Consider the following 44,325-nt stretch of genomic DNA (forward strand, 5'->3'; position numbering starts at 1 on the left):
CCACGCCCCACCACGAGCACAGGTCCAACGGGCGCGGCTTACGGTCCTTGGCCTTGGCCATGACCTGCTCCTCCGCCGACCCGCCCGGGTCGGCGGCCCGGGCGAAGACCACCTCCGGCAGTCCGAGTTCCTCGGCCCGTTCCCGTACCTCGAAGAACCGGTCGAAATCGTCGCCTCCGGCTCCGTCGAACTCCCGACACGGCACGATCCAGGTCCGACGCTCCAAGAGGACCCGACCCACCCGCAGTCGAGGCAGGATCGAGATCTCGGAGGGCTTCGGGTCCACGTACAGCTCCCTGGACCGTCCGACCAGGGCCCAGGCCTCCGACAGCGGCGTCGTCAGGTCCAACAGGAACCGCAGCGCCGGCGGAAGCCAGCAGCGGGCCATGGTGCCCCGGTGGATCAGCCGCACCGGCCGGTCCTCGACCCGCCACCACAGTGTCGGGAGCCCGCTGTCCGGGTTCACGCGGATCTCGAGGTCGGCGGGGCGCACCCGCCGTTCCGGAGGCAGTGTGGGGACGCAGCCCGGCCACTCCAGCTCGTGTGAGGCCAAGGGGGCCACCCGGTTGAGGGAGGAGCGGAACAGCCCCATCACCTCGACCCGCAGCGGACCCTCCCACGTCTCCTCCCGCGCCGGACGACCCGCCCTGCGGCTCACCCGGGCCGCCGAGGCCCCGTGCCCCGGGGCGGCCGCGTTGAAGACCACGGTGCCGTCGGGCAGGGGTTGGAGGAAGAGCGTGGTGGGGTGGTCGTGGGGCAGCCACGGGGGCAGGTCGGAGAGCGACCGGTCGAGGGCCTCGGTGTCGGCGTGGACGGTGTCGCCGTCGTGGTCCTCGGGGAAGAGCACGTCGAGCAGGCCGGCCTGGATTCGACGCAGTTCCTCCACGCGAGGCAGCCCGGTCTCCCCCAGGTGGAAGGGGTTCTCGCGCAACTCTCGAAGCTCTCCGCCGCCCCCGCCCGCGGCCATGGTGCCGCCCGGGGAGGCGACCGCCTCGCCCCAGGCCATCCAGGCCTCCACAGGTCCGACCGGGGTGCCCGCGCCGAACCGGCGTTCGATCAGGTCGGCCATGGCCAGCCGGCCCGGAAGGGCGCCGTCGAACACCGCCACCAACCGGCGGACGCGGTGCAGGTCCTCCTCCATCCCCTTCAGGTCCGGCGCCCGGGGCGGGGTGTTCCAGTCCGGGACGGCGTCCTCGTAGCAGAGGTACTTGCCGGGGATCAGTGTCGCGTCCCCGCCCGCCGCCGACAGGGCCCGTTCCGTGGCCGAACGCAGGAGCCCCAGGGACATCCACCGGCCCGTGGGTTCGTCGGCCTTCTCGACGTCGCGCACCGCCTCGGCGAGTCTCCGGACCGGGTCTCCGGCGGGCGACTCCAACCGGTCGGCGATGGCGGACGGACGATCCGAGATCTGGTCGGGCACGTCGAGGTCGGCTTGGAGCACACCGGCCGTGACCAACCGGTCCAGAGACGTCGAGGCCTCCTCCTCGCCCGCTCCGAACTCCCCGGTGAGCAGCTCGACGAGTTCGGTCGGTGCGGCGCCTCGGCCCGCCCTCTCGACGAGACGGAGCACCCAGGGCAGGGCGGGGACCCCGAGGAAGCGACCGTCCGGGTGCACGACGAGGAGCCGTTCTCCGGAGACGGTCAGCGTCGGGTTGGCGCGCAGGATCCTCGGCCCGTGCACGGCCACCAGCAGACGTTCCAGCCGGGACTCGATCTCGGCGTTGAGTTCCAGATGCCGTGACAGCCGGTCCGGCGCGGGGAGCCCGGATCCGAGGGACGACACCTCCGCGCTTTCTCCATCGACGGTCCCGCCGATGAGGCCCGCCGTGGTCAGGGTGGAGAAGGGGCTGGTCTTCAGCGCGGTGCGCAGGACGTACGAGAGGACCCGCCGCCGGGTGTTGAGGTGCTCGGCGGCGTCCGGAGGTCCGGCGAGCCACGCCTCCACGTCCGGGAACAGCGCGTCGCTGGCCATCGCCAGGGCCCGTAGGAAGTCCTCGTCCCGCACCAGCGCGGCGAGACGGTGCGAGGCCTCCGTCCTCTCGGTCCGGAACGCCTCCTTCGCCCGCGTCAGGTCGCGTTCCCACCTCTCGTGGTCGGAGCGCAGCCGATCGAGGAGCTCTCGCCCCTCCTCCGCCAGTCGGGCGAGCGCGCCCTCCGGCAACGGCAGGGGCGCCCGACCGTTGTGCACCGCCCGACGGCAGGCCAGGAGGGCCCGTCGGACATCACGGTCCTCACAGCCGCCGATCGCCGGATAGAGCAGGTCCGCCGCCCGATCGCCGCGGTCGCGCATCCCGCGCCGCAGCTCCCGAAGGTCGCGGAGGCGGCGCACGGTCTCGGGCAGCCGCCCGACCCGGGCGCTCTCGCCGGGCAGCCCCGCGACACGTACCACCGTCATGGTCTCAACCTCGTCGCCAGATGCCAGGGCGCGTTGGGGCGCCCCAGCACCAGTAGGAACACCGGGATCTCCCGTTCACCGTCGAGCCCCAACAAGGAGGCGAACTCCTCGGCGTCGTAGCTGTTGGTGACACGGGCGGACAGTCCGTGGGCCGCCGCGGCCAACGAGATCCGCTGCGTGACCACACCGGTCGACAACTGCGTGGCGCGGAACGCTCGTCCGGGGTGGTGCTCCAGCAGCCCTTCCGTGTACGCGGTGACCGCGACCAGCAACGGGGAGGTACGCGCGTTGATCTCCGTCCGCCAGACGTTCATCGCCTGTAGACGGGACCGCAGGTCGTCCCTCCCCACCGGCCGCAGCGCCCCGTCCACGAGCCGGTAGTGCCCCCGTGGCAGATCGTCCACGGCGCCGACGAGGGCGTGGACCCCGACCTCGGGCGGCGCGATCTCGTGCCACAGGTCGTCTCCGAGCGGCCGGACCGCGTCGAGCAGGAGGTCGGAGACGGTCCCCAACGGCAGCGGCTCCGCCGTCGGAAGGAAGACGTCGGGCCCGGAGTCACGACGGACCACGGCCGTGGCCGTGTCCATGTCGCTCTCACCGCGTACGGGCGCCAACGGCACGTCGAACGCGGTCGCCTCCGAGGGCTCCGGCTTCCCCGGCCGGACGCGCGCGTCCGGCCGGACCGGGGCCAGCTCCTCCGGGTCCCGCAGCCACGAGGCGCGTTCGACCGCCAGCATCCGCGCGCTCAGCACCGGGTCGATCCCGGAACCGCCCGCGACCGGGACCACGATCCGCTCCGGCGGCGGTGACGGGACCGGAGCCGGACGGTACCCGGGCTCCTTCGGGGCCTCGGAGGCGTCCCACAGCGGAAGTACCGCCAGGACCGACTCGGAGTCGTCGTCGGGAAGGGCCAGCAGTCGGGCGACCTCCTCGTCGAGGAAACGCGTCCGCATCTGGCCGCGCATTCCCAGGGCCGAGGCGACGACCAGCAGGTTGCCGGCGACCAGACCGGCCTCCTGGGCCGCCAGACGGTAGGAGTAGTTCCGGTAGCGAAAGGCCGTCTTCCCGAGTCGCGCGGTGACGACGAGGACGTTCCTCGCGCCGTCGAAGTCCGCGGCGGCGGCCGCCGCCAACTCCTTCGCCCCGACGTCGTCGCGCAGTTCGGAGAGCTCGTGATGGGCCGGATCGTAACGGTGGACCCCCTCGGGGGCGTCCGCCGACCACAAGGCGAGTTCGACCGGGTAGAAGCAGCGCGCGGAGGCCACCGTCCGGTGCCACGGCCACTCCACCTGAGGTCCGGCGTCCATGCGGGAGAAGCCGTACCCGTAGAACAGCAGGGCGCTCAGCCGTTCCGGGTCCGGCCCGCCCGGGGCGCCCGACGCGGGTCGGGTCGCCCCGGAGGGCTCGTATTCCTCGCGCAGCGCGGCCCCGAGCGGCCCCAGTCGGTGACGCGGCCTGGCGGGAAGCGCGTGCCTGCGTCGCGGCACGGCCGGGCGGGTGAACAGCGGGGGGCGGTCCGGATCGTCGAGCCCGCCCTGCCCCTCCGCGTGGATCTCCTGCCATCGGTAGTGCACGTCGTACAGGTACTTCCGCACCAGAGCCGCGTCCCCGGCCGCCGACCCGGGTGTCGCCGTGTTCGGGTCGGTATCGGTCATGGGAACGGGTGCGGGTCGGGGTTGACGTCGTCGTAGCCGGCCGCGGCCGCCGCCTTGTAGGCGCGGTCGAGCCCGCGGACCCGCCGGAACCTGTGCCCGAAGGTCATCGGCAGCATCCCCGGCACGATCACCTTCACGCAGGACAGTCCGCCCGCCCTGTGCTCGGGCGTCGTCTGGTCGACGACGATCACTTCGAGCCCGTGCTCCGCCAACAGGTCGACCGTGCTCTGGAGGAGCGCCCTCAGGTCGGTCGGTTCACCCGTGGTCAGCGCCGGGTGCGGTTCGGACAGTCCCCGCTCGGAGCCCTCATAGAGGAAGGCGAGCCGGTCCTGCGCCTCCGGGCGGCCGTACAGCTGGCTGTGGTGCAGCATCGACGTGCACAGCTCGCTGTCCTCGACCATCCGTCGGGCGTACTCCTGTGTCTCCTCGTCCTCGTCCTCGTGCTGGGCGATGATCGGGGCGAGTTCGAGCAGACCCGCGCTCACGGCCGACTCCATGTCGAAGTGGGAGGCGGAGGCGCACAGGAACCGGGCCCGCCCCTCGCGCTCGCCCTCGTCGACGACACCGATCCAGACGCTGGGGATGCCGTGTTCGGTGGTGGTGTCCCAGGCGTGCACGGTGTAGCCGGTCTGCCTCTCGATCCGCTCCAGCAGGAGCGGCATCGTGGAGGTCTTCGCGGTGCTCAGGTCGAGTTTGGCCGGGGATCTGCGCGAGTACCAGGTCATCAGGAACGCGTCCCGTTCGATGACCTCCATCAGCCCGTGCAGGATCGCCTCCGGCATCGAGCCGCCGACCGCGCAGCCGTTCGACACCTCATAGAGGTAGCGGGGCAGGTTCGGGCGCACCAGCCTGGTGCGGTAGTAGGCGTAGGTCTCCGGGACCAGGACCGGGGCGTCCTTGGTGAGGGACCTCGCCCACACCCAGTCGACCTCGGACTCCTCGGTCCACCTCCGGCACGGGAAGCCGGGCTCGTCGTAACGGTGCTCGTCGTGGAGCCCCAGACGCCGCAGGTCGATCGCCTCGGGAAGGTCCGCGAAGGTCCCCTTCACCACGCTGCGGTGCCCGGAGGCGCTCATCCCGCCCCAGCGTTCGACCGCCTCGGCGACCGCGGCGGTCCCCGACTCCCGGTAGGACGGGGTGCGTCCGATGCCCTGTTCGACGTCGGTCGAGTTGCGCAGGCCGAGCGGGGCGGACATGTTCGGGAACACCCCGCGCCCGTACTTGAACAGGGTGCGTACCAGACCCATGTCGCGGTCGACGTAGGTGGGCAGGAACGAGTCGTCGTCGACCAGGGACCTGGTCCGCAGCGAGCCCGGAGAGTGCGCCACGGACTCGGTCGGCCGCAGTGTCTCGGTGTCCTCGGGGTTGTCGTCGGTGAGGGAACCGCACGTCGCGCACATCGGGTCCGGGAGGAGCCGGGCCCGGCGGGCCCCGATACCGATCAGCCGCACCACCATCACCGGCAGCACGTCCTCGGCCGACCGGTCCAGTTCGACCAACTTGACGGCGAGGTCGGCGGCGACGCCGGCGTGCGCGGAGGTCAGCGCCGGCGGCCGCCAGGTCCGGAGAAGATCCGGGTACCGTTCGTCGATCTCCGCCATGGGCTCGGGGAACTCCCGGGCCAGGACCAGCCGCGACTCGAGGCAGTCCGGGCAGCCCGGACGTCCCGGACGGATCACCGGGCCGATGAACAGTCGGTCGCGGCGTGCGAGCACCGGCAGTACCGGCCCGTCGGTCTCGGGGATCTCCGGCAGTTCGCCGGCCTCCCCGACCACCACGGTGTACTCCGGCGGCACGGTCGCGCGCATCGCCTCGGCCAGGATTCCGGCGCCGATCACGGTCGGCCCTTCGAGCTGTGTTCCGGTCACAGTTCCACCACCCTGATCAGGTACGGCGTGGCCGTGCGCAGGATCGGCTCGCCGTCGAGCTCGACGACCCCGAGTCGCGTTCCTCGGGAGGCCAGCAGCTTCACCGCGTCCTCGGTCGTGAGCACGGGTCCGGTCGACGTGTCCGTCGAGCCCTCCGGTTCGGGGACGGTCTCCGGCATCGGGGGCATCGTGATCGGGTCATGGCCGCACTGCGCGACGAGGGTGGCCCGTTCCAGGGCCGTGGCCAGCGCACCCGCCGTGTCGAGGCCGCAGGCACGGGCCAGCGGTTCCTCTCCGGCGACGACCAGCACCGTGGGAAGTTCGGCGTCGAGCCGGAACGCCCGCACCGTCTCCCGCGTGAGCGATTCCAGTCGACGCACCTGCTCGCCGAGCGCCTCGGGGACGCCCTCCAGGTCGATCGTCGGCGCGCTCGACGGTTCGGGGACCGCCCGCTCCGCGGCGAGGTCCAGTACCGCGGCGGTCAGAGCGCTCTCCCGGTCCAGGGCGGCCCCGATCCCGGGGACGCGAGGGGCTTTGATCCCCACCGGTTCGACGTTCGATCCCGTCTCACCGCCGAGGATGTCCAGGGCCGGTCCCCGGGAGGGGTGGGAGGCGGCCAGGCGGCCGAGGGCGGCCAACGTGGCGTCGTGCCGCGCGTCGATGAGGGAGTCGGCGACGCCGAGCGCCTGGGAGACCTCACCGTCCCGCGCCAGGCTCGCGACCGCCACGCGCAACGGAAGCTGGGTATGGTGCTCCTCGATCTCCAACAGCGGGCCGGTGAACCGGTCGAACAGGGGGGCCGCGGCCAGGGAGAAGGCCTCGCTCTCGATCGAGGCGGGCCACTCCATCGGATCCGTCTTCGCGACGCGGCCGACCGGCAGCACACGCGAGGTCTCCGACTCCAGGGTCTCCAGGTCGATGCGTTCGAGCTCGTCGGCCACGGGCTCCGGGTAGGCCCCGGTCACCAGGCGGAACGCCGCGAAAAGGGCCGTGTTGGCGGGAACACCCGTGGCGGGGCCGATCATCCAGGCCGAGGGGCCGACCGGCAGGACACCGGTGTCGGTCCAGCGGGCCTTCGCGTCGGCCCAGGTCGATGAACCGCCCGGGTTCGGACCCACCCACGCCACGTCCTCGGAGACGAGGACGGGGAGCAGAGGCGCCGTGCAGGCCTCGGCCACCGTGTCGATCAGCTCCGGATCCTCGGTCAACGCGACCACGAAGTCGGCGGCGGCGACGGCGGAGGAGAGTTCGGAGGCGGGGGTCTCCACCAGTTCGCGCTCGGAGTCCTCCTCACGCAACGCCCGCACGTCGTCGGCCCGGCCGGAGCGGGCCTCGGTGTCGTCGGACGGGTCGACGACCTCGACCCGGCGACAACCCAGCTCCCAGGCGGCGCGCGCGGCGGCGTCGGCGAGCGGCGCGCTTCCGACGATCACCAGGCGGGTACCGCGCCAGCGTTCGAAGCGGGCCGGCCCCGAGTCGCAACGGAAGTCGACATAGGCGATCTCCGCCTGGTAGCGCTCCAGCTCCTCGTCGGTCAGACCGTGCGGCCGGTCGTCACCGACGTCGCGCACGAAACCGTTGCTCTCCAGCAACGAGACCAGGTCCCCGACCATCTTCCGGTGGGCCGGCCGCAACCCCGAGGTCAGTTCGTCGAGCGTCGCGGTCCCGTCCAGGCTCGGAGCGAGCCGTTCCACCCAGTCGTAGATCGACCCTCCGCGCAGCGTCACCGACCGCGCGCTGTCGATGATGAAGGCCCCGTCTCGCGTTGGTACGTAGTAGACATCCGGCCGAAGCTTCGGTCGCATCCGAGCCCTCTCCCTCACTCTTGTCAGATGGGCTCCGGAACGTGTCCGCCGCTCCGGAGCCCTCACGCCGGGTCAGCTGCAGCAGCAGCACGGGCAGCAGCTACAGCAGCTGCAGCAACCTCCCCCGCCCGAGGCGCCGATCTCCATCATGGCCAGCGTGGAACCGAGCGACTCGATACCACCGGGCTGGTCGACACCGAACCCGAGGACACCCTCGTCGGTGGTGCTGAACTCCTCGACCGGCAGATCTCCGAGACTGTTGGACAGGTGGGTCTCGATCGACATGAGAACCTCTTCCCTCCCACGTGCGTCGCACGTCGGAACCGGGGAAACATGGGTGTCGCCATCATCGCCGGAGTCACTTACACCCCACCTACAGGGCACTTGCACCTTGTGAGCGCCTTCTTCGAATTCCTCCCGACCTCGCGGACAACGTTCCGAGGAGGGGGTCGAAAGACGACGTCGGCGGGCCGACCGGGCTCACACCCGACCGACCCGCCGACCGCACCGCCGAGACCCGCGAAGGGCCCGGAAGGCGCCGTTCTAGCTGCAGCAGCAGCACGGGCAGCAGCTACAGCAGCTACAGCACTCGCCGCCGCCCGAGGCGCCGATCTCCATCATGGCCAGCGTGGAACCGAGCGACTCGATACCACCGGGCTGGTCGACACCGAAGCCGACGACGCCCTCGCTACTGGTGCTGAACTCCTCCACCGGCAGATCTCCGAGACTGCCGGAGAGGGGGCCGGTCTCGATCGACATGAGAACCTCTTCCCTCCCACGTGGACGACACGTGGGGATCGGGGAACATGGGCGTGGCCATCATCGCCGGAGCCGGTTACACACCGCCTACCATCCGGTTGCTCTCCTGGCGGAGCCGGGGGTGACGACCCGAACGCGAACGGTGATCGCACTTCGGAGGGCGCGGGCGACGACGAACGACGGCGGCCGAGGAGACCCGGCTCCCCTGTCGATCGGATCACCGGGTCAGGAGCAGCAGCAGCACGGGCAGCAGCTGCAGCAGCTGCAGCAGCCACCGCCGCTACCGGAGGCGCCGATCTCCATCATGGCCAGCGTGGAACCGAGCGACTCGATACCACCGGGCTGGTTGGCACCGAAGCCGAGGACACCCTCGTCGGTGGTGCTGAACTCCTCGACCGGCAGATCTCCGAGACTGTTGGACAGGTGGGTCTCGATCGACATGAGAACCTCTTCCCTCCCTCGTGCGAACACGTAGGGGTCGGGGGAATATGGGCGTCGCCATCATCGCCGGATCGACTTACACGGCACCTACACCGTGGTTGCGCGGGAGGAAGACGGGGCCGGAGGACCCCTGCCCAAGGGGAACGCCCCGCGCGGAGGACCGCTCGGGGCGTTCACGACCGGAGGAAGGTCGGTCGCGGATCCGGGTTCACCGACCCGGGGCGGACCCGTCCGTGGGGGGCATCTCCAGATCCGACTTGGTGATCTCCTCGACGTTGACGTCCTTGAACGTCACCACGCGCACGTTGCGGACGAAGCGGGCCGGGCGGTACATGTCCCAGACCCAGGCGTCCTCCATCACGACCTCGAAGTACATCTCGCCGTTCTCGGTGGAACGGGGCTGGAGGTCGACGTGGTTGGTGAGGTAGAAGCGCCTCTCGGTCTCCACCACGTAACCGAAGAGGCCGACCACGTCGCGGTACTCGCGATAGAGCTGAAGCTCCATCTCGGCCTCGTACTTCTCCAGGTCCTCAGAACTCATCTGCGCGCTCGCTTTCGTCAGCACTCTCCGGTCGTGATGTGCCGGTTCCCCTCACGTGGAGACACCGCGATCACCCGACTTGTTCCCGCCGGGGACACGGGCCACTCGTTCGAAGAACGCCGATACGATCCAAGATCCATCATGCGTCACGAAACGCGTCTTCGGGCCCCGACGAGAGGATTTCTCCTCGACGCATCGGACGTCCTCTCCGAACGGAGACCTCGAAGCCTCCCGACGGGGCCGCGGATCACTCGGATTCGAGCTCTTCGAAGGCGGGGGGAACGCTCAGACCTCCGGCCTGGCCGAACGGCCAGATGATGACGAACGCCCGACCCACCACGTGGTCGATCGGAACGGTACCGCCGCCGGGGTTGTTCTGGTTGGAACGGGAGTCGCTGGAGATGGCCCGATGGTCGCCCATCAGCCACAGCTCGCCCTCGCCCACCTCGATCGGCCCGAACTCGGTGTGGCTCTCCACGCTGCCCGGGTAGAGGTAGGACTCCTCGTTCAGGGGCTGCCCGTTGACCAGGATCCGGTTCTGCTCGTCACAGCACTCGACCGTGTCGCCGGGCAGGCCGATGACCCGCTTGATGTACTCCTTGCCGGTGGGCGCGGCGCCCAGCTGCTGCTGCACCCAGGTGAAGGCACCGCTGACCGGGTTGGTGGGCTCGGGCACCTGGACGGTGTTGGGGTCGTCCCACGACCCGTCGCCGTCGAAGACGATGACCTCACCGCGCTCGATGTCGCGGATCTGGTAGACGACCTTGTTGACCAGCACCCGGTCCCCGACGAGCAGCGTGTTCTCCATCGACGTGGAGGGGATGTAGAACGCCTGCATCAGCCAGGTCCTGATCACGAACGCCAACACCAGGGCGATCACGATCAGGATCGGGAGTTCCTTCCAGAAGGACCCCTTCTTGGTACTGCTCTGCGAATCGCTCATCGTGGCGTCCGTCCTCTCCTCCGACTCCTCGCCACCGGCATCGGAGACACCACTGGCTCCCAGGCGCTCATGCGCCTGGGAGCCAGTGTCGGAGCCATGCTCCTCCGGGCCGGACCGGACGGAATCCTCGTCCTGGACCCCGTCCGCGCCGAGGCCCTTCTCGTCTTTGCTCATCGGCCGAAAGCCTATCCTGCCTCCTCGCCGAACGGCGTGGTTCCGGCCGGATACGGCTACGGGAGCGAAGACTACTTGGCGGCGGGCTCGCGACGCTCGCGGATGCGGGCGGCCTTGCCGCGCAGGTCACGCAGGTAGTACAGCTTGGCGCGACGCACGCGACCGCGGGCGGCGACCTCGTACTTCTCGATGGCGGGGGTGTGGATCGGGAAGGTACGCTCCACGCCCACGCCGTAGCTGACCTTGCGGATGGTGAAGGTCTCACGGTTGCCGGCGCCCTGACGGCGGATGACGACACCCTTGAAGACCTGGACACGGGTACGGCTGCCCTCGGTCACGCGGACGTGAACGTTGAGGGTGTCACCCGGGCGGAACTCGGGGACGTCGGTGCGAAGCTGAGCCTTCTCAAGCTCCTGAATGGCGGTGTGCATCTCGCGAATCCTCATCGGTAGCGCGCCGCGTCCTGCCCCCCGGCCGCTCCGGGGAGGGGTTTCACGGGCGGGACCCCTTCGGGTCCGAACAGTGGAACCACCCGGTGACCGACACAGAGGCCGACGTCGTACCGCCGGCATGCGGATGCCTCAGGGTCACCGAGGGGGAACCCACCCAGTCTGCCACATCCGGCGGGGCCGCTCGAACGGCCCGCCACGTGCTCTTGCGAACACCGCTCAGCCCTGACGGGCGCCTTCGTTCGGCTCGGAGGAGGGCCGCTCGGCCTCCTCCGCGAGCACCTCGCGGTCACGACGGTCCAGCCCTTCGTCCGGGGTCGCCGCGATCAGGTCGGGACGGTTGCGCGCGGTCTTGCGCAACGCCTGGTCCCGACGCCAGCGATCCACGGCGCCGTGGTTGCCGGACAGCAGCACCGGCGGGACCTCCAGTCCGCGCCAGGCCACGGGCTTGGTGTAGACCGGCCCCTCCACCAGGTGCTCCATGCCCCCGGAGGCGAAGGAATCCTGCACGTGGGACTCGCGGTTGCCGAGCACCCCGGGCAGCAGCCGGGTGATCGCCTCCACCATGACCAGCGTGGCGGACTCTCCCCCGTTGAGGACGTAGTCGCCGATGCTGATCTCCTCGACCGGCATGCGCTCGGCCGCGTCCGCCGCGACCCGGGAGTCGATCCCCTCGTAGCGACCGCATCCGAAGACCAGGTGTTCCTCACCGGCCAGACGTTCGGCGTCGGCCTGGGTGAAGGGACGGCCGCTGGGGGTGGGGAGGATCAGCCGCGCGGGCCGGTCCGCGACGACCTCGTCGAGCGCCTCGCCCCACGGCTCGGGCTTCATCACCATGCCGGGACCGCCGCCGTACGGGGTGTCGTCGACGGTGTTGTGCCGGTCGTGGGTCCAGGAGCGCAGGTCGTGGACGCGCACGTCGAGCAGGCCCGCCGTACGGGCCTTGCCGATCAGGGACAGGTCCAAGGGGGCGAAGTAGTCGGGGAAGATGCTGATGATGTCGATGCGCACGGCGTACTCGTTCGGTCAGTCGGTGCTCTGGAGGTCGAGCAGTCCGGGCGGCGGGTCCAGGGTGAGGCGTCCCGCGGCGACGTCCACCTCGGGGACCAGCGCGGCGACGAAGGGCACCAGGACCTCGTGTCCGGCCTCGGCGGTGATCACCAGCACGTCCTGGGCGTGGTGGAGGACGTCGTCGATCCGACCCACCGTCTCTCCGTCGGTGGTGACCGCGGTCAGGCCGATGAGCTCGTGGTCGTGGAACTCGTCCGGATCGTCCAGGGGGGCGATGTCCTCGGAGTCCACCAGGAGCGTGGTGCCGCGCAGCGCCTCCGCGGCGTCGCGGTCGGCCATGCCCTTGAAGCGGACGAGCAGCCTGCCGCTGTGCCGCCGGATCGAGGCGATGGTCAGCGGTCCGACGGAGGCCGGGTCGGTGTGGAGGACGGCGCCCTCGGAGAACCGGGCGTCGGGGTCGTCGGTGCGCACGTCGACGGCGACGTCGCCGCGGATACCGTGCGCTCGGCCGATCCGGCCCACCACGAGTCGCATGAATGTCTTCCTTAGATCGTTCCGGCCCCGGGCCGGTCCCGGGGAACGTCGTGCCCCGGCCCCGACGGGTGCCCGGGCACGACAGCGGGGCGCCGACCATCCCGGGCGGCGCCCCGAGCGGCGGGGCCGCGCCCATCGGGGAGGTCCCGCAGGGGCACGCGCCCCCCCCCCCCCCCCCGGTTCTTTTAGTGGTTTTCGGTGGCGGGCCCCGCCCCCGGGCGGCGCGGGTGCCGCGCCGGGCGGGGGGCCCGGGGGCCCCCCCCCCACGACTGCGGGGCGCCGACCATCCCGGTCGGCGCCCCTAGAGGCGGGTCAGCGCACTTCGTGCAGGTCCAGCAGGTCCACGCGAACGTAGCGACCACCTGCGAGCGAACCGACGACGGTCCGCAGCGCCTTGGCGGTGCGGCCGTTACGGCCGATCACCTTGCCGAGATCGTCCGGGTGGACCCGGACCTCGAGGACCTTGCCCTTGCGGAGCCGCTTGGCTCTCACCTGGACGTCCTCGGAGTTCGCGACGATCCCCTTCACGAGGTGCTCAAGCGCCTCTTCCAGCACGATCAGGCCTCGCCCTCGGACTTCTTCTCGGCCTCGGCGTTCTCAGCGGGCTTGTCGTCCGCCTTCTCCGCCTTCTTCTCGGCCTTCTTGGTCTTCTTCTCCTGGCCGGGGAGCACGAGCTCCTTCAGCGCGGCCTGGAAGGCGGCGTCGGCGGCCTCGGGGTCCTTCGCCTCGGCGACCTGAAGCGGGGCCGGCGCGGCCAGACCCTTGAACTTCTGCCAGTCACCGGTCTTGCGCAGGAGGACCTTCACCGCGTCGGAGGGCTGGGCGCCCACGGACAGCCAGTACTGGACCCGCTCGGAGTCGACCTCGATGAGGCTCGGGTGCTCCTTGGGGTGGTACTTGCCGATCTCCTCGATCGCCTTGCCGTCACGCTTGTTGCGGGCGTCGGCGACGATGACACGGTACTGGGGCGTACGGATCTTGCCCATACGCTTGAGCTTCAGTTTGACAGCCACTGGAGTGGTCTTCTCCCGATTAACGGTGTTAGGCGCCTGACGGCGGACCACGTGGGGTTGTGGAACCCGTCGAGGCATGACGTGGGCGACGGGCTAGTTAGAGGGCTGGACCGCCACCGTTAGTCGACTTCTCATTGTGCCAGACGCCGACGTGTTACTTGGACAGGACACCGGCACGAGTCCCGCCGCGTCCACCGGTCGTCCTCACGAACACGGCCCGCCCCGGGGTCCGGGGCGGGCCATGACACTCGTCACCGACCGTTCGGTCGCGTTCGTCCTACTTGTCCTTGCCGAACTTGAAGTTCGACAGGTCCGGCATGTTGGGGCCGCCGAAACCGGGCGGAAGGGTGGGCTGCTGACCGCCGCCCAGGCCCGGAGGGAGCTGCGGGGTCTCCTGGGGCCCCTCCTCCTGACGCCGCCGGCGCTCGGCCTCGCGTTCGGCCTCCTGCTGACGGGCCTTCATCGGGTTGCCGCTGCGCTGCTTGCCCTTCTTGACCTTCTTCGCCTTCTTGGCCTTCTTACCGCCGCCCATGCCCGGCATCCCGGGCATCCCCGGCATGCCGCCGCCGTTCTTCATCTTGCGCATCATCTTCTGCGCCTCGAAGAAACGGGTGACCAGACCGTTGACGTCGCCGACCTGGGTACCGGAACCGTTCGCGATACGCAGTCGACGCGAACCGTTGATCATCTTGGGGTTGGCGCGTTCGGCCGGGGTCATCGACTGGATGATCGCCTGGATGCGGTCCAGGGACTTGTCGTCGATGTTGTCGATCTGGTCGCGCATCTGGCCCATGCCCGGCATCATGCCGAGCAGGTTGCCGATGGGCCCGAGCTTGCGGACCATCATCATCTGCTGGAGGAAGTCGTCCAGCGTGAAGTCCTCGTCCGAGGCCATGGTCGAGGCCATCTTCTCGACCTCGGCCTCGTCGAACGTGCGCTGCGCCTGTTCGATGAGGGTGAGGACGTCGCCCATGTCCAGGATGCGCGAGGCCATCCGGTCCGGGTGGAAGAGGTCGAAGTCCTCGAGCTTCTCGCCGGTGGAGGCGAACATGATCGGGCGACCGGTGAGGTGCCTGATCGACAGGGCCGCGCCGCCTCGGGCGTCGCCGTCGAGCTTGGTGAGCGCCACCGCGTCGTAGCCGACGCCGTCGAGGAAGGCCTGGGCGGTGTTGACCGCGTCCTGACCGATCATCGCGTCGACGACGAAGACGATCTCGTCCGGCCGCACCGCGTCACGGATGTCCGCGGCCTGCCGCATCATCTCGGTGTCCACACCGAGACGACCGGCGGTGTCGATGATGACGACGTTGTGGTTGTTGCGACGGGCGTGCTCGATCGACTCGCGGGCCACCTCGACCGGGTCGCCGACACCGTTGCCCGGCTCGGGGGCGAACACCGGGGTGCCCGCGCGCTCACCGACCACCTGGAGCTGGGTGACCGCGTTGGGCCGCTGGAGGTCGGCGGCGACCAGCAACGGTGTGTTGCGGTCCGCCGAGAGCCACTTGGCCAGCTTGCCGGCCAAGGTCGTCTTACCCGCGCCCTGGAGACCCGCGAGCATGATCACGGTGGGCGGGTTCTTCGCGAACCGGATCTGGCGGGTCTCGCCACCGAGGACCTCGACGAGTTCCTCGTTGACGATCTTGATGACCTGCTGGGCGGGGTTGAGGGCCTTGGAGACCTCCTCACCGCGGGCGCGCTCCTTGATCCGCGCGATGAAGTCGCGGACCACCGGCAGCGCGACGTCCGCCTCCAGCAGCGCGAGACGGATCTCGCGCGCGGTCGCGTTGATGTCCTCCTCGGACAGGCGCCCCTTGCCGCGCAGCGAGGAGAAGACCGATGTCAGCCGGTCGGAAAGCGTCTCGAACACGAGTCAGGCCAGTCCTTCGTCTCGGGATTGCTCATCTAGACTACCCGCCCGCTCCTCCCCGGCGTCACCTCCGTCGTCGTCCGCGTCCCCGAACGACGACGCGGGGCGCGCGAGGCCCTCGGCTCCGCACGCCCCGCGTTCCGGGACACCCGGGGATCACTCTCCCCCGTCGGCCCCCTCGACACCGTCCTCGGTGCCCTCGGTCTGCTCGGTGGTCGCGCCGTCCTCGGCGCCCTCACCGTCCTCGGTGGCCTCCGCGTCACCGGACAGCGTGGCCTCCTTCTGCTCCACCAGGGCGGCGAGCATCTCCTCCTGCTGGGAGGAGGTCAGGCCGCGGGTGGACAGGACCGCGTCGGCGTCGATGTTGTAGTCCTCGGGGTCGGAGCTGGTGACGTTGTAGTCGATGCCGCACGACAGGTCGAGGGTGCCACCGGCCTCCAGGGAACCGGACTCGGAGCACTCCTGGGTACCGAGCTCGTCGTTGCTGAAGGTCACGTCCATCCGGATCAGGACGGTGCCGCTGCTGTTGGACCCGGCGTCGTAGACGGTGCCGGACCAGGTGCAGCTCGGACCCTCGTCACAGTTCAGGCTGCCCGTGTCCGCCTGCCAGGCGGCCTCCACGCGCGCGTCCCGGGAGTTCGTCAGCTCCTCCTCGGCCGCGGTGGTCAGACCGGAGTAGAGCTCCTCGACGGCGGCCTCGTCGGCCTCGGCGAGGTCCAGCCGGACCTGGGGACCGTTCTCGGCGCCCTCGGGGACCAGTTCCTCGATGGCGATGCGCACGAGCCGGTTGGTCTCGGCGTCGACCCAGACCTGGTTGCGCTCGCCCGCCAGATCGATCCGGTAGACGCGGGTGCCGTCGAGGTCCTCCTCCACCGCGTTGTCGTCGTCCAGCTCCATACCGCCGAGGATCTCGGCGAGCGCCGGCGGCGCGAGGGTGCTGGAGGGGTTGATGCCCGCCTGCCCGGTGGTGGCCCGGACCCAGTTGCCCTCGAAGTCGTCGCTGTCGGGGCCGAAGACGTTCCGGTCGAGCCAGAACTCCTCGTCGGCGCGCAGGAACAGCTTGCCGTCGGCGACCGCCACCTCGGCGTTCGCGCCGTTGACCTGGAAGGTCCCCTGTGCCGCGCCGCCGTCGGCGACGGTGAGGGTGGTCTCCTGGACGTCGGCGCCGACACTGCCGGCGATCTGCCCGGTGGCGACCAGGGCCGGGTAGCCGGCGAGGTCCGCCAGGGCCTCCTCCAGCAAGGGGGCCGCGTCGACCGGAGCGGCGGTCTCGGAGGCGGGCTCCTCCGTCTCCTCGCCGTCCCCGAGGGAGCATCCGGCCAGGCCCAGCACGGCGATCGTGCCCATCGCGGCGAAGGCGAACCGTCCGCCTCTTCGCCCCCTGGTGTGAGTAACCGGCGCCATCTTGCCTCCTGCCCCCTACGAACGCGGGGTGCTGATACGAATCGGCGTGAAGTGGGTCGTCGGAGAGGGATCGGCTCCTGACGGCCGCCCTCCGCTCTCCGGTACGGGGTGCGGGTGCGTGTCCCCTCCGGTTCGCACCGGACGGGGAGGGTGGACTCGAGGTCACCCGTCGATGGTCCGCCGCCCTCACGGGGTCGGACCGCCGCACCGCTCCGAAAGGGTACCGAACCGCGACATGGGCCACCGCCGAGAACGCTCGGCGATCATGTGCGCATATCCGACGCCCAGGATGAGAACTGTACTTCCAGCGGAAGAGTGACCTGTCCATCACGCCCGAGGACGTCCGCGCTCCCGCGGACGCCCGATTCCACACCCCGGTGAAAGCGGAAGGGGCCGGCGGGTGTCCCCCGCCGGCCCCTTCTCACCTCAGCGCGTCGATGGTCCGGAGGCGTCGACCTCGACGTTGAGATCGCTCCCTCCGCCCCGCGATGAGGCCTTCTCCCCGCCCGGAGGCATCGACGGGGAGAGGGTCCGGTCCTTCGTCGCCTCGAACTCGTCGAAGGAGTAGGCCGACTCGGAGTGCAGCTCGTGGTCGAGGCCGTTGGTCTCGATCTCCTCGGGGAGACGGAACCCGATGATGAGGTCGATCACCTTCGCGATCAGCCAGGTGACGGCGAAGGAGTAGAGGAGGACACCGACGATGGAGACGGCCTGCGCGGCCAGAAGGCCGGGACCCCCGCCGTCGAGGATCCCGCCGCCCTCGCCGCCGGGCACCGCGGAGGAGGCGACCAGCCCCAGGGCGAGGCAACCGACGATGCCGCCCACCAGGTGGATACCGACCACGTCGAGGGCGTCGTCGTATCCGAACCTGAACTTCCAGCCGATCGCGTAGGCGCACAGGGAGCCGGCCAGGGCTCCGACGACGATCGCGCCGACCGGGGTGACGTCGGCCGCGGCCGGGGTGATGGCGACCAGGCCGGAGATCGCGCCGGAGGCCAGGCCCAGGGCGCTGATCCTCCCCGAGCGGAGGCGTTCGACCAGCATCCAGGCGACCATGGCCGCGGCCGTGGCGACCTGGGTGTTGACCAGGGCCAGCGCGGCCTGCTCGTCGGCCGCGTAGGCGGAACCGCCGTTGAACCCGAACCAGCCGAACCACAGGAGGGCGACGCCCAGCAGGACGAAGGGCATGTTGTGGGGTCGGGTCCCCTCGGAGCCGAAGCCCTTGCGCCGGCCGAGGACGATGACCAGGGCCAGCGCGGCCGCCCCGGCGTTGATGTGGACGGCGGTGCCGCCTGCGAAGTCGATGACCTCGGGCAGCCCCGTGTACTCGTGCAGCGAGGAGATCCAGCCGCCGCCCCAGACCCAGTGGGCGACGGGGAAGTAGACCGCCAGGGCCCAGACCGGAACGAAGAGGAGCCAGGCCCCGAACTTGGCGCGGTCGGCGATGGCCCCACTGATCAGGGCCACGGTGATCACCGCGAACATCAGCTGGAAGCCGGCGTCCACCAGGAGGGGGTATCCGCCCTCCGGGTCGACGCCGGTGACGAGGTCGGCGAGGCCGACGTGGTCGAGTCCGCCGATGAACAGGTCGAGGGCTCCCCTGCCGGGGGCGTAGGTCAGGGAGTGACCGACCAGCACCCACAGGACGCTGACGAGGGCGATGCTGCTGAAGCTCATGAGCATCATGTTGAGGACGCTCTTGGCCCGCGCCATGCCTCCATAGAAGAAGGCCAGCCCCGGGGTCATGAGCATCACCAGCGCGGCGCTCATCAACAGCCACGCGGTGTTTCCCGTGTCGATCATCTGTCGCCTCCAAAGGACGTCTCGCGAAGGCGGTGTTCGACGAGCGCACCGTCGAGCCCGGTCGTGTCCACCACGGCGACCACTGTCCGACCCCGGTGTTTCCCGACCGAGCCGGCCGTGTTGCGCGAACGTGAAAGAGCCGGGCGTGGTGTTACGAAGACGTGAACGCCCGGACCGCACACGCGAAGACGGCCGGGCGCCCCGTTCGGGGTGCCCGGCCGTCGTGCCCGGTGGCGGCCTCGGCTCAGCCGAGGATGGCGTCCACGAAAACCTCCGGGTCGAAGGGCGCCAGGTCGTCCGGGCCCTCGCCGAGACCGACGAGCTTGACCGGGACGCCCAGCTCCCGCTGGACCTGGACGATGATGCCGCCCTTGGCGGTGCCGTCGAGCTTGGTCAACGCGATGCCGGTGACGTTGACGACCTCGGCGAAGACCCTCGCCTGGCGCAGGCCGTTCTGGCCGGTGGTGGCGTCAAGGACGAGGAGGACCTCGTCGACCTGGGACTTCTTCTCCACCACACGCTTGACCTTGCCGAGCTCGTCCATGAGCCCGGTCTTGGTGTGCAGACGGCCCGCCGTGTCGATGATGACGGTGTCGGCACCGTCCTCCACACCGCGCGCCACGGCGTCGAAGGCCACGCTGGCGGGGTCGGCCCCCTCCTCCTTGCGCACGACCGGAGCGCCCACCCGGGAGCCCCAGGTCTGGAGCTGTTCGCTCGCGGCGGCACGGAAGGTGTCGGCCGCGCCGAGGACCACGCTGTGGCCGTCGCCGACCAGGACGCGGGCGAGCTTGCCGGAGGTCGTGGTCTTGCCGGTGCCGTTGACGCCGACGACCATGATCACGGCGGGACGGTCGCCGAGCGGTCCGGTGCGCACGGCGCGGTCGGTGTCGGATCCGATCTGCGCGAGGAGCTCCTCGCGCAGCAGGGCGCGCACGTCGTCGGTGTCCCGGGTGCCGAGCACCTTGACCCTGGTGCGCAGGTTCTCGACGATCTGGGTGGCCGAGGTGACACCGATGTCCGCGGTGATCAGCGTGTCCTCGATCTCCTCCCAGGCGTCCTCGTCGAGGTTCTTGGCGGAGAGCAGGTTGAGCAGCCCCTGACCGAGGGAGCTCTGGGAACGGGCCAGACGCGCCCGTAGGCGGACCATGCGTCCGGCGGACGGTGGCGGGGTCTCGATCTCGGGTTCGGCCGGTTCGACCGGGGACGCGGGAAGGGGCTCCTCCACGGGAGGGGCCTGGGCCGGAGGCGTGACGACGGTCCCCGGATCCCGTTCCCGGTCCTCCTCCGGCGCGGCCGTCCCGGTCTTCTCGACGACCTCCGGCTTGGCCTCCTCCTTGCCCGGCGTGACCGAGCGTCGGGCCTTGACCAGGAAGAACCCGCCGACCACCAGAAGGGCGACGACGACGATGATGCTTACGAGCAAGGTGTAGTCCATAGCGGGACCAGTCTCCCAGAGTGTTCGACGCCTTCGCATCACACGGTGGTGACGCGCGGGCCGCGATCGGCCTCGTCAGAGCCCGCTCAGGTGCCTCTATGACGTGTGGTGCGCAGGATGAGCACGAAGAAGGGCGCGCCGAGAAAGGCGGTCACCACGCCGATCGGCAGCTCCGCGGGGGCGACCACGGTACGGGCGACGATGTCGACGGTGACCATGAAGGCGGCGCCGATCAGGATGGTGACGGGAAGGATCGCCCGGTAGTTCGACCCCACCAGGCGACGCACGATGTGCGGCACGACGATGCCCACGAACCCGATCAGTCCGCTCACCGAGACCGCCGCCGCGGTGGCCAGAGAGGCCGCCGCGATGACCGCGCCGCGCACGAGGGCCGGGTTGAGGCCGAGGCTGACCGCCTTGTCGTCCCCCAGCGCGAGCATGTCGAGCAGGTAGCCCGAGAGCAGGAGGACGCCCAGTCCCACCAGCGCGTAGGGGAGGATCAGGCGCACGTCGTCCCAACCGCCGCGGCCCAGACCGCCCAACAGCCAGGCGTAGATGCGCTGAAGCTGATCCACGCCCATCTGTTGGACGAGGGTCTGCGCCGCGGACAGGAAGGAGGAGACCGCCACACCGGAGAGCACCAACGCGGCGGTGCCCCCTCCTCCGGCCGTGGCTCCGAGCAGATAGGCGGAGGCCACGCCCGCGAGGGCGCCGACGAAGGCCGCGACGGGGACGAGCGCTCGAGGGTCACCGAAGAGGTCCTGACCGAACACCATGACCATGGTGGCGCCGAGACCCGCGCCGGCCGCCGCTCCGAGCAGGAACGGATCGGCCAGGGGATTGCGGAAGACGCCCTGGTAGGCGCCTCCCGCGGTGGCCAGGAGGGCACCGACGATCGCTCCCGCCACCACTCGGGGCAGACGCAGCTCCATGAGCAGCGCCTCCTGCCGTTCGGTGAGGGGGGTCTCCACCCCGCCGAACGGCAGGAGGGAGAGCAGGTGACGGAAGACGTCGGCGGCCGTGATGGACGCCGCGCCGGCGGAGATGCCGAAGAGACCGGCCACGAACAGCGCCGCGGCGCCGCCCAGCAACCAGCCGAACGGGATTCCGAACCCCTTCACTCCTCCGCCTCTCGCCCGCCGTTCCGTTCGGTCCTACCGACCGGCGCTCTCCTTGACGGCCTCGCCGACCTCGTCGGCGAAGTCGACGACGCGCGGTCCCCAACGGGAGGAGGTGTCGGGGTCGAGCAGATGGACGGCGTCGTTCTCGACGGCGGCGACGGTGTCGAAGGCCGGGCGGTCGGCGACGGCCTCCACCGCGGCCTCGTCCCCGTAGGAGAGGAAGATCAGGTCCGGGTTCTCCTCGACCACGAACTCCGCGGAGAGCTGCGGGTAGTCGCCGCTCTCCTCGTCGGCGGCCCGATCGGCGATGTTCACCAGACCGAAGGCGGAGTAGACCTGCCCCACGAAGGTGGCGGAGGTCGCGGAGAAGAGGGTGTCGTCGAGCTCCTGGTAGAAGGTGAGCTCGGTGTCGCCCAGCTCGGCGCAGACGGACTCGACGATGCCGTTGAACTCGCTCTCGACCCGGTCGGCCTCGGCGTCGGCCTCCTCGGTGTTACCGGTGACCTCGCCGAGTACGCGGATCTGGGCGTAGACGTCCTCCATGTCGGTGGCGCCGCCCAGTACGAGGGAGGGGATGCCGACCGCGTCGAGCTGGTCCACCGAGTCCACGGCGCTGTCGGCGAGGACGACCAGGTCGGGGTCGTACTCGCTGATGGCCTCGACGCTGGGGGTGAAACCGCTGAGTTCGGTGGTGGGGGCCTCCGGCGGGAAGTCGGAGTACTCGTCGGCGGCCTCGACCAGGTCGCCCGCGCCGATGGCGAAGAGCGTCTCGGTGTTGCTCGGTGAGAGCGAGACGATGCGCTCGGGGGCCTCTTCCAGGGTGACCTCGCCGACGGCGTCGGTGACGGTCACGGGGAAGGTCCCGTCGCCGATGGGGGCGCGGTCGGCGGAGGCCTCGGGGACGCCGCACTCCGCGGACGCGGTGTCGGTCGTGGTCTCCTCTGCGCCCTCGGGCTCGGAGTCGCCGGTGCCGCAGGCGGTCAGGGCGAGCGTGGCGCCCAGGAAGGCGGCGGGCAGGGCGAGGCGGGACGCGTGTCTGTGACGGGGACGGTGGTCCCGGTCACCCCACACGGCGGCGAGGGCGGGATGGGACGGGCGGGAGATCCGCACGGTGCTCCTTCGATGGACCGGGGAGGAGCACGGCCCAGGCGGGGACGGCCGGTCCTTCCCACGAGGACTGGAACGTCGGCGTCGAAGAGGCGACCTGGCTCATCCCCGCCTGGGCGGGGCTTCACAGTTGCGGGACAGCGCCGGGTTGGCGGCCGGATGCGGCCGTGTACCGGACTTCGCTCGTTCGACACCGGTCGTGCCGTTCGGAGCGGCACAACCCCTCTACTGTACTCGGCGGTCGTTCGCGGCGAACATGGCGATCACACCCGCTTTGACCTGCGTGTCCTTCGACCTCGGCCGGGGTTTCCAATGAAACGGTCGTCCTTCCGGCCTACTTTTCGGTCGAGCACGTTCTTATTACTTGTCCAAGAAAGAGCGATCAGTCCGTTTTATTAATAGTTGTTACAGCAGGGGAAACATAGTCCACTTCGACCCGCCATGTAGCCATATTGAGTCTTAATGAACATTGACACCCCACATCGCACACGGCAATGATCACGTTGCCATGCGCGCCGACCATCCGATTCCCCGGACACCCCTCGGCGTATCCCCCCGTGTGTGCGTCTCCATGCCCGGCGGGCCGCCGTTCCCCCACTGTCCTGAGGCGCGCACGAGAAGGGATGTGTTGACAAGGTGGTACCCCACCGCTCACGCCTGGCCTCCCTCGCCGGGTTGACACTCATGGCCGGACTGGTCGTGGCCACGCCCGCGAGCGCCGACGAGGAGGCCGGGCTCGCCCCCCTGTACCCGGCCCCCACCGCGGAGAACGGCGAACTCGCCCACCAGGTCCAGGACCTGTGGTTCATCGAACTGGAGAGCCCGCCCACCTCCGAGGGCACCTCCGCGGCCCGCGTCGAGAACGAGCACACCGAATTCCGCGCCGAGGCGGAGGAACAAGGACTCGAATACACCGAGCGCCTCTCCTTCGACGAACTGTGGAACGGTCTCTCCGTCGAAATGGACGACACCCAGGTGAGCGCCGCCCGGGAGATCTCCGGTGTGGCCGCCATCCACCCCGTGGTGCGCTACGAGATCCCCGACCTGGACGACAGCGCTCCCGAGATGGACACCGCGCTGGGCATGACCGGCGCCGACATCGTCCAGAGCGAACTCGGCATCACCGGCGAAGGCCTGCGCGTGGCCATCATGGACACCGGGGTCGACTACACCCACCCGGACCTCGGCGGCCCCGGTGAGTTCCCCACCGAGCGCGTGGTGGCCGGCCACGACTTCGTCGGCGACGACTACAACGCCGGGAACCCGAACGCCGACACCCCCGCCCCCGACGACGACCCGCAGGACTGCAACGGCCACGGCACCCACGTCGCCGGCATCGTCGGCGCCGAGGGGAAGGTCACCGGTGTGGCCCCCGACGTCGTCTTCGGCGCCTACAAGGTCTTCGGCTGCACCGGCTCCACCTCCGCCGACATCATGATCGCCGCCATGGAACAGGCTCTGGCCGACGACATGGACGTGCTCAACATGAGCGTCGGCTCGGCGCACTCCTGGCCGCAGTACCCGACCGCCATCGCCTCCGACAACCTCGTCGACGAGGGCATGGTCGTGGTCGCCTCCATCGGCAACGAGGGGGCCAGTGGCCTGTACTCGGCCGGAGCCCCCGGGCTGGGCGCCGACGTCATCGGGGTCGCCGCCTACGACAACACCCACATCCGCGCCTCCGCCGCCGAGGTCACCCAGAGCGGTGAGACCGTCGCCTACATGGAGATGGGGGACGCGCCCCTGCCGCCCACCTCGGGCGAGAGCGACGAACTCGTCCACATCGGCCGAGGCTGTCTGGCCGCGGGCGACGAACTCGAAGGCGACCCCGCCGGCAAGACCGCGCTGATGGTGCGGGGCGAATGCACCTTCACCGAGAAGTACGACGCCGCCGTCGACGCCGGCGCCACCGGTGTCGTGGTCTACAACAACCTGCCCGGCATGTTCGCCGGCGGCGGCATCGTCGACCGGGGCGCCTTCTCCATCGGCGTCACCGACGAGATCGGCGCGCACCTCCTCGAACTCCTGGAGGCCGGCGACCCCGTCACCCTCACCTGGACCGGCGAAGAGGCGACCATCCCCAACCCGACCGGCGGCCTCATCAGCAGCTTCAGCTCCTACGGCCTGGCCGCCGACCTGGACCTGAAGCCGGACATCGGCGCCCCGGGCGGTCTGATCAACTCCACCTACCCCATGAACCGGGGCGGGTACGCCACCGTCAGCGGCACCTCGATGTCCGCTCCGCACGTCGCCGGCGGCGTCGCCCTCCTCCTGGAGGCGCGCCCCGACCTGGAGGCGCACCAGGTGCGCGACGTCCTCCAGAACTCGGCCGACCCGAAACGCTGGTGGGGGAACCCCGACCTCGACGCCCTGGACAACGTGCACCGTCAGGGCGCGGGCATGCTCGACGTCCCCGGGGCCGTCCTGGCCACCACGTCGCTCTCCCCCGGCAAGCTCGCCCTGGGCGCCACCGAGGGGCCGGTGACCGAGACCGTCACCATCACCAACGACGGCGACGCCGAGACCACCTATGAGATCTCGCACGCGCCCGCCCTGGGCACCCACGGCGACACCTTCGAGCCGCGGTTCAACGACTCCTACGCCGAGGCCTCCTTCGACTCGACCGAGGTCACCGTGGCGGCCGGCGCCTCCGCCTCCGTCGAGGTGACCTTCACCCCGCCGGCCGACGAACTCCACCAGATGATCTACGGCGGCTACGTCGAGGTCACCGAGGTCGACGGTGAGCAGGAGACCTACCGCGTCCCCTACGCCGCCTACAACGGCGACTACCAGGCGATCGAGGCGATGACCCCGATCACCGACGGGGACGGCGTCACCCACGACCTGCCGTGGCTGACCAGGATGACCGACTGCGCGGTCCTCTCCGGGCTGGACTGCTCCGGCGACGGAGGCTCCTACGAGAACCGTGCCGACGGCGAGACCTACACCCTGGGCGTGGTCGACGGTCTGCCCGACGTCCCGTACGTGATCGCGCACTTCGACCACCACGTCACCAAGCTGGAGATGACCGTCGTCGACGAACGCACCGGCCGTCCGGTCCACCCGGACCGCAACGTGGCGGTGTCGGTCGACTACGTCAACCGCAGCGCGAACGGCACGGCCTTCTTCGCCTACCCCTGGGACGGCACCGTGACGGACCGGCACGGTCGCGTGACCGATGTCCGTGACGGCTCCTACCGGCTGGAGGCCCGGGCCCTGAAGGCGCTCGGCGACCCGGAGAACCCGGACCACTGGGAGACCTGGACCTCCCCGGTCATCACCATCGACCGAGGCTGATCCACCCACGCACGACGCGGGGCCGGCCCCCTCTCCGGAGGCCGGCCCCCTTCGTTCGTCGTGGGGGTGGGACGAGGCGGGCGTACACTGCGAGACCTGGACGCGACCGCCGTCTCCCCACCTCGAAGGGACACATCGACCCATGGCCGGATTCCTCAGCCGACTCTTCGGCCCCGAACCCGAACCCGTCCGGGCGGAGCTCGACCGCGCAGGGTACGAGGAGGTCCTGGGTCTCCTGCGGAGCGGCCACAAGATCCACGCCATCAAGCGGATCCGAGAGCTCACCGGGCTGGGACTGGCCGAGGCCAAGAACCTCTCCGAGGCCATCGAGGCGGGACGATGGGCGCCCGCCCCCGCGCCGGGACGGAGCCTCGCCGACCGCGTCCGGGAACTGCTGTCCCAGGACCGTATCGCCGACTCGGTCGCGCTGGTCGCGAAGGAGACCGGGATGACCGAGGACGAGGCCTCCCGCTTCATCGGCTCCCTCGACCGCTAGGGGCCGGCTAGGGCTCGTCGCCCCGGGTGGAACGCAGACGCGCCGCCCCGTACCCGAGCAGGGCGGTCGAGGGCAGGGCGATCGCCATGGACAGGCCCGCGCGACGGACCTTGCGTTCGGCGCAGGAGGCGTCCACCCACTCCTGTCGGAGCAGCTGTTCGAGATCCTCGCCCCGATCCCGGTGGTCGTCCCACAGGGACGGGCCCACCCACACGATCGGGGTGCAACGCACCCTGCCCTCCTCACCGGGCGGGGGTTGGGCCCCGTACGAGGTGCCGAGCAGGACGCACACCGTGAACACACCGGACCCACCGGTGGCCAGGCAGGCACGCACCGCGCCGGGATAGTGGCGCATGCGTCGTCTGGCCCACAGGGCCAGGGGGATGAAGAACACGGCTGCCGTTTCATGAAGGGGATCGGGGCATCCGCAAGGCTAGAGCCCCCCGCCCGTCAGGATCAGCCTCCGAGCGCCCCGCCCTCGGTGAGTTCGGCCACGCGCCGTTTCCCCGATACCCCTCGGCGATCTACGAAGCGGGGCGTTCGAGCTTCTGGCTGATCACCTGGGAGATGCCGTCACCCTGCATCGTCACGCCGTACAGGGCGTCCGCCGCCTCCATCGTGCGCTTCTGGTGGGTGATCACGATGAGCTGGGACGAGGCCCGCAACTCCTCGAAGATCACCAGCAGACGCTGGAGGTTGGTGTCGTCCAGGGCCGCCTCGACCTCGTCCATGACGTAGAACGGCGAGGGCCGCGCCTTGAAGATCGCCGCGAGGAAGGCCACCGCCGTCAACGAGCGCTCGCCACCGGACAGCAGTGACAGCCGCTTGACCTTCTTGCCCGGGGGCCGGGCCTCGACCTCGATACCGGTGGTCAGCATGTCCTCGGGGGTGGTCAGCACCAGCTTCCCCTCGCCACCGGGGAACAGACGGCCGAAGATCGCCGCGAACTCGCGTTCCACGTCCAGGTAGGCGGAGGAGAAGACCTCCTGCACCCGGGCGTCGACCTCGGCGACGATGTCCATCAGGTCGCGTCGGGTCTTCTTCAGGTCCTCCAACTGGGCGTTGAGGAAGGCGTGCCGTTCCTCCAGAGCGGCGAACTCCTCCAACGCCAGGGGGTTGATCTTGCCCAACTGGTTGAGCTGACGTTCGGCGGTCTTGAGCCGCTTGGCCTGCACCTCGCGCACGTACGGTAGCGGGACCGCGTCCTCGCCCGCGTCCACCGGCGGCGGCACCGGGACGCGGGGGCCGTACTCGGCGATGAGGGTGGGCACGTCCACGCCCAGCTCCTCCAAGGCCTTGGTCTCCAGTTGTTCCAGGCGCAGCCTGCGCTCCGCCCGGGCCATCTCGCCACTGTGCGCGGAACTGGTGAGCTTCTCCAGTTCGACGGAGAGTTCGCGTACTCGGGCGCGCACGGTCTTCAGCTCGCCGTCCCGGGCCTCGCGTTCGGCCTCGGCGGCGGAGCGCTCGGTCTCGGCGGCGGCCAGGGAGAGCGCGATCCGCTCCAAGGCGAGACCGGCGCTCTCCGCGACGGCCCGGGCGACGGTGGCCTGGGCCGCGCGCCGACGACGACGTTCGGCCTCACGCTCCACGGCCCGACGTTCCTCGGCAGCCTGGGCCCGCAGCGCCTCGGCCCGGCCCGCCATCGAACGCGCGCGCTCCTCGGCGGTGCGCACCGCCAGCCGACGTTCCATCTCGGTGGCGCGGGCCTGTTCCGCCAGAGCCGACAGTTCCTCACGGTGGTCGGCGTCGGGAGCCTCCTCCTCGACGGCCGCGGCGATCTCCTCCGCCTCGGCCAGCTCCTCCTCCAACCGCTCCAGCCGCTCGCCGTCCTCGCCGCGCGCGGCGGCGGCCTTGACGGCGGCGGCCGCGTAGCGCTCGGACTCGGCCTCCGCCGAGCGGGCCTGACCGGCGAGCTTGCCCAGGCGCTGGGCCGCCTGATTGCGCGCGCGGTCGCTCTGACGGCGCCGGGCGGTGAGCTCCTCGGCGGCGGTGGCGACCTCGGCCCGTTCCCGGCGGGCGGTCTCCAGCTCGGCCGCCACCCGCTTGGCGTTCTCGGTGGCGGCCTCCAGCCGTTCGGCGGCCTCGTCCACCGCGGCCTGGACCTCCAGCAGGCTGGGCGCGGCGGCGGTTCCGCCGTGGACCATCTCGGTGGCGAACACGTCGCCCTCGGGGGTGACGGCTCGTACGCCCGGCAGGGCCTCGACCAGTTCGAGCGCGCTCCGGGTGTCCGGGACCAGGGCCACCCGGTCCAACAGGGCGGCGACGGCGTCGGCCAGGTGCTCGGGGGCCTGGACCGCGTCGGCGGCGTAACGCACTCCCGAGGGCACCTCCGGCCAGGAGGCACGGTCGAGCGAGGGGACCGCCCGGGCCACCACGATGCCGGCCCGGCCCGCGTCCTCGGACTTGAGGAGTTCCAGGGCGGCCATGGCGCTGTCGTGGTCTCGAACGGCCACGGCTCCGGCGGCCACCCCGAAGGCGGCCGCGACGGCGGTCTCGTGTCCGGAGTCGACCTGGACGAGGGCGGCCAGACCGCCGAGCATGCCGGGCAGCCCCGCTTCCAGGAGCGTGCCGGCACCGTCCTTGTGCGCCAGCCCCAGTTCCAGGGCCTCCTTACGGGCCGCCAGGGCGGCGCGCTCGCCCTCGGCGGCGCGTTCCTCTCCGCGGAGACGGTCGAGTTCGACGTCGGCGGCGGACAGACGTCGTGCGTACAGCTCCTGGGTCTGGTCGAGTTCGGCGTCGCCCTCATCGAGACCGGCGGCCTCCTCGGCGGCCATCTCGTACTCGGTCTGGGCGGTGCTCGCGCGTTCGGCGGCCTGGCGGGCCGACTCCTCCAGCCGGGTGATCTCGGTCTCGTGGGAGGCCACGCGTCCGCGCAGACTCTCCACCCTCGCGGCGAGCCGGACGATGCCCTCTCGGCGTTCGGCGGCGGCCCTCGAGGCCGCCTCCAGGCGCCGCTCCTCACGGCGCAGGGCGTCCTCGGCGGCGGCACGCTCGGTGACACCGGTCTCCAGGATCTCGCGGGCCTCCTCCAGCCCCGCCTGGAGCTCCTCCTCCTGGGCGGCGACCTCCTCGGCCTCCATCTCCAGTTCCTCGGGATCCCGGCGGCGGATGATCTCGCCCTGCACGGCGACGAGGTTCTGGTGCCGTTCGGTGGCCAGGCCGCGTACGGCGTCCAGGCGTTCGGTGAGGCGGGAGAGCGCGTGGTAGGTGTCGCCGGCCCTGGCCAGCGCGGGCGCGGCCGCGGTGGCCTGCGCCTCCAGCTCGGCCTCGCGCCCTTGGGCCTGTTCGAGGGCGGCCTCGGCGGCCCCGCGCCGCTGGAGGACCTCCTTCTCGTCGGCCTCCTCCTTGGCGAGCTGTTCGGTGAGGGTGACGATGTCGTCGGCGAGCAGCCGCAGGCGGGCGTCGCGCAGGTCGGCCTGGATGACGGCGGCCTTACGGGCCAGTTCGGCCTGGCGGCCCAGGGGTTTGAGCTGACGACGCAGCTCGGCGGTCAGGTCGGTGACCCGGTCGAGGTTGCCCTGCATCGCGTTGAGCTTGCGGATCGCCCGCTCTTTGCGCTTGCGGTGCTTGAGGATGCCCGCGGCCTCCTCGATGAGGGCGCGACGCTCTTCGGGACCCGCGTGCAGGACGGTGTCCAACTGGCCCTGACCGACGATGACGTGCATCTCCCGGCCGATGCCGGAGTCGCTGAGCAGGTCCTGGATGTCCAACAGACGGCAGGTGTCGCCGTTGATCGCGTACTCGGAGCCGCCGTTGCGGAACATCGTCCGCTTGATGGTGACCTCGGTGTAGTCGATCGGCAGGGCGCCGTCGGTGTTGTCGATGGTGAGACTGACCTCGGCGCGGCCCAACGCCTGGCGGGTGGAGGTGCCCGCGAAGATCACGTCCTCCATCTTGCCGCCGCGCAGGGACTTGGCGCCCTGTTCGCCCATCACCCAGGACAGGGCGTCGACGACGTTGGACTTGCCCGAGCCGTTGGGCCCCACCACACAGGTGATGCCGGGCTCGAAACGAAGGGTGGTGGCCGACGCGAACGACTTGAAGCCGCGCAACGTCAGATTCTTCAGGTACACCAGCACCTCCCACGACGGTCACCGTTGTCGCCACGGGTGGTCACCACGAGGCCGACAACAAGGGTGCCACGAAGCGGGGCCCGAAGAGGGAGGTTGGGCACTTCACCCTGGATGAACTGCGCCACCGTCGTCGCGCGAAGGGCGGGTGAACGGGGGGCCGATGACAGGGAGAGGATCCGGCGGACACGGAGGGTTGTCCTCAAGTCCGCCGGGTACAACGGTAAAAGAAGCCGCAAAGAAAGGGAAAGGGCGGCGGATGAACGGATGATCGACGGCACCACCGCGGGTGGAGGCCGTTATGAGACCGACCGATGCCGGTCGACGATCCGGCCAGGGACGCCTGTGCTGCGGTAGGCGTCCCCGTCAGTGGATCGGTGCGTCTCGTTCGGACCGTCGATCTCGTGGACGGTGAACGGAGCGACGCGGGTCAGGCGAGCGCGGGCTCGCGGTCGGTCGCACTGGTGGCGACGTCGGTGACGGCCATGCTGAGCTGGTCGTTCTGTGCCTGAAGACGGCTGATCTCGTCCTCGAGGTCGCGTACCCGCTTCTGAAGCCGTCGCATCTCCGAGACCATTCGAGGGTCGGAGCCGCCGACGTGGCCGAACAGAGCCTTCGCCATGATGTGGGTCCTCCACACTGAGTGACCAGTGGTGATGCGCACGTAGGACGTTCCCGTGGCCTACTCGGTCGATCGCCGATCTCACGGGTGGAAGGTGCGCGGTATGCCTTCCAGAGTCTCACCCTGCGCGCCGCTGGTCAAGATTGGATTACAACGGTCCGTAACTTCCACACCCCGTACAGAGATGATCAGGGCATGTGGCCGGGCACGGTCCGAATGTGATCCACCCCGGTTCTACGGGCCCCTCCGACGGAACCGCTCCCCCTCGCCGGCCGCGTACTCGCGTGCCGATCGGAGAACGGGGTCGGGTGGTCGGCCCTCGGGTGGTCCGTGGGCCATCGCGACCTCCCGGTCGCGCCGCTCCACGGCGCTTACTCGAACCGCGTTACCCTTCCAGCATACTCACCGTTCGACGAAACCGTCGAAGGAACCCCCCGCCTCGCCCCAACGTTCGACCACGGAATCCACACGACCGGGTGTTCCGTCACCCTTGAGCCGGTCCAGAAGCCGTTCGCAGGCGCTCTTCGGCCCCTCCGCGACGACCTCGACCCGACCGTCGTCCAGGTTCGTGGCGGCCCCCGTCAGACCCAGTTCGAGCGCGCGAGACCGCGTCCACCAGCGAAAACCCACTCCCTGAACGCGTCCGCGCACCCACGCGTTCATGCGGACCGGACGGTCCTCTTCCCCCATGACCCGGGCACTCCCTTACTTCGTGGGGACACTTTCCTCACCGACACGCCCGATTCTCTCGGCACGCTCCCACGGACCTCATGGACATGGCCCGAGCGCCTTCCGACAGATCGGATGACCGAGTCTCCCACGCCTCCCGGCCGTGACGGGTCGGGGCGGGCTCCCCCATCGAAGGCCGGACGGTCATACGCCGCCGGCGTTCTTCGCGCCGTCTCAGTGCAGAGCCGCGTCCGCCGGGGTGGTCCGCCAGGCATGGAAGGGGACGGTGAGCCCCGCACGGGTCGGCGCGCAGATCAGCGGACCGGCGTACGCGACCAGGTCGGGCGCGAAGGGGATCAGCCGGACGAGCCGCGGCGCGCCTCCGTCGACGGAGGCGCGGACGGTGAGCGCGTCCCCGGAGCGGCTGACCCGGATCAGGACTCGGCGGTCGAGCCAGTCCGGCACCGGAGCGACCGACCAGTCCGACACGCCATCGGTGACGACCGCCCCGAGTTGGGGCACACCGTCCGCGAACTCGACCCCGGCCTTGATCCAGTGGGTGTCGCCGGCCTTGATGAACACACCGGCCTGATCGAACTGCTCGGAGAAGGCGGCGGTGAACTCGACCTCGACGGCGCTGTCCCGGGCGAACGGAGAGAGGAGCGCGTGCTCACTCGCGTGGACGAACCCGTAGGAGGTGGTGCGCCAGGCGTCGCTGCCCTCGGCGGCCGTCACGAGCAGCTCCGAGCCGCGTTCCACGGCCGCGACGGGCGGGTTCGTCCAGCGGCCATTCGACCAGGCCAGGACCTTCGTGGACGCGGTCATGAAGGGCGGACCCCTCGGGGCGCCTTCTGGCAGGTCGGGCAGCTGAACGACGAGCGGTTCATGAACGCCTCGCGCACGATGGGGGTCCCACAACGGCCGCACGGCCGGTCACGGCGCCCGTACGCGTTCAGCCCGCGCTCGAAGTAGCCGCTCTCCCCGTTGACGTTGACGTAGAGACCGTCGAAGGTGGTGCCGCCCACCTCCAGAGCCTCGGACATCACGTCGGTCACGTGTCCCAGCAGTTCCAACGCCGCCGCGGTGTCCAGCCCCCGCGTGGACCGGGCCCAGTGCAGACGCGAACGCCATAGCGCCTCGTCCGCGTAGATGTTGCCCACACCACTGATCAGCGACTGATCCAACAGGGCGCGCTTGACCTCGGTCCGCTTGGCCCGCAGGGCCCGGACGAACACCTCCGGGACGAACTCCGGATCCAGCGGGTCCAGGGCGATGTGGTCCACCGAGGCGGGCACCTCGACCCGTTCGCCCGGTTCGTCCACCAACAGGTGACCGAAGGTGCGCTGGTCGACGAAGCGCAACTCGTTGCCGTCGGCCAACGGAAGCCGCACCCGCAGGTGCTTCTCGTCCGGTTTGCCCTGCGGCTGCACCAGCATCTGGCCGCTCATGCCCAGATGGGTCAGGAGCATCTCGCCGCTGTCCAGCACCAACCACATGTACTTGCCGCGGCGACGCACGGCCGTGGGGGTACGCCCCTCCAGACGTCCGGCGAAATCCGCGGGACCGGCCACGTGTCGGCGGATCGAACGCGGGTGCAGCACCTCGACGTCACCGATCCGACGGCCCACCGCGTGGTCGACGAGACCACGCCGTACGACCTCGACCTCGGGCAGTTCCGGCATCGCTCAGCCCTGCCCGCCGCCGGAGCGGCCCTTGGAACGGCCGCTCTGCGTCTTGCCGGAGCCCTGGCCCTTCTGGGGCCGGTCTCCGCCCTGCGCGGCGCTCTGCTCGGAGCGGGCGCGGATGGCCTTCCAGGCGGACTCGGCGGCCTGCTGCTCGGCCTCCTTCTTACTGCGCCCCTCCCCCAGGCCATAGCTCTCCCCCGCGACCCGGACGGTGGCACGGAAGGTCTTCTGGTGGTCGGGGCCGCTCTCGTCCACGTGGTATTCGGGCACACCGAGCATCTCGGCGGCGGTGAGCTCCTGGAGGGAGGTCTTCCAGTCCAGCCCCGCGCCCAGCCCGGAGGCGGTGGCGATCAGCGGGTCGAAGAGGCGGTGCACGAACTCCGAGGCCACGTCCAGGCCGCGGTCCAGGTAGACCGCGCCGATGATGGCCTCCAGGGTGTCGGCGAGGATCGAGGACTTGTCGCGTCCCCCGGTGCCCTCCTCGCCCCGCCCCAGACGGATGTAGGCGCCGATGCCCAGACCGCGCGCGACGTCGGCGAGCGCGCGCATGTTCACCACGGCGGCGCGCAGCTTGGCCAACTGCCCCTCGGGCAGGTCGGGGTGCTTGCGGAAGAGCGTGTCGGTGACCACCAGGCCGAGCACCGAGTCCCCCAGGAACTCCAGACGCTCGTTGGTCGGCAGCCCGCCCTTCTCGTAGGCGTAGGAGCGGTGGGTCAGGGCACGGAGCAGGATCTTGGGGTCCACCTCGACCCCGATCGCCTCGTGGAACGACCGGGCCTCGGAGACGGAGAGTTGGCTTGCCACGCGAGTTCGCTTCCTGTCGGGCGCGCCGGGCGCGCGGAACGGAGCGGCTTCCCCGGACCGACAGGACGCTCGAAAACGAGGTGATCGTCGCGGGAGCGTGCGCTCCCCCGGCGGCCACCACGAACTCGGGAGTCCCGACGGGACCGGAATCACCGGTGTCGAGGTGTTACGGAAGGGTGTCTTCCCCGACTCTGACAGATCACTCTACAAAGCCCGGGCGACGAAAGGACGTTCGGCGCGGTCACACCCTGAACAGCACGGCGGGGCGGCACCCTCATGGGTTCCGCCCCGTCGTGCGTTCGTCGAAGACCGGGATCGGGCGACAGGGCCCGGAGCCGGACAACCCGACGACCTTAAGCCGGGTTCGTGACCTGGCGGTTGTTGTAGGTGCCGCAGGTCGGGCACGCGATGTGGGGCTGCTTCGGGTCACGGCAGCGCGGGCAGTTGACCAGCACCGGGCGCGACGCCTTCCACTGGGAACGGCGGGTCCGGGTGTTGCTCCGCGACATCTTCCGCTTCGGGACGGCCACTTCAATCCTCCTGGGTCACCCCCGCGCGGTCGCGGGAGGTCGCTTATCTGGTCACCCCGCGCGCTGTGGCGGGGAGGGTGTGCTCCGGTCGGTCGGGCCCTGAGGCACCGCGGGCGACCGGTTCACGAGCTCATTTCCGGCCGGGGTCGTCCGCGATGGAGCGGAGCGCCTCCCAGCGCGGGTCGACGCCGTCGCCGTGCCCGTGGTCGGGGCCGGCCTCGGCGAGTTTGACACCACACTCGGAACACAGGCCGGGACAGTCCGGTTCGCACAGGGGCGAGAGCGGGAGCGCGAGCACGACGGCGTCTCGGACCACCGGTTCGAGGTCGAGCAGATCGCCCTCTAGATAGTAGTCCTCATCCTCGTCGTCCGCGTCCTCCTCACCGGCCGAGGCGGTACCGTCCTCGTCGTCGGCGTAGCGGTACAGCTCCTGGAAGCCCGCCTCCAGCTCCTCGGACAGGGGTTCGAGACAGCGAGAGCACTCGGCCGTGAGGCGTCCGGTGACGGTCCCGGTGACCAGGACCCCCTCCATGACGGCCTCCAGTCGCAGGTCGAGCTCGATCTCCTGGCCTTCGGGCACGCTCGCCATCGCCGTCGTGAACGCCTCGGGGAGGGTCACGATACGACTGACGGTCCGCATCGACCCCGGCTGGCGACCCAGCTGGCGGGTGTCGACCACGTACGGGTCGCGGGCATCTAGACGAGACAGGGTGATCGCGCTTTCAGGAGAGGTTCCGGGGGCCGGGCACGAGCTCGCCGACGCCGAGGCGTCGGTCGGTCACGGTGGTGCTGACCGGCCTGAGCGCACGCCGAAGACCGGCGACGCCCATGATCGAACCACGATTCTACCTACCATGTCCCGACCACCCAAATCGTGCTGTGCTCGCCTTGGTCCACGGGCGGCTCGACTCGTCCTGTAGAACACTCCCGGCCCCCGAACCGTGCTCGTTCCGGTCCTCCGCTCCGCTTCGGACCGTGTTCGAGCGGTTCAGGCGTACTTCTCGCGAAGGCGCTCCTGGACGTAGGGGGTGACCAGGCTGGAGACGTCGCCCCGGTGCAGGGCCAGCTCTCGGACGAGGCTGGAGGAGAGGAACGAGTACTGCGGGTTCGCGGTCATGAACATGGTCTCGACCCCGGAGAGGCGGTAGTTCATCTGGGCGATCTGGAGCTCGTAGTCGAAGTCGCTCACGGACCTCAGGCTGCGCACGATGGTCTCGATGCCGTTCTCGCGGCAGAAGTCGACGAGGAGTCCGTCGAACTCGCTGACGCTCACGTTGTCGAACTCGGAGGTGCTCTCACGGAGCATGTCGAGTTTCTCGGGGACGGTGAACAGGCCCCGCTTGTTGACGTTGTTGAGCACGGCGGTGACGACCTCGTCGTACTGCTTGGCGGCTCGACCGATGATGTCGATGTGACCGTAGGTCACCGGGTCGAAGGAACCCGGACAGACGGCTCGGCGCACGATGGATCGCCCCTCTCCAGAACTGCTCACGACTCTCACGGTCGTCGGGGTTCCTCACCCGACCCCCGATTCGGACAACACTCACATCATGCCCGCAATCACCCAGGGTGGGTTCGAAGAACGTCATCCCCACGACCTTCCATGGATCGTGTGAACCTTCCCGTGCGATAAGCCGGAAAACGTGACGTGTGCCCGCTTTCTACCCGGTTGCCCTCGCGTACCAGAGGATCGCCTCGCCGTACTTCCGGCTGCGATCGAGCTCGATCCCCTTCGGCCAGGCGGGTTCCGGACCGCGTTTGGAACGCTCGACCACGACCACCGTGTCCGTCGTGGTCCAGCCGTGGGCGACCAGGTCCGACAGGATCGAGCCGACCTCCTCGTCGGTGACCGCGTAGGGCGGGTCGGCGACGACCAGGTCGTAGGGGTCACCGGTGTTGTCCCGGGCCAGGACCCGCTCCACCCGGTCGGCGACCAGGCGCGCTCCGGGCATGCGCAGGGCGGCGATGTTGTCGCGGACCACCTGGGCGGCTTTGCGATCGGCCTCCACCAGCAGGGCGTGCGCGGCGCCGCGGGAGAGGGCCTCCAGACCGATCGCCCCCGATCCCGCGTACAGGTCCATCACCCGGACCCCGTCGAGGGAGCCCAGGTCGGATTGGACCGAGGAGAACAACGCCTCCCGGGCGCGGTCACTGGTGGGCCTGGTGGTGCGGCCGTCGGGGGCGGTGATCCGTCGGCCACCCGCCGCCCCTGCGATGATGCGGGTCATGGCCACCACGGTAGTGGGGTCTTCGGCCGCCCCTCCCCGCGCCGCCCGGTGGATCGACGACGCGGGGAGACCGATCAGGTCTTGTCGAGGTACTCGGCCCGCTCCTCGGGGAGCAGGGCCGCCAGCGCCTCCGCCAAGGGCGGATACGCCTTCAGGTCGGGGTCCTCCGCCACGTGGCGGGTGGCCTCCTCCCGGGCCTGGCCGATGAGTTCCTCGTCATAGGCCAGGGTGAGCATCCGCAGGCTGGAGCGGTTCCCGGACTGGGCGTCGCCGAGCACGTCGCCCTCGCGCCGCATCTCCAGGTCGGCGCGGGAGAGCTCGAATCCGTCCGTGGTGGAGGCCACCGCGGCCAGGCGTTCCCGGGCCGGGGTGCCCTCCTCGGAGTCGGTGACCAGCAGGCACAGCCCCGGAAGCCGACCACGGCCCACCCGTCCGCGGAGCTGGTGGAGCTGGGAGATCCCGAAGCGGTCGGCGTCCATGATCGCCATGACGGTGGCGTTGGGGACGTCCACGCCCACCTCGATGACGGTGGTGGAGACGACGACGTCGGTCTCCCCCGCGTTGAGGCGGCGCATGACCGCGTCCTTGTCGTCGGGCGCCATCCGGCCGTGCAGGGCCTCCAGGCGCACATCGGCCAACGGCCCCTCCTTCAGCCGGGCCAGGACGTCGAGGACGGCCAACGGCGGCCGGGCCCCCTGGACTTCCTCCTCCTTCGGGGCGTCCACCTCGTCTCCGGTCTCTCCCCCGCCGGAGCCGTCGGGTCCGTCGCCGATCCGGGGGCAGACCACGAACGCCTGGTGTCCTCGACCGACCTCCTCGCGGATCCGTTCCCAGGCCCGGGCCAGGTAGTGGGGTTTCTCACCGGCGGGGACCACGTGCGTGGACACCGGGGACCGTCCCTGGGGCAGCTGGGTCAGCGCCACCACGTCCAGGTCTCCGTAGACGGTCATCGCGACCGTGCGCGGGATGGGTGTGGCGGTCATGACCAGGACGTGGGGTCGACCATCGGTGGCCTTCTCCCGCAGGGCGTCGCGCTGTTCCACCCCGAAGCGGTGCTGTTCGTCGACCACGACCAGGCCCAGATCGGCGAAGGAGACGTGCTCCTGGAGGAGGGCGTGGGTGCCCACCACGATCCCCGCGGCCCCCGACGCGGCGTCCAGCAGGGCCTCCCTGCGGGAGGCGGCGTTCATCGAACCGGTCAGCAGGGCCACGCGTGTGGCGTTCTCCGCTCCGTCGATCTGCCCGGCCCTGGCCAGGTCCCCGAGCATGGCGCCGATCGAGCGGTGGTGCTGCTGGGCGAGGACCTCGGTGGGGGCGAGCATGACGGCCTGGCCACCGGAGTCGACCACCCGCAGCATGGCGCGCAGGGCCACGAGGGTCTTGCCCGCGCCCACGTCCCCTTGGAGGAGGCAGTGCATGGGGTGGGTGGCGTCCAGCCGTTCGGCCAATCGATCGCCGACCTCGCGCTGACCGTCGGTGAGGGTGAAGGGCAGCCGTGCGTCGAAGGCGTCGAGGATGCCGCCCTCCGCTCCCGGTCGGGGTCGGGCGGGCAGGTCCTCGGATTCACGGCGGCGTCGGGCCAGGGCCAGTTGGAGGACGAACGCCTCGTCCCACTTCAACCTGCGCCGGGCCGGGCGCAGTTGATCCATGTCCCGGGGCCGATGGATACGGGTCAGGGCCTCGTGCACGCCCAGAAGTCCCCGGTCCTCGCGCAGCCGGGGCGGGAGCGGGTCGGGTATGTCCACCGCGTAGTCGAGGGCGACCCCGATGGAGCGGGCGATGGTGGCCGAGTCCAGCCCCTTCACCGCGGGGTAGACCGGGATGACCTCGTCGGCGTAGGCGCGGGCGGCCTCCCCTTCCGAGCCGTCCTCGTCGAGCAGGACGTACTCGGGATGGTCGAGCTGTCGGCGTCCCTTGAAGGTCGAGACCCGACCGGAGAACATCGCCAGTCGTCCCGGAACCAGGGCGTTCTGGTGGTAGGAGCCGCGGTTGAAGAAGGTCAGGTGCAGGCGGCCGGTGCCGTCGGTGACGGTGGCCTCCATCATGTCCATGCGGCGGCGTCCCTGCCGGGCCGGAACGGTCTTCCTGCGGGCGTCGAGGACCTTGGCCTGCACGGTGACGTCCTCGCCCTCGCGTAGCAGCGCGAGGTCGGTGAGGTCGCCACGGCGGTCGTAGCGGCGCGGGTAGTAGCGCAGCAGGTCCCCGAGGGTGCGCAGGTCGAGTTTGTCGGCCAGGGCCTTGGCCGTCCTGCCGCCGAGCGGTCCCTTGCGCAGCGGCTCGTCCCAGGTGCTCACTGTCGTCCCCGTCCTGGACTGGTACGTCGATCCAACGCCACGTTAGACCTCCGGTGAGACGCGCCGGTCCCGCCGCACGAAGGCGGATCGGAGCGCCGTCGGCCCCGGATCGATCGGGGTGCTCTCCGGCGAGCCACACGTCCACTGCTCAGGAACGGTATACTCGGCAGAGTTCATCGCGTTTTCGCCATGCCCGTGTGGCTGATCTCGATGCTTCGGTGAGGTGCGCAAGGCTTCGGCCGCACCATGCCCCACCGTTGCGCGAACGGATACCGTCCAGTGGTCCGATTCCACCTTCGGACATGTCCGTCGTGTACTCTTCCGAGGTTGGCGTTCTCGCCGACCTGTCCGCCCGACCTCTCCCGGTCGGATGAACCTTCGCGTGCGGCGACGTGCGCGATCCCGAGCGCTTGAATGGAGTTACCGTGGCTTCCGTCTGCGACGTCTGCGGCAAGGGACCAGGGTTCGGTAACAGTGTTTCCCACTCGCACCGTCGCACCCGCCGCCGCTGGAACCCCAACATCCAGACCGTTCGCACCCGCGTGGGCGGCACGCCCAAGCGTGTGAACGCGTGCACCTCGTGCATCAAGGCCGGCAAGGTGACCCGCTAGGTCTCCCGCCCCTTTTCGAGATTGTGGGAAAGGCCCTCCGACTTCGGTCGGGGGGCCTTTTCCGTGTGCGCGTCCGGTGGCCGGCGCCTCCGGGCCTCTCGGAGCGGTTCAGAGTCGGCACACGTGGCCGTTGAGCGAACAGCGGGTCGGGCTCTGGGCGGAACCGATGGCCTCGAAGGTGAGCGAGACCGAGTCTCCCGGGGCCAATCCGGCGTCGGGTCCGGAGCGGCGGGCCAGGATCCCGTCCTCCATCGGTTCCCAGTCCGCGCCGTCGACGTGGGTGATCTGGACACTGTCGAAGGCCAGGGCCAGTTCCCAGCCGTCGAGGGAGCTCCTGGAGGTGTTGGTGACGATGACGTGTCCGGTGAAACCGAGTTCCGAGGACTCCAGTACCTGGTAGACGACCGTGGTCGGTTCGGTCCCGGCCTGGGTCCGGGGCCCCTCCCGGTCCTGTCGCCCGGCGGGGTCGCTCTCCTCGGGCCCGGGTGAGACCTCGTCGTGGTCGCTCCCGTCGCGGGGCCCGGTCTCCTCGGTCGCGCCGGGGGCCCCGCCGAACTGAAGGTAGATCTGAGTGGTGCTGTAGCCGAAGAGGAGCAGGCCCAGGATCACGCCGGAGACGATGAGGACGTTGAGGAGTCGGGGAGGTTCGACCCGTTTGGGGACCGTGCTCTCGAGGAAGCCGCCGATCCGCCGCAGGGCACCGGCGTTCTCCGGTTCGCTGCGGTGGGCTCCGCGGCGGGGGCCGTACCGCTTAGCCATGCCGCCTCATAGACCGCCTCTCGACGCTGCTCCGTCTTCCTACCTCGACCGTGATCGGAATGGTCCCGGTGGATCGGCCCGGTGCCGCTCGATGGGCCGATCGGCCGCCCTTGGGGCGACGCCGGCCGCGATGGCAAAGCCTAGCGCGATCGGTAAACGGGACAAATCCAAAAGGGATCACCCTCGACGGAAATGATCCCACCCTCCACCGTCCATCACGGTTCCGTCCACGGTGACACGTACGTCACCGCTTCGCGCCCCTTCCGGGAGAGAACGTGTGGCCCCCACCCTGCGCCAGTGATCGGGGAGTTCGACCTCGGAGGGGAAGACCGCGGCCAGCGCGTGGTCCTCTCCTCCCGAGAGCATGAGACGGCGGGCGGCGTCCAGAGCCTTCCCTTCGGGGGCACCGAGTACACGGACGGCTTCGAGGAGCGCCGGCTCGGGGGAGAACGCCTCCGATTCCAGGTCGATGGCCACCCCGCTCGAAGCGGCGATGTGCCCCAGGTCCTGGAGGAGCCCGTCGCTGACGTCGAGCATGGCCGTGGCTCCGAGTCGGGCCGCCTCCGGGCCGGCGGTGTAGGGGGGCGAGGGCCTACGGTGCTCGTCCAGACACTCACCGGGCCCCTCCAGCCCTTGATCGAGCAGGGCCAGTCCGGCGGCGGAGAGCCCCAGATGCCCGGTGTAGGCGACGATCTCGCCCGGTCCCGCGCCGTCCCTCCGCACCGGGGAACGCCCCTCCAGGTCGCCCAGCGCGGTGACGGCGATGGTCAGCACGTCCGACCCCACCATGTCCCCGCCGACGACGGCCCCGCCGGCGAGCGCGCACTCGTCCCGGGCGCCGGCGGTGAACTCCTCGGCCCACACCACGGGAAGGTCGGGCGGGGCGGCGAAACCGATGAGCATCCCGGTCGGGCGCGCGCCCATCGCCATGATGTCGGCGTAGTTCTGCGCCACGGCACGGTGTCCGACGTCACGCGCGGTCGACCATTCCCGTTTGAAGTGGCGCCCCTCGACCAGCAGGTCCGTACTGGCGACGGTGCGCCCGTCGGGAGAGGCCACGACGGCGGCATCGTCACCCGGTCCGAGGATTACATCGGCCGTCCTGGGGAATTGGCTCGTCACGCGTGTGATCAGAGCGAACTCACCAAGGCCCTCAATGGTGGTCATCACGCAGATCAGGGTACGGTGACGCTCCGGCACGGTGGTCCGGACCCCGCGATCGGGTACCGAGTCCGGACCCCGCGTTCGTCCTCCGTCGTCCTCTGCTGTGCCCGACCCGGACGGCGTCCGCTCTCGGCTCACACACGGCACAGCGCGAAGGAGTAGAACATGGTGCAGGCGTACATTCTGGTCCAGACCGAGGTCGAGCGGTCCGGAGAGGTCACCGAGCGTATCCGCGGGATCGAAGGGGTCGAGAAGGCGAGTGACGTCACGGGTCCCTACGATGTGATCGTTCAGGCCGAGGCCGAGGACATCGACGCCCTGGGCGCTCTCGTGGTGGCCCGAATCCAGCGGCTCGACGGTATCGCGCGTACTCTGACCTGTCCCATCATCAACATCTGAGTGTCGATCGCGTCGACGGAGCGAGGTTGCTTGTGCTGAAACGGTACTTCGGGGTGGCATGTGTCGTCGCCCTGCTGACGGCGGGCTGTGGCCAGACCGTGCAGATGCAGCCCTTCGAAGCCGAACCGAACACGGCCGAGCCCTGCGCCGCCCTGGTCGCCGACCTTCCCGACACCCTTCTCGGCGCCGACCGCGCCACCCTCCAGCCCGAGTCCGAGGTCATGGCGGCCTGGGGGGACCCGCCCATCGGTCTGCGTTGCGGCGTTCCCCGCCCCTCCGGTCTGGAGATGGACTCGGTCCTCATGGAGGTGGGCGACGTGGCCTGGCTGCCGCAGCCGGAGGACGCCCCCACGGTGTTCACCGCCGTCCAGCGGGAGGCCTACGTGGAGCTGAGCGTCCCGAGCTCCTACGGCGCGCCCGCGGCCGCGCTGTCCGAGGTGAGCGAGCTGATCGCCGAGCATCTGGACGAGCGCGCCGACAGCGGGGTCTGACCCCGGACACGCGCACGGGGGCGGGGAACGGCGGATCGTTCCCCGCCCCCGTTCCGTCCGGCGGGTTCGGGGCCGGTATCGCTACTCGTCCTCCGCGGACCCGTCGTCCTCGGTCGCCTCGTCCTCCTTGGCGGCCTCGCCGTCGGTGTCCTCGTTGTCGGGGTCGGAACCCTGGTCGTCGTTCTCCGCGCCTTCGAGGGCCTCGGGGTTCTCGGCCTGTTCGGCGAGCTGGGCCTCGAAGTCGGCCTGGGTCTCCTGGACCGATCCGGAGCAGGCCGCGCCCGGTTCGGGGACGTCGGTACCGCGCTCGTAGAGCTGCACGAAGCGGAGGAGGTTCTCGTCGTCGGGGGCGTCGACGGAGATCTGTCTGCCCCAACTGGAGGCGACGATCGGGGCGTCCATGTCACCCTCGTAGGGGGTCACCAGAAGGTAGTCGCCCGGGTTGTAGAAGCCTTCCAGAGCCGTCACCTTCTCCTCGGGCAGCTCCGGGTCGTAATTGATCCATACGGCACCGTGTTCCAGGGAGTGGACGCCGAACTCGGGCGTGATCGGGTCGGTGTAGACGCCGCAGTTCTGCCAGTAGGGCCAGTGCTGTCCGCCCACCGGAGGGGACTGTTCGTAGTCCACCTTCTCGCCGACGTCCACATGGCTGAAGTCACCGACCTCGTACTCGGCGACGCCTTCGATGTTGCGGCTCTTCAACTCCATGAAGATCGCGGTACCCAGGAGGCCCAGTACAGCGGCCCCCGCTACGCTGGCACCGGCGATCTTGAGGGCTTTGTTACGGCGGTCCTTCTTCCGCTGCGCCTCACGCAGCGCGGCCGCTCGGGCGCGACGCTCCTCCGCCTTCGATTTCTTGGCCACTGAGTCTCCTGGGATACATGTGGTCGAACAGGACTTTACCTATCCTCTACTTTGTCACCAGAGTGGGGCGATTTGACCGGGGTGAATCGAATGGACCGAGTAACCGGATCGGCGTCCGGGGATACCCGCGACGACGACAACGCCGTACACGATGACGAATCGGACCTGCCCGAGGGTTTCTCCCCGAAGCGGGAGTCGCCCGCCGGGCCACGTTCCGTTCCGCTCTGGACGGCCGTGGTCCTCGTGGTTCTGGCGCTGGCCGGCGGTTTTCTGGTGGGACGTCCCTCACACCCGCTGGACACCGGCCCCGACGCCGGCTTCCTGCGGGACATGAGCGCCCACCACGCTCAGGCGGTGGACATGTCGATGATCATCCTCGACAAGACCGACGATCCCGAGCTGCACACCGTGGCGATGGACATGGCCCGGACCCAGCAGGCCCAGATCGGGATGATGCAGGGATGGCTGGCCGCGTGGGGACTCAACTCCCGGGCGTCGGAGCCTCCGATGACCTGGATGGAGGGCCACGACCACGGCGGCGGTGAGGGCGAGGTGCCCGACACCATGCCGGGTCTGGCCACCAGCGAACAACTCGTCGCCCTCCAGGAGTCGGAGGGCGAGGAGGCCGAGGTGATGTTCCTCGACCTGATGATCGCCCACCACCTGGGCGGGATCGAGATGGCCGAGGCCGAGGTGGACCTGGGCAACGAGGATCTGGTCGTGAACCTCGCCCAGGGCATGGTCGACGCCCAGACTTCCGAGGTGGAGAACATGGAACGGATGCTGGAGACGCGCGGCTGACGGATGTGGTCGAGACCACCGACGGTCGATCCCGGTCTCGCCGCTTCTCTCTCCGCACCCCTCCTCACCTGTGACGACGCCTCACCGACGCAGGACGGACACACGGCGGCGCGCCCCCCGCCCCCCGGGGGGCGCCCCCCCGGGCCGGGCCCCCGCCCCCCCCCCGGGGCCGGGGGGGCCCCGGTGAAAATGGGGGGGCCCCCATTCAACCCCACC

Annotated in this window: 41 protein-coding genes (1 of these 41 running past the window's edge); 6 read left to right on the forward strand and 35 right to left on the reverse strand. The window is 70.2% G+C overall.

From position 1 onward, the window contains the following. The 20 genes from U9J66_RS21290 to U9J66_RS21385 form a co-directional block, all read right to left on the reverse strand. A protein-coding gene (locus tag U9J66_RS21290; protein ID WP_326338485.1) for a lantibiotic dehydratase crosses the window boundary here: on the reverse strand, positions 1–2,395 show its 5' portion. The gene continues 122 nt to the left of window position 1, outside the view; the window shows 2,395 of its 2,517 coding nt (coding positions 1–2,395); the start codon lies at positions 2,393–2,395; its stop codon lies off the left edge, out of view. Beyond that, positions 2,392–4,050, reverse strand: coding sequence for a nitroreductase family protein (locus tag U9J66_RS21295; protein WP_161111327.1), 1,659 nt, complete (start codon positions 4,048–4,050; stop codon positions 2,392–2,394). Before U9J66_RS21295 ends, U9J66_RS21290 begins: the two co-directional genes overlap by 4 nt. After that, positions 4,047–5,918, reverse strand: coding sequence for a TOMM precursor leader peptide-binding protein (locus U9J66_RS21300; protein WP_017535510.1), 1,872 nt, complete (start codon positions 5,916–5,918; stop codon positions 4,047–4,049). The genes U9J66_RS21295 and U9J66_RS21300 overlap by 4 nt, the downstream gene beginning before the upstream one ends. Continuing rightward, on the reverse strand, positions 5,915–7,723 hold the full coding sequence (locus U9J66_RS21305; RefSeq protein ID WP_161111326.1) for an NAD(P)-dependent oxidoreductase: 1,809 nt from the start codon (positions 7,721–7,723) through the stop codon (positions 5,915–5,917). Before U9J66_RS21305 ends, U9J66_RS21300 begins: the two co-directional genes overlap by 4 nt. 72 nt (positions 7,724–7,795) lie before the next feature. Next, a complete protein-coding gene (locus U9J66_RS21310; RefSeq protein ID WP_326338487.1) occupies positions 7,796–8,008 on the reverse strand; it encodes a hypothetical protein in 213 nt (70 codons plus the stop codon). Positions 8,009–8,266: 258 nt separating this feature from the next. Further along, positions 8,267–8,482: a hypothetical protein gene (locus U9J66_RS21315; RefSeq protein ID WP_161111324.1), complete on the reverse strand. Its 216-nt coding sequence runs from the start codon at positions 8,480–8,482 to the stop codon at positions 8,267–8,269. A gap of 225 nt (positions 8,483–8,707) precedes the next feature. Further along, the gene (locus U9J66_RS21320) at positions 8,708–8,923 is read right to left on the reverse strand and encodes a hypothetical protein (RefSeq protein WP_017535507.1); all 216 of its coding nucleotides are present in this window, start codon (positions 8,921–8,923) and stop codon (positions 8,708–8,710) included. Positions 8,924–9,131: 208 nt separating this feature from the next. Continuing rightward, the gene (locus U9J66_RS21325; protein ID WP_014908883.1) at positions 9,132–9,464 is read right to left on the reverse strand and encodes a DUF2469 domain-containing protein; all 333 of its coding nucleotides are present in this window, start codon (positions 9,462–9,464) and stop codon (positions 9,132–9,134) included. A 247-nt stretch (positions 9,465–9,711) separates the two neighbouring features. Further along, entirely contained in the window at positions 9,712–10,581 is an 870-nt protein-coding gene (gene lepB, locus U9J66_RS21330) for a signal peptidase I (RefSeq protein WP_017535506.1), read from the reverse strand. A gap of 71 nt (positions 10,582–10,652) precedes the next feature. Next, entirely contained in the window at positions 10,653–11,012 is a 360-nt protein-coding gene (rplS, locus tag U9J66_RS21335; RefSeq protein WP_014908393.1) for a 50S ribosomal protein L19, read from the reverse strand. A gap of 237 nt (positions 11,013–11,249) precedes the next feature. Then, on the reverse strand, positions 11,250–12,041 hold the full coding sequence (trmD, locus tag U9J66_RS21340) for a tRNA (guanosine(37)-N1)-methyltransferase TrmD (protein ID WP_161111322.1): 792 nt from the start codon (positions 12,039–12,041) through the stop codon (positions 11,250–11,252). A gap of 15 nt (positions 12,042–12,056) precedes the next feature. After that, positions 12,057–12,575: a ribosome maturation factor RimM gene (gene rimM, locus U9J66_RS21345; RefSeq protein ID WP_014912623.1), complete on the reverse strand. Its 519-nt coding sequence runs from the start codon at positions 12,573–12,575 to the stop codon at positions 12,057–12,059. Positions 12,576–12,887: 312 nt separating this feature from the next. Beyond that, complete coding sequence (locus U9J66_RS21350; RefSeq protein WP_014910206.1) at positions 12,888–13,130, reverse strand: RNA-binding protein; 243 nt, start codon at positions 13,128–13,130, stop codon at positions 12,888–12,890. Between the two features lie 2 nt (positions 13,131–13,132). Further along, a complete protein-coding gene (rpsP, locus tag U9J66_RS21355; RefSeq protein ID WP_014912015.1) occupies positions 13,133–13,588 on the reverse strand; it encodes a 30S ribosomal protein S16 in 456 nt (151 codons plus the stop codon). A 277-nt stretch (positions 13,589–13,865) separates the two neighbouring features. Then, positions 13,866–15,455, reverse strand: coding sequence for a signal recognition particle protein (ffh, locus tag U9J66_RS21360; protein WP_014908911.1), 1,590 nt, complete (start codon positions 15,453–15,455; stop codon positions 13,866–13,868). 156 nt (positions 15,456–15,611) lie between these two features. After that, entirely contained in the window at positions 15,612–16,859 is a 1,248-nt protein-coding gene (locus U9J66_RS21365; protein ID WP_326338489.1) for a hypothetical protein, read from the reverse strand. A gap of 426 nt (positions 16,860–17,285) precedes the next feature. Next, positions 17,286–18,662: an ammonium transporter gene (locus tag U9J66_RS21370; protein ID WP_017535503.1), complete on the reverse strand. Its 1,377-nt coding sequence runs from the start codon at positions 18,660–18,662 to the stop codon at positions 17,286–17,288. Between the two features lie 244 nt (positions 18,663–18,906). Beyond that, positions 18,907–20,097 (reverse strand): signal recognition particle-docking protein FtsY, encoded by a 1,191-nt coding sequence (gene ftsY, locus U9J66_RS21375; protein WP_014911541.1) that lies wholly within the window; start codon positions 20,095–20,097, stop codon positions 18,907–18,909. Positions 20,098–20,183: 86 nt separating this feature from the next. Further along, on the reverse strand, positions 20,184–21,218 hold the full coding sequence (locus U9J66_RS21380) for a FecCD family ABC transporter permease (RefSeq protein ID WP_014911109.1): 1,035 nt from the start codon (positions 21,216–21,218) through the stop codon (positions 20,184–20,186). Positions 21,219–21,251: 33 nt separating this feature from the next. Beyond that, positions 21,252–22,289: an ABC transporter substrate-binding protein gene (locus U9J66_RS21385; RefSeq protein WP_442789865.1), complete on the reverse strand. Its 1,038-nt coding sequence runs from the start codon at positions 22,287–22,289 to the stop codon at positions 21,252–21,254. 672 nt (positions 22,290–22,961) lie between these two features. Between U9J66_RS21385 and U9J66_RS21390 the strand changes: the two genes are divergently transcribed. Continuing rightward, complete coding sequence (locus tag U9J66_RS21390; protein ID WP_326338492.1) at positions 22,962–25,622, forward strand: S8 family serine peptidase; 2,661 nt, start codon at positions 22,962–22,964, stop codon at positions 25,620–25,622. Between the two features lie 142 nt (positions 25,623–25,764). After that, the gene (locus tag U9J66_RS21395) at positions 25,765–26,118 is read left to right on the forward strand and encodes a ribosomal protein L7/L12 (protein ID WP_017535500.1); all 354 of its coding nucleotides are present in this window, start codon (positions 25,765–25,767) and stop codon (positions 26,116–26,118) included. 7 nt (positions 26,119–26,125) lie between these two features. Here U9J66_RS21395 and U9J66_RS21400 read toward each other — a convergent pair whose 3' ends face one another. From U9J66_RS21400 to recG, 12 genes are all read right to left on the reverse strand, one after another. Continuing rightward, positions 26,126–26,512, reverse strand: a complete 387-nt coding sequence (locus tag U9J66_RS21400; protein WP_014908723.1) for a hypothetical protein — start codon at positions 26,510–26,512, stop codon at positions 26,126–26,128. A 130-nt stretch (positions 26,513–26,642) separates the two neighbouring features. Next, positions 26,643–30,191, reverse strand: coding sequence for a chromosome segregation protein SMC (smc, locus tag U9J66_RS21405; protein WP_326338493.1), 3,549 nt, complete (start codon positions 30,189–30,191; stop codon positions 26,643–26,645). A 427-nt stretch (positions 30,192–30,618) separates the two neighbouring features. Continuing rightward, on the reverse strand, positions 30,619–30,810 hold the full coding sequence (locus U9J66_RS21410; RefSeq protein WP_014910437.1) for a hypothetical protein: 192 nt from the start codon (positions 30,808–30,810) through the stop codon (positions 30,619–30,621). A 402-nt stretch (positions 30,811–31,212) separates the two neighbouring features. Continuing rightward, a complete protein-coding gene (locus tag U9J66_RS21415) occupies positions 31,213–31,500 on the reverse strand; it encodes an acylphosphatase (RefSeq protein WP_014913201.1) in 288 nt (95 codons plus the stop codon). 213 nt (positions 31,501–31,713) lie between these two features. Next, positions 31,714–32,304 carry a DUF1349 domain-containing protein gene (locus U9J66_RS21420; RefSeq protein ID WP_326338494.1) on the reverse strand — a complete coding sequence of 197 codons (591 nt, stop codon included), beginning with the start codon at positions 32,302–32,304 and terminating at the stop codon, positions 31,714–31,716. After that, on the reverse strand, positions 32,301–33,161 hold the full coding sequence (gene mutM, locus U9J66_RS21425) for a bifunctional DNA-formamidopyrimidine glycosylase/DNA-(apurinic or apyrimidinic site) lyase (protein WP_326338496.1): 861 nt from the start codon (positions 33,159–33,161) through the stop codon (positions 32,301–32,303). Before mutM ends, U9J66_RS21420 begins: the two co-directional genes overlap by 4 nt. A gap of 3 nt (positions 33,162–33,164) precedes the next feature. Beyond that, positions 33,165–33,968, reverse strand: coding sequence for a ribonuclease III (gene rnc / locus U9J66_RS21430; protein WP_014913219.1), 804 nt, complete (start codon positions 33,966–33,968; stop codon positions 33,165–33,167). A 353-nt stretch (positions 33,969–34,321) separates the two neighbouring features. Further along, positions 34,322–34,498 carry a 50S ribosomal protein L32 gene (gene rpmF, locus U9J66_RS21435; protein WP_013151268.1) on the reverse strand — a complete coding sequence of 59 codons (177 nt, stop codon included), beginning with the start codon at positions 34,496–34,498 and terminating at the stop codon, positions 34,322–34,324. A 130-nt stretch (positions 34,499–34,628) separates the two neighbouring features. Then, a complete protein-coding gene (locus tag U9J66_RS21440; RefSeq protein ID WP_161111317.1) occupies positions 34,629–35,177 on the reverse strand; it encodes a YceD family protein in 549 nt (182 codons plus the stop codon). 309 nt (positions 35,178–35,486) lie between these two features. Further along, the gene (gene coaD / locus U9J66_RS21445; RefSeq protein ID WP_014911546.1) at positions 35,487–35,960 is read right to left on the reverse strand and encodes a pantetheine-phosphate adenylyltransferase; all 474 of its coding nucleotides are present in this window, start codon (positions 35,958–35,960) and stop codon (positions 35,487–35,489) included. A gap of 199 nt (positions 35,961–36,159) precedes the next feature. Beyond that, positions 36,160–36,726 (reverse strand): 16S rRNA (guanine(966)-N(2))-methyltransferase RsmD, encoded by a 567-nt coding sequence (gene rsmD, locus U9J66_RS21450; protein WP_161111316.1) that lies wholly within the window; start codon positions 36,724–36,726, stop codon positions 36,160–36,162. Positions 36,727–36,800: 74 nt separating this feature from the next. Further along, complete coding sequence (recG, locus tag U9J66_RS21455) at positions 36,801–39,020, reverse strand: ATP-dependent DNA helicase RecG (RefSeq protein ID WP_326338498.1); 2,220 nt, start codon at positions 39,018–39,020, stop codon at positions 36,801–36,803. A gap of 425 nt (positions 39,021–39,445) precedes the next feature. Here recG and rpmB point away from each other — a divergent pair, with 425 nt between their 5' ends. Beyond that, positions 39,446–39,631, forward strand: a complete 186-nt coding sequence (gene rpmB, locus U9J66_RS21460) for a 50S ribosomal protein L28 (protein ID WP_013151263.1) — start codon at positions 39,446–39,448, stop codon at positions 39,629–39,631. Between the two features lie 108 nt (positions 39,632–39,739). On the opposite strand, the gene U9J66_RS21465 is transcribed toward rpmB, so the two are convergent. Both U9J66_RS21465 and U9J66_RS21470 read right to left on the reverse strand, forming a co-directional pair. Then, on the reverse strand, positions 39,740–40,390 hold the full coding sequence (locus tag U9J66_RS21465) for a cellulose binding domain-containing protein (RefSeq protein WP_014909995.1): 651 nt from the start codon (positions 40,388–40,390) through the stop codon (positions 39,740–39,742). 177 nt (positions 40,391–40,567) lie between these two features. Continuing rightward, positions 40,568–41,560: a thiamine-phosphate kinase gene (locus U9J66_RS21470; protein ID WP_085994778.1), complete on the reverse strand. Its 993-nt coding sequence runs from the start codon at positions 41,558–41,560 to the stop codon at positions 40,568–40,570. A 159-nt stretch (positions 41,561–41,719) separates the two neighbouring features. Here U9J66_RS21470 and U9J66_RS21475 point away from each other — a divergent pair, with 159 nt between their 5' ends. Both U9J66_RS21475 and U9J66_RS21480 read left to right on the forward strand, forming a co-directional pair. After that, positions 41,720–41,953: an Lrp/AsnC family transcriptional regulator gene (locus tag U9J66_RS21475; protein ID WP_014911356.1), complete on the forward strand. Its 234-nt coding sequence runs from the start codon at positions 41,720–41,722 to the stop codon at positions 41,951–41,953. 32 nt (positions 41,954–41,985) lie between these two features. Continuing rightward, the gene (locus tag U9J66_RS21480) at positions 41,986–42,444 is read left to right on the forward strand and encodes a DUF3515 domain-containing protein (RefSeq protein WP_014909726.1); all 459 of its coding nucleotides are present in this window, start codon (positions 41,986–41,988) and stop codon (positions 42,442–42,444) included. Positions 42,445–42,525: 81 nt separating this feature from the next. Here the strand turns inward: U9J66_RS21480 and U9J66_RS21485 are convergent, their stop codons facing one another. Then, entirely contained in the window at positions 42,526–43,308 is a 783-nt protein-coding gene (locus tag U9J66_RS21485; RefSeq protein WP_017535489.1) for a DUF3105 domain-containing protein, read from the reverse strand. 90 nt (positions 43,309–43,398) lie between these two features. Between U9J66_RS21485 and U9J66_RS21490 the strand changes: the two genes are divergently transcribed. Further along, positions 43,399–44,109, forward strand: coding sequence for a DUF305 domain-containing protein (locus tag U9J66_RS21490; RefSeq protein ID WP_161111313.1), 711 nt, complete (start codon positions 43,399–43,401; stop codon positions 44,107–44,109). Positions 44,110–44,325 lie beyond the last annotated feature (216 nt).

Origin of the sequence: Nocardiopsis sp. LDBS1602 (assembly GCF_035818715.1) — a bacterium.
Classification (GTDB): domain Bacteria; phylum Actinomycetota; class Actinomycetes; order Streptosporangiales; family Streptosporangiaceae; genus Nocardiopsis; species Nocardiopsis alba.

Excerpts from the sequence above, each read along its gene's own strand:
- U9J66_RS21325 (WP_014908883.1), bottom strand. The coding sequence starts at position 9,464 with ATGAGTTCTGAGGACCTGGAGAAGTACGAGGCCGAGATGGAGCTTCAG.
- mutM (WP_326338496.1), bottom strand. The coding sequence starts at position 33,161 with ATGCCGGAACTGCCCGAGGTCGAGGTCGTACGGCGTGGTCTCGTCGAC.
- U9J66_RS21365 (WP_326338489.1), bottom strand. The coding sequence starts at position 16,859 with ATGGCGCCGGTTACTCACACCAGGGGGCGAAGAGGCGGACGGTTCGCC.
- ftsY (WP_014911541.1), bottom strand. The coding sequence starts at position 20,097 with ATGGACTACACCTTGCTCGTAAGCATCATCGTCGTCGTCGCCCTTCTG.
- U9J66_RS21320 (WP_017535507.1), bottom strand. The coding sequence starts at position 8,923 with ATGTCGATCGAGACCCACCTGTCCAACAGTCTCGGAGATCTGCCGGTC.
- lepB (WP_017535506.1), bottom strand. The coding sequence starts at position 10,581 with ATGAGCAAAGACGAGAAGGGCCTCGGCGCGGACGGGGTCCAGGACGAG.
- U9J66_RS21305 (WP_161111326.1), bottom strand. The coding sequence starts at position 7,723 with ATGCGACCGAAGCTTCGGCCGGATGTCTACTACGTACCAACGCGAGAC.
- rsmD (WP_161111316.1), bottom strand. The coding sequence starts at position 36,726 with ATGACCCGCATCATCGCAGGGGCGGCGGGTGGCCGACGGATCACCGCC.
- rplS (WP_014908393.1), bottom strand. The coding sequence starts at position 11,012 with ATGCACACCGCCATTCAGGAGCTTGAGAAGGCTCAGCTTCGCACCGAC.
- U9J66_RS21475 (WP_014911356.1), top strand. The coding sequence starts at position 41,720 with ATGGTGCAGGCGTACATTCTGGTCCAGACCGAGGTCGAGCGGTCCGGA.
- U9J66_RS21465 (WP_014909995.1), bottom strand. The coding sequence starts at position 40,390 with ATGGCTAAGCGGTACGGCCCCCGCCGCGGAGCCCACCGCAGCGAACCG.
- U9J66_RS21420 (WP_326338494.1), bottom strand. The coding sequence starts at position 32,304 with ATGACCGCGTCCACGAAGGTCCTGGCCTGGTCGAATGGCCGCTGGACG.
- U9J66_RS21315 (WP_161111324.1), bottom strand. The coding sequence starts at position 8,482 with ATGTCGATCGAGACCGGCCCCCTCTCCGGCAGTCTCGGAGATCTGCCG.
- U9J66_RS21490 (WP_161111313.1), top strand. The coding sequence starts at position 43,399 with ATGGACCGAGTAACCGGATCGGCGTCCGGGGATACCCGCGACGACGAC.
- U9J66_RS21310 (WP_326338487.1), bottom strand. The coding sequence starts at position 8,008 with ATGTCGATCGAGACCCACCTGTCCAACAGTCTCGGAGATCTGCCGGTC.
- rimM (WP_014912623.1), bottom strand. The coding sequence starts at position 12,575 with ATGCGACTCGTGGTGGGCCGGATCGGCCGAGCGCACGGTATCCGCGGC.
- U9J66_RS21295 (WP_161111327.1), bottom strand. The coding sequence starts at position 4,050 with ATGACCGATACCGACCCGAACACGGCGACACCCGGGTCGGCGGCCGGG.
- U9J66_RS21395 (WP_017535500.1), top strand. The coding sequence starts at position 25,765 with ATGGCCGGATTCCTCAGCCGACTCTTCGGCCCCGAACCCGAACCCGTC.
- U9J66_RS21410 (WP_014910437.1), bottom strand. The coding sequence starts at position 30,810 with ATGGCGAAGGCTCTGTTCGGCCACGTCGGCGGCTCCGACCCTCGAATG.
- U9J66_RS21370 (WP_017535503.1), bottom strand. The coding sequence starts at position 18,662 with ATGATCGACACGGGAAACACCGCGTGGCTGTTGATGAGCGCCGCGCTG.
- U9J66_RS21415 (WP_014913201.1), bottom strand. The coding sequence starts at position 31,500 with ATGGGGGAAGAGGACCGTCCGGTCCGCATGAACGCGTGGGTGCGCGGA.